Source organism: Akkermansiaceae bacterium, from assembly GCA_019634595.1.
GTDB lineage: Bacteria > Verrucomicrobiota > Verrucomicrobiia > Verrucomicrobiales > Akkermansiaceae > Luteolibacter.
The window spans coordinates 460,258-517,928 of sequence record JAHCBC010000001.1 but is presented as its reverse complement, the minus strand read 5'-3'; the positions used below and the strand labels follow the sequence as shown (position 1 = coordinate 517,928).

Here is a 57,671-nt window from a genome sequence, read left to right as displayed (position 1 = left end):
TTCCATGTCCATGCCCATCCGTCATCCGCTCGCCATCGTCGCATCCCTCGTGGGAACGGCCGCCACCCTCCATGCACAGGAGCCGGCGGAAATCCTCCCACCTGATGTCCCGGCCGATGCCATTCCACTTCCCGAGGCACCTGCTCCCGGTCCCGTCCAGTCCGCGGCCACGCCCTCCACGAATGTGACGGTCAACCTGATCTCACGGCTGGTCCAGAAGGGCATCCTCAGCGCGGAAGAAGCCCAGGTCCTCATCGCCCAGGCGGAGCAGGATGCAGCCAACGCCCAGGCGGCGGCAGCGGCGGCGGCACCCCAGCCGCTCGATCCCATCACCGGCGCACCGCAGGGTCAGGAGACCCGTGTCGCCTATATCCCGGAGACGGTGAAGAACCAGATGCGCGACCAGATCCGGCAGGAACTCATGGCACAGGCCCGTGAGGAGGACTGGGGCACCCGTCAGATCCCGGAGTGGACGGAGAAGTTCCGCCTCTTCGGTGACTTCCGCGGGCGCTATGAGGAGATCAGCTTCGGTGACCGGAACCTCGCCATCGACCCCATCCTCGGCGCGCCCTTCACCAACTACAACGCCATCAACTCCGGCTCCCCATACAACGCCGGAAATTCGGCACGGAACTTCCCGCCGCTCTACAACGTCGACCAGGACCGCGACCGGGCCCGGATCCGCCTCCGCGCCGGTGCCGAGATCATGCTCGGCGATGGATTCGACGCGGGCATCCGCCTCGCCACAGGTGAGAACAACTCCCCCGTTTCACCGAACCAGACGCTCGGTGCCGGATCGGGCAATTTCTCGAAATATGCCATCTGGCTGGACCGTGCCTTCCTCTCCTGGGACATGGGCCCGCGCAACGGCGACGGCGAGGAACTGACCTTCCTCATCGGCCGTTTCGACAACCCGTTCTTCTCCTCGGAGATCCAGTGGGATGACGACCTCGGCTTCGACGGTCTGGCCGCGCGTGGCCGGGTGAACCTCATCGACGGCAAGCTCTCCACCTTCTTCTCCGGCGGTATCTTCCCGGTCTACAACACGGACTTCAACTTCTCCTCCAACCAGCCGCAGAAGTTCGACTCCAACGACCGCTGGCTCTATGGTGCCCAAGTCGGCATCGACTGGAAGATCAACGACGACTGGAAGCTCAAGACGGCGATCTCCTACTACGACTTCAAGAACGTCACCGGCAAGCTGTCCACCCCGTTCGTCCCGCTTTCCTCCTCTGACGAAGGCGACACCGACAACACCCGCATCATCGGCGGACAGCGCGGAAACACCCGCATGCCGCTGCGCGACATCCCGCCCACCGCGGCGAACAACTTCGGCAACGACAACCAGTGGCAATACTACGGACTCGCTTCCGAGTTCCGCAACCTGACGCTGACCAGCCGCCTCGATTACGACGGCTATGAGAACGTGAAATTCTCCCTCCTCGGGGAAATCACGAAGAACCTCGGTTTCGATGAGTCCGACGTGGCCGACCGTGCCTTCAGCAGCGGACGTCCGGGACGCACGCTCCTCAACTCACCGGATGATTTCGAGGGCGGGGATCTCGCGTGGAACATCTCTCTCCAAGCCGGGAAACCCGCGATGGACAAGAAAGGCGATTGGGTCGCCTCCCTCGGCTACCGCTACGTGGAGAGCGACGCCGTCCTCGATGGCTTCACCGATTCCGACTTCGGCGGCGGCGGCACCAACCTCAAGGGCTTCACCCTTGGCGGTGCCTATGCCCTCAGCCCGAACGTCCGCATCGGAGCACGCTGGATGAGCGCCGATGAGATCGACGGTCCGCCACTCTCCACGGACACCCTCCAGTTCGACATCAACGCACGCTTCTGAGTTTCATGAAACGATTCCTTCTCCCACTCCTGCTCGTCCCCACCCTCGCTTCCGCCCAGGACCCGGCCGCCGAGAATGCGAAACTGCGCGAAGCGCTCCGCACCACCGCCGTGCAACTGAGAACCGCCCAGGCGGATCTCGCGAATGCACAGGCCATCACCAACGCCGCCGAAGCGAAGTCGAAGGATCTGGAGAAACGCCTCTCCGATGCCAATGCCAAAGCCGCCGAGGAGGCGAAGCGGGCGGAGGAAGACCGCCGCGCCAGTGAGAAAACCATCTCCACCCTGAACAACAAGGTGGCGGAGCGCGAAAAGCGCGTGGCCGAATATACGGACGCCATCGCAAAGTGGAAGGCCTCCCTCCAGCAGGCGGTTGCCGCCGCACAGTCCAACGAATCCGAAAAGAACCGCCTTGCGGCGGAGGCGGCCTCGCTTAAATTGGTGGTGGCTGACCGTGAGCGGAAGAACCTCGCTCTTTTCAACACCGCGCTGGAAATACTCGAACGCTACGAGAACCACGCGTTGGGCAAAGCCATTCTCGCAAGGGAACCGTTCACACGGAACACGCGGGTGAAAGTCGAGACTCTGGTTGAGGGATACAAGGACCGCGTCCTGGATAACCGCATCAGTGCGAAACCTTGAGATTTCTCCCATGAAGCTTCATCTGTTTGCCGCCGTGTTCTCCGTGCTCCTCCCCCTGCGGGCGGATGACGTTCTGGGGAAGATCGGAGCCATCGAGCTGACCACCGCCGAGGCACGCGAAGCCATCGCCGGACTGGAATCCTCAGGCGATGCCCCGCTGGCGAAGGACCCGGCCGCCATCAGCCAATATGTGCGGGCGCTGCTTATCCAGCGGTTGGTCATCCAACAGGCGGAGGAGAAGGCCTTCGACAAGGATCCCGCCGTGATCTCACGGCTGGTCCGCGCCCGGGAGTCCGCGCTTTCCGAAGCGTTTCTCCAGGCGAACTCCACCCCGCCCACGGAGTATCCCTCCGCGCAGGAAATCGAGGAAGCCTATGAAGCGGCGAAGCCATCGCTCCTCCTCCCGCGCGCCTACCGTCTCGCGCAGATCTACACCAAGGAAGAGGCCACCATCCGCACGGCCCACAAGGAAGCGTCCGCGAAGGGAGCCGACTTCCAGATCATCGCCAGTACCCGCAGCGAGGAGAAAGCCAGCGCGGCCAACGGCGGCGAGATCGGCTGGTTGAACGAAGACCAGATCCAGCAGGGCATCCGCGATCTCCTTCCCCAGCTCAAGGACGGCGGGATCTCCGCGCCGGTCAAACTCGGCGACGGCTGGCACATCGTGAAGCGGGTGGAAACACGCGAACCCGCCACCGCGACCCTGGAGCAGGTCAAGCCCCAGCTCATCGTCCGCCTGCGGGCGGACCGGGCACGCCAGCTCCGCAGCGCGTTCATCGCGAAACTCATCAAGGATCATCCGTTGGCCATCAACGAAATCGAACTCTCCAGGATTCTCTCCGCGCCATGAAGCCCAAGCGCCACTTTTACCGCTTCCCCTTCCTTTCCGGCACCATCCGCTATGGTGTGCCGGTCGTCGCGGGATTCGCGATCTTCATTTCCGGAGCGGGCATCGCGGATGCGGCCATCTTCGGAGGAGCGCCGGGAGCCGCCGGTTCCACCCCGTCCAACCCACAGCCCACGGCTCCGGCCGGGGGTGCCACTCCGACCGCCAGTGACGCGGCCCGTGACAGCGCCCTCCAGGCACTTTCCCGCACGCGCGAAGCCGTTGGCGCGGCGAAAGCGCTCCAGGACGCGGCGCGCGCAGCAGCGGCGGCAGGGAACAACGCAGGACCGAACCCTGCCAATCCCTCGCAGACCCTCCCCGACGTTCCCAACGGGCTGACCCCCGGCGGCCTCCAGCCCATCACCGGAGCCACTCCGGGAGCCACCACCTGGCAGGGAGCGGAGCTTCCCACGCAGGCCATCGAAAACGGACTCTCCACCGTCACCGTCCGCCAGACCGCCCAGCAGGCACTCCTCACCTGGCAGACTTTCAACGTCGGAAAGGACACCACCCTCAGCTTCGACCAGTCCGCCGGAGGTTCCGCCGCATCCCAATGGATCGCCTTCAACAAGATCAACGACCCGAGTGCGAACCCAACCCAGATCCTCGGCCAGATCAAGGCGGAGGGGCAGGTGTACATCATCAACCCCAACGGCATCATCTTCGGCGGCTCGTCACAGATCAACGTCAACAACCTCACGGCCTCCTCCCTGCCCATCAATGACAACCTGGTGGCGCGGGGCCTGCTGAACAATCCATCACAGGAGTTCCTTTTCAACGGACTGGGCTACTCCGGAAAGCTCGGTGACGTCACCGTGCAGGCAGGGGCGCGCATTTCCACACCCGTCTCCGCGGATGGCAATGGCGGCCGCATTGCACTGGTGGGGGCGAATGTCACCAACAACGGCACCCTCACCTCCCCCAACGGGCAGGTCATCCTCGCGGCGGGCCTCCAGGTGGGCGTCGCCGCTCATGCCAGCACGGACCCGTCGCTCCGTGGACTGGATGTCTATGTCGGCGCCGTGACCGATCCTGCCTCCGCCCTTTCCCCTTACGCTGGCAGCGCCACGAACAACGGCCTCATCGAAATCGCCCGCGCGTCCACCATCATCACCGGGAAATCCGTCGTCCAGAACGGCATCATCGATTCCTCCACCTCCGTCTCCCTCAACGGCAGGATCGATCTGCTCGCGAACTACAATGCCGCATCCAACCCGGCTTATGATGCGTCCAGCCCTACCCCGGGCAGCCCATTCCTTTTCCGAGCCGCCGGTTCCGTGACCCTCGGCGAAAACAGCGTCACCCGCATCCTGCCGGAAACCGACAAGGAGGAGACCGTCATCGGCACGGAACTCGCGCTCCGCTCCCAGATCAATCTCCAGGGCAAGACGGTCCATCTTGGAAAAGACGCCACCATACTGGCTCCGAACGCCATCGCCAACGTCCTCGCAGGGGAGTGGAACTACATCCCCTCCGGCACCCAGCCTTCCTCGTCGTTCGTGACGACGAACGGGCAGGTTTATCTCGATGAGGGATCCCTCATCAACCTTGCCGGAACGGTGGATGCCACGGCCTCCGTCACCCAGAATCTCATCACCCTGGAGCTACGTGGGTCCGAACTCGCGGTCGCCCCTCTCCAACGGGATGGGGAACTCCGTGGCCAGACCATCACCGTCGATCTCGGCCGGAGCGGCGAATACGAGGGACGCTTCTGGGTGGGAACACCTCTCGCCGACCTCACGGGATATGTCGGACTGGTCCAGCGGAATGTCGGACAACTCACCACCGCGGGCGGCACCCTGAATCTTTCCGCAGGCAGTTCGGTCGTCATCCAGGACGGCTCCGCCATCGACGTGTCCGGAGGCTGGACGAACTTTGCCGGAGGCTATGTGGAAACCACGCAGCTCATCAGCGGCAACCGGTTGGTCGACATCGCGGATGCCCTTCCGGGCGAGGTCTACACCGGGATCTTCGGCTCACGGGTGACCGTCACTCACAAGGCATGGGGTGTCACTGAGAGTTTCGGCACCGGCGTCATCCCGGGCACATCCCGCTACCAGCAGAGCTACACGCAGGGTTCCGCCGGTGGAAAGCTGACCATCACCGCCCCCTCCATGGCCATCGATGGAGCGCTCATCGGCCGCACCATCGCCGGGGAAACCCAGATCAACAACTCCCCGGTCTCCAGCAACCTCCCGCCCGCCGCCAGCCTTTCGCTCCTTTTCCAAGGCCAGACGCTCGTCAACAACGCGCCATTCGTCCACTACCCCACGCCACCTTCCATCATCTTCGGCGAGGAGACCGACCAGACTCCGGTTCCCGCATTCTCTACCGATTCCTCAGGAAATCCGGAGGCACTCCCGGGCGAACGATCTTCCACCGTCCATCTCTCACAGAAGTTCATTTCGGAATCGGGATTCGGATCCTTCAACATCTCCAATCCTGAAGGGGACATCCTTGTCGCCGCAGGCACCCACCTGAATCTCGGCCCGCGGGGTTCCCTCACGCTCACTTCCTCCAACATCGACGTCCAGGGCGGTATCACCGCGGCGGGTGGATCTCTTTCGTTCAACGTCCATAACATCTCCCCCTACCGCAGCTCCCTGATCACGGATGGCACGCTGCTGCCGGTGAATCCCGGTCTCGGTACTTTCACCCTGGGTTCGGATGCGTTTCTCTCGACGGCAGGCCTCATCAGCGATGCACGGATTTCCCCATCGGTTCCTGCTCTTCCCAATGGCGGCAGCATCAGCATCCGCGCCTACTCCGCCGACCTTGCGGGAGGATCGGTCATCGACGTCTCCGGCGGCTACGCGATGGGTTCCGGCGGCACCGGGAAGTTCGGCAACGCCGGGCAGATCACCATCCGCACCGGACAGGACATCAGCGACAACCAGCGCGGCGTGCTCGGCGGCACGCTGAATCTCGGTGCCTCCCTTCGCGGCTACTCCGGTGCGAAGGCAGGTTCCCTCACCATCCAGGGCCAGGCGGTGCAGATCGGCGGCACCAGCACCACGCCGGAAACCCTGCTTCTGCAGCCCGAGTTTTTCAACGAAGGAGGATTCGGCACGTTCACCGTGACGGGCATCGCTGGCACCGGATCCAACCCGGCCCTGCTCGTGGCAGCGGATACGGTGGTTGCTCCCATCGTCAAATCGCTTTCCTTGGTCAAAGGCCCGCCGGGAGATCTCTCCTTCTCGCTGGAGGTATTCGAAAACCTGCCGGGTGTCCGGCCTGCGGCGACCATCAACCTCACCGCCCCGGGAGTGGGAGCGAACACCGGTGATGTCGTCGTCAGCGAGAACTCCGTCATCCGCACGGAAGCCGGTGGCGCGATCAGCGTAACGGGCAACACCGTCGCCATCCTCGGTTCGCTCATCGCCCCGGGTGGCAACATCAACATCGCCGGAAACGCCAACACCGCCGCCGCGCTCGGAGATCCATCCCAGCCACTCATCACGACTTACATCGGTTCGAAGGCCATCATCTCCGCCGCCGGTGCCACCGTCCTCCTGCCCGATCCTCTGGACCGCCGCACCGGCCGCGTGCTGGACGGCGGGAACATCACCGTCGGTGGCAACATCGCCGCGGCGGAGGGCGCGGTCCTGGACGTGTCCGGAACCTCCGACTCGCTGGACCTGGAGACACTGTACGATCTTTCCCCATCCATCAGCCTCGGCTGGTCGCAGTCGGGCTACGCGCAACTGCCTTCCAACCCCGTCGTCATCGACAGCAACGGAGGGCACATCACCCTCCGCGGCGGACAGCTCCTCGCTTCCGATGCGACCCTGCTGGCGCACGCGGGTGGCTCCACCGCGCTGGGCGGGACCCTCACGGTTTCATCCGACGTATTCACCACGCCCGGCGGGGAAATCCCCCCGACCACCGTCCGGCTCACCGTCACGCAGTCCGGCTCCCTGATCTCCCCGTCCCTGCCTGACTCCACCGGAGCCATCGGCACCAACATCGGCAGCGGCGGACGTTTCACCGCGGACACCTTCCACAACGGAGGCTTCGACTCCCTGCAACTGGGAGGTGTGACCTCCTTCAGCGGTCCGGTGGACATCAACGCCCGCGGCAGCATCCGGTTGGGCGGTGACGGGTTCATCCACTCCAACGCCCAGGTCAATCTCAGCGCCTCCCACATCATCATCGGCAGGGACTTCACCCCACCCACCCTGCCTGCGGAGGTCACCAGCCCCTACGCCACTCCCTTCGCACCCACCTATGGTTCCGGGGATCTGCGCATCCAGGCGAAGCTCATCGACATCGGCTCCCTCTCGCTCCAGAACACCGGGCACCTTCTCCTCGCTGCCGACGGTGGCGACATTCGTGGAAATGGCACCGTCCATGTGACCGGGAACATCGACCTCCGAGCCGGGCAGGTGTATCCCGTTTCCGCCACCTCACTGTCGTTCATCGCCTATGATTCCCCGGCCGGCCAAGGCACCATCAACATCCAGGCCTCCGGAAACAGGCCACTCCCTTACTCCGCCGGTGGCACGCTCGGCATCTACGCCTCCGTCATCAACCAGTCCGGAACGCTCCGCGCCCCGTTCGGCTCCATCCACCTTGGGTGGGATGGCACCGGAACGGCTCCCGTTGATCTCATCGCGGGCAACCTGAAAGCCTTCCCCGTCACCACCTCGCTCACCCTCGGTTCGGGCAGTGTCACGTCCGTATCCGCAGTCGATCCCACCACCGGCAAGGCACTCCTCCTTCCCTACGGCATCACCACGGACGGGGAAAACTGGATCGATCCCCGCGGCATCGACATCACCGCCTCAGGCCCGCCCGAAAAGTCCATCTCCCTTTCCGCCCGCAACATCATCACCGCGGAAGGTTCCACCATCGACCTCACCGGCGGCGGTGATCTCTACGCGGACCGCTTCATCGCCGGTCTCGGTGGCATCACCGACATCCTCGCCTCGTCGGGTGCCTTCGCCGTCATCCGGGACTACCAATTCGACTACGCTCCGGTGCTGGACTACAATCCGTCCGCGTCCGACCAGAACCTGATCGAGGGCCCCGGCTACAACAACTCCGCGCTCAAGGCCGGGGACCGCATCTATCTTTCAGCAAGTTCCAGCCTGCCCGCCGGTTACTACACCCTGCTCCCCGCGCGCTACGCGCTCATCCCGGGAGCCGTGCTTGTGACGCCGTCCTCCGCCCGGGGCCTCAACACCATCGAGCTGCCTGACCGGTCCAGCATCGTCTCCGGCTACCGCTACAGCAGCCTCAACACGGAGCGGGAAATCCCCACCCTCCCCTCCCGGCTCGAGATCGCCAGCCAGGAAGTCATCCGCGCCCGCGCGCTGTATCAGCTCCACTCCGCCAACACCTTCTTCCCGCAACGCGCGGCGGAACTCAACATCCCCAGCCCCTACCTGCCGAAGGATGCGGGGTATCTGCTCTTCCAGGCATCCCAGTCGCTGGATCTCAAAGGCTCCGTCGTTTCGCTCTCAGCGGACGGCCGCGGTGCCGCGATCGACATCAGCACGGTTCTCGATACCCACATCGGTTCCGGAACCGGCACCGTTCCCGGCACGATCACCCTCGATTCCGACGCACTCGCCGCCTTCGGCGCGGAAAGCCTGCTGATCGGCGGACTCCGCACCCGTACCACCACCGGCACCACCGTCACGGTGACCAGTGGCAACATCACCGTGGACAACGCGGGTTCCACGCTCACCGCGGGTGACATCATCCTTGTCGCCAACAACGGCATCACCCTCGCGGACGGCTCCGCCATCGCCTCCACCGGCGACGTCACCACACCGGAAACGCTGCTCCTGTCCGGCAACGGAACCCTCGTCCGCGCCGCCTCCGGGAAAGCGGGCACCATCCGCACCGGTGTGACGACCACCACCTCACCGCTCCTGACGGTCGGGGACAACGTGTCCATCCGTGCCGGCAGCATCACCCTGGATTCCTCCTCCGGACTTTCCCTGTCGCAGTCCGCCGTCCTCACGGCATCCGACTATTCCTTCGCCAGCCAGCGCATCAGCCTGCTGCTGGACAACCCGGGAACGCTCTCCGGCACACCGGGACTGGTCCTGGATGACAATGCGCTCCTCGCTTTCCAGAATGCAAAGTCGCTGTCGTTGGTCAGCTATTCCTCGATCGATCTCTACGGCACCGGCAGCATCGGCGGCACCGCCCTGGAGAACCTGACGCTCAGTGCGGGTGAAATCCGCGGCATCAACCACGGCGAGGGATCAGCCCGGCTCGTCGCCCGGAACCTTTCGCTCTCCAACCTTTCCAACGCCAGCGCCGGGCCGGTCTCGACGGCATCCGGCTCGTTGATCCTCGAAGCGCAGACCATCACGCTCGGAAGCGGCGAGTCCGCCATCAACCGCTATGCGGACGTGACGTTGCAGGCTTCGCGCGGCATCACCGGAACTGGAACCGGTGGATTGAAATCGCAGGGCGATCTGAACCTCCTCACCCCCCGCCTCACCGGAGGGGCCGGTGCCAACCGCACCATCACCTCCGGCGGCGTGCTGTCGCTGGCCTCCACCGGAGGTTCGGCGGACCTTCTCGCCGCGGGGCTGGGTTCCAGCCTCACCCTTTCCGGAACCACGGTCACCGCGGACAGTTCCATCTTCCTCCCCAGCGGTTCGCTCGCCATCCGCGCCCTCACGGGCGACGTCACGGTGAGCGGGGATCTCAATGTCTCCGGCACCAGTGTCGCCTTCGGCAACAAGACCAAATACACCGATGCAGGCAAGATCACCCTCTCGTCAGCGACGGGTGATGTCATCGTCACCGAAACGGGAAGACTGGATCTCTCCGCGCCAACCGGCGGCGGGGATGCGGGCACCCTTTCCATCTCCAATCCCACCGGCAGCTTCATCTCCGGAGGTGCCATCCGCGCACGCGGTGGCAATGGCGGGAACCATGGCTCCTTCCAACTCGACACCTCTTCCCTCGCCAGCCTCTCGGGATTGGCGGACCTGCTCACCGCGGCGGATCTGGTGCAGGGCCAGACCATCCGCATCCGCAACGGGGACGTGACCATCGACGGCAACGTTCTCGCCCGTGACTTCAGGCTCTCCGCGGACCAAGGCTCCATCACCGTCACCGGAACGATCGATGCGTCCGGCACCACGGGCGGAAATATCCATCTCTCCGCACATCGGGACCTTCTGCTGGACAACGGTTCGAAGATCACCGTCGCGGGCCAAACCTTCAGCAGCGCCGGAAAGGGCGGGCAGGTCACGCTTGAGGCTGGATCACAGGCGAACGGTGTCGCCGGTGACGGCACCCTCCGTCTGGTCACCGGGGCCACCATCGACCTTTCGGTCGCCTCCAAGGTCGAAGGCAACGCGACCACAATCGGCACGAGCGCCTACAACGGAAAATTCAGCGGCAAGCTCCACCTCCGTGCGCCACAGACCAGCGGCTTCAACGATCTGAGGATCGATCCGATCAACAGCAGCATCATCGGTGCCTCCAGCATCGTCGCCGAAGGCTACCGCATCTATGATCTCACCTCTTCCGGCGGTCTCATCACCACCGGCACACAGAATGACATCAAGGCCCACGGCATTTCATTCCTCGGCGCGGCAGGCACCACCAGCGCGAACTACAGCGCGATGATGTCGCGTCTGCTCGCCGGGAATCCGGATCTCGCATCCGTCTTCGTCCTCACCCCCGGAGCGGAGATCATCAACCGCACCGGAGACCTGACGCTCGGCAGCACCTCCACGACCACCACCAGCGACTGGGATCTCTCGACTTTCCGCTTCGGTGCGAAGGGTGCCGCCGGCATCCTCACACTGCGGGCTGCGGGCAACATCGTCCTCCACAACTCCATCAGCGACGGCTTCACCCCCTTCGCGGCCGCTCCGTCCGGCCAGCCACTCTGGGAAGCCCGTCTGACCACCGCGAGCGGATTGCTGCCGGTGAACAACCAGTCGTGGAGCTACCGTTTCAGCGCCGGTTCCGACCTGTCCGCGTCCGACTACCGCGAAACCCTGGCCCTCTCCTCCCTCGGAGCGGATGCCGGTTCCCTCATCCTCGGCAAGACAGGAACCAACACCGCCACCGGCAGTTCCGACATCAGGACGCAGTCCATCATCCCCACCCACTACCAGGTCGTCAGGACCGGCAGCGGTGACATCGACATCAACGCCGGGCGTGACATCCGCCTCATGAACCAACTGGCCGCGATCTACAGCGCAGGCACCCGGGTCACGAATGCGACGCTGGATGGCACGTTCGATCTTCCCAACATCAGCGCCAGCAACCAGAGCGTGGGCCTTTCTTCGCTTCTCGGCGCGGTCCAGCAGGCCTACCCGGCGCTATTCAGCATGGCAGGCGGCCATGTCCGGCTGGAGGCTGGCGGCAACATCGAGCGCCTCACCCGCAACACGCAGGGCCAGCTCGTCGCGGACTCCCAGTTCCAGCTCCCGGTCAACTGGCTCTACCGCAAAGGCTTCGTCAACCCGGTCACGGGCCAGTTCGGTGTCGGCAGCCGCCACGTCCCCACCGAAAACATTTCCACCGGCTGGTGGGTTGATTTCAGCAACTTCTTCCAGGGCGTCGGCACCCTCGGCGGTGGCGATGTCACCCTGGTGGCCGGAAACAACGTCTCCAACGTCGATGCGGTGGCAGCCACCAACGGCCGTATGCCAAAGGGCATCCCGGACGCGTCCAAACTCGTCGAGCTTGGCGGTGGTGACGTCACGGTGACCGCCGGAAACAACATCGACGGCGGTATCTATTACGTCGAGCGTGGCAAGGGCTCCCTTTCCGCAGGTAACCAGATCCTCACCAACGCCACCCGCTCCGTTCTCACCCAGAACAGCATCACCGCGGGCCTTTCCTCATCCTACACCCAGTTGCCCACCACCCTTTTCCTCGGTAAAGGCAGCTTCGATGTCTCCGCCAACGGGGATCTCCTCATCGGGCCGGTCGCCAACGTGTTCCACCTCCCGCAGGGCTTCGGAAACTCCATCTGGTACAAGACCTACTTCTCCACCTACGATGTGGCGAACTCCGTCGATATCACTTCCTACGGTGGTGACGTGACCATCCGCACCGCCGCAACGCAGTCAGGTTCCGGCGGAGCAGGACCGCTGCTGCAATCCTGGCTTGAGAACAAACTGAGCCTCACCAACAGCGGTTCCGCCGCGGGATCAAAGCCATGGCTACGGCTCGCTGAGACGAACGTCACCCCGTTCTCCATCTTCACCGGCATCTTCCCGGCGAGCCTTTATGCCAATGCCCTGAGCGGAGACGTGAACATCGTCGGCAACATCACCCTGGCACCGTCCCCGACGGGCACGCTGGAGATCCTCGCCGACGGCTCGATCAACGCCCTCCAGCCCAACGGCGTCACCGTGACCGGCAGCCTCCGTGAAACCACCTGGGGATCATCGGTCATCAACGTCTCCGACGCCGATCCGGCGGCCATCCCCGGCATCACCACCCCCTTCGCCTACCAAACGCTCGTAGGTACCACGAACGCGGCATCGACCACCAGCACAGCGACCCCTTCTTTCCTGGAGTTCGTCAACCGCCTGTTCCGTGAATCCGGCGCCACCCTCGGCCAGGTTCTCGAAACCAAGCAGACGCTCCACGCGGCGGGCATCCTCCACCGGAATGATCCGGAACCGGTGCGCCTCTACGCCAACAAAGGCGACATCTCCGGCCTCACGCTTTACTCGCCGAAGGCGGCCGTCGTCCATGCCGGGCTGGATCTGCAGGATCTCTCCCTCTACCTCCAGAATGTGAGGCCCGGAGACACCTCGATCGTCTCGGCAGGCCGTGACATCCTGCCCAACAAGGCGAACTCCCTGCTCCGCGTGGAAGCGACACGGACGGGAAATCTCCTCAACAACACCAGCGTTCCCGCTGCGGGCGACATCCAGATTTCCGGACCGGGAAGCCTCCAGGTCATCGCGGGCCGCAACATCGACCTCGGGACCGGCGGCAACAATGCCGATGGCACCGGTGCCGGCATCACCAGCATCGGCAACGTGCGGAATCCTTATCTTTCCGCCCAAGGCGCGGATCTTCTCGTCGCGGCGGGCATCACCACGCCGTCCTCGCTGTCCACTTCTTCGCTCGCTCTCGGACGGTTCATCGACCGGTTCGTCAGCACGCCCGAAGGTGCGGAGTATCTCAAGGAAATCGATCCGGATCTGGACTTCTCCGCCCTCAGTCCCGAGCAACAGGCGGTGAAAGCCATCGAGGTATTCTCGCTCATCCTGCGGGACGCCGGGCGCAACTATGCGGAAACCGGTAACTACGACACCGCTTACGCCGCGATCGACACCTTGTTCGGTGACTTGGCGGAAGATGAGACACGCGCCCCGGGTGACATCCTCACCCGCGCCCGGGACATCCGCACCGCCAGTGGCGGGAACATCAACATCCTCAGCCCTGGCGGCGGCCTCACCATGGCCAACTCCACGCTGGGCAACACGCTCTCACCTCCCGGCATCATCACCGCCAGCGGCGGGAACATCTCCATCTTCGCGCAGGATGATATCTCCATCGGCATCGGCCGGATCTTCACGCTCCGTGGCGGCAACGAGATCATCTGGTCGTCCGACGGCAACATCGCCGCCGGCTCCTCCTCGAAGACGGTGCTCTCCGCCCCGCCAACGCGCGTGATCATCGACCCGCAGTCCGCGGCCGTGCAGACGGACCTCGCCGGTCTGGCGACGGGCGGCGGCATTGGCGTGCTCGCCACCGTCGCAGGGGTGGAACCGGGTAACGTCGATCTCATCGCGCCGAACGGCTTCGTCGATGCGGGCGACGCGGGCATCCGCTCCGCGGGCAACCTGAACATCTCCGCCAGCCAGGTGCTCAATGCGGGCAACATCTCCACCGGCGGCACCTCCACGGGAACGCCAGCCGTCGTCTCCGTCAGCACCTCCATGGGCGGGCTGACCACCGCCACCACTCCTCCAGCCCCGCCAGCCGCCACTGACAGCCAGCTTCCACAGGAAACCATCCCTGAGCCAATCAGCACCGAAGAGATCGGCACCGACATCAGTGTCGAGATCATCGGCTACGGCGGCAACTACGATGATGAGGACGACGAGGACGAGAAGCGCCGCAAACGCGAGGCGGAGGAAGCGAACGAAGCCGGTGACCAACCCGCCGGGGAAAAGGATACCTCCCAATGATGACCGCCACTTCCCACGCCCAATACCCCATTCCCCAACATCCACTAGAAGGATCGTATTCCAATCAGTTTGACACACCCTGCTGTCATCCTGCATCCTGAGGACCGTTCTTTTTCACGCACCGGTTTCTGACGAGCCCACATGGGCAGCGGTTTCCCCGAAACGTGCGACAGCCTACCCCACCCGGGGACTTCCAAGGCCATCCCGCCGCATCACGCGGCGTCGCCCGCCCGCATCGCATCATTCCCTGAATCGTCATGAGCCAAACGAACCAAACGCCGTCCCGCCTGAGTGTCAGCGCGGAAGCCGCCCGCAACCTCGCCACCGCCACCGTCACACCACCGCAGTGGGATGACATCACGCCACGCTGGCTCCACATCCTCCTCCCGTGGGTGGATGTCGATGGCGGCGTCTATCGTGTCAACCGCGTGAAACGCAAAGCCAACGGCGTCGCCGTGGATCTGCTCACCGTTGATGACGGCGAGCCGAAGCTTCCCGGCACCTTCGTCGATTACGAGAACGATCCGCAGGAATACCACCTCTCCTCGATCCAGACCGTCCTCCACACCCACACCCGCGTCACCGACCTCTACAGCAACGCCGTGGACCAGCTCCGCGAGCAGGTGCGCCTCACCGTGGAAGCGGTCAAGGAGCGTGAGGAGTCCGAGCTTCTCAACCATCCGGAATTCGGCCTCATCAATGTGGTGGCGGACTCCCAGGTGATCAAGACCCGCAAGGGCACCCCGACCCCGGACGACCTCGACGAACTGATCAAGCTGGTCTGGAAGAAACCCGCCTTCTTCCTCGCCCATCCGTATGCCATCGCCGCGTTCGGCCGTGAGGCGACCCGCCGTGGCGTCCCACCGCCAACCGTCACGCTGTTCGGCTCCCCGTTCATCACCTGGCGCGGCATTCCGCTGATCCCCAGCAACAAGCTGGCGATCGACAAGAAAGGCAAGACCAGCATCCTCCTGTTGCGCGTGGGTGAGAAGCAGCGTGGCATCGTCGGCCTCCAGAAAGCCGGAGTCACCGGTGAGATCGAGCCGGGCCTGTCCGTGCGCTACATGGGCACGAACGAACACTCCATCGCCTCCCACCTGGTGACCCGCTACTTCTCCGTGGCGAAGCTGGGTGAGGACGCCATCGCCCGCCTGGACGACGTTTCGATCAACAACTACCACGAGTATGTCTGAGCTCCGCATTGAGCCGGGCATCCTCACGGATGCCCCGGCCGATCCGTTCGGCGGCCTCATCGCGAAACTCGCCACCGAGATCTTCCACGATGGCCGCCCCTCCACCGACCGGTTTCCGTCCACGGAATCCGTGCAGGCTCCCGTGACGCCACCGACCACGGTGGCGGGCGCACCTTCCCAAGCCACACCGGCATCCGCCGGCACGGCATCCGCACCGCAGAACAGCCAGATCGATCTTTCCGGAGGATTTCCGGCCTCACACAATCCGGATGCCCCGCCGCCCGTCCACCCCACCGTGGTGGGCGCGGAGCCGGATGAGGAGGTACCCGGTTCCGGCACTCCGCAGGGCAGCCACATCCCCGGCTCGGCGGACTCCCATGAATTCGGCGAACCGGCGTTCAACTCCTGGGAACGCCGCTCTCCGGACCGCAGCCCCCAGCCGGACTCATTCTGGAATACGGAAGGCGGCAGCCATCCGGAAACGCCGGACTTCTATTTCCTGCGGGATGTCTCCGTGCCTGGTGCTCCGTCGGGGATCGCCTTTCCCCGTGCCAACACGTCCGCGCCGTTCAGCAGCTTCGATGTCGAAGGCGTGCGCCGTGATTTCCCCGCCCTGCACCAGCGGGTGAACGGTCATCCTCTGGTGTGGCTGGACAATGCCGCGACCACCCACAAGCCGCAGTCGGTCATCGACGCCACCTCGTCCTTCTACGGCCGGGACAACTCGAACATCCACCGCGCCGCCCACACCCTCGCGGGCCGATCGACGGAGTTGTTCGAAGCCGGGCGGGAGAAGGTGCGGCAGTTCCTGGGTGCGGCGGACGCGAAGGAGATCATCTTCGTCCGCGGCACCACGGAGGGCATCAACCTCATCGCCCAGAGCTGGGGCCGGAAGAACATCGGGGCCGGGGATGAGATCCTCCTCAGCAATCTGGAGCACCACGCTAACATCGTGCCGTGGCAGCTCCTCGCGGAGCAAACCGGAGCCAGCATCCGCGTGATCCCGATGAACGACCGCGGCGAACTGATCCTGGAGGAGGTGCCGAAGCTCATCACGGACAAGACGAAGATCGTTTCCGTAACGCAGGTTTCCAACGCGCTGGGCACCATCAACCCGGTGGAGGAGATCATTTCCATCGCCCATGCGCGGGGCGTGCCGGTCCTCATCGACGGAGCGCAATCGACCCCGCACATCCCGATCAACGTGCAGGCGATGGATGCGGATTTCTTCGTATTCTCCGGGCACAAGGTGTTCGGCCCCACGGGCATCGGCGCGGTGTATGGGAAATCCCATCTGCTGGAAAGCATGCCGCCATGGCAGGGCGGCGGCCACATGATCAAGGACGTCACCTTCGAGCGGACCATCTACAACCACGCCCCGGAGAAGTTCGAGGCGGGCACTCCGGACATCGCCGGAGTGGTGGGGCTGGGCGCCGCCATCGACTACCTGTTCAAGGTCGGCATCCCCGCCATCGCCGCGTATGAACACTCGCTGCTGGAGTATGCGACTCCCCTGCTCCACTCGATCCCGGGGCTGCGGCCCATCGGCACGGCCCATCACAAGGCCAGCGTGCTCGGTTTCGTGATTCCCGGGATTTCCAACGAAAAGATCGCGAAGCACCTGGACCAGGAAGGCATCGCCGTGCGCGGCGGCCACCACTGCGCCATGCCCGCGCTGCGGCACTTCGGCGTGGAATCCACCGTGCGGCCATCACTTGCGTTCTACAACACGTTCGCGGAGATTGACCAACTCATCGCCTCGCTCCACCAGCTTGTCCGCCGTTGAAGCGGCCTGAACATCCCTCCGTCACATGATCCAGATCTCCATCCCTGGCTTCGGCGAACTGAACCTCACCCGCCTCGTCATCGACTACAACGGCACCCTCGCCCGCGATGGCCGGCTGATTCCGGGTGCGCGGGAGATCCTCGCCGCGGCCGCCAAGCAACTGGAGATCCACGTGCTGACGGCGGACACCTATGGACTGGCCGCAGCCCAGCTCGCCAACCTGCCCGTGACGCTCACCATCCTCCCGCCCGGCGGTCAGGATGAAGCGAAGCGGAGCTTTGTTGAAAATCTCGGCGCGGACTCCATTGTGGCGGTGGGCAATGGCAGGAACGACCGGGGGATGCTCTCCGCCGCGCGACTTGGCATCGCCGTGATCCAGAAAGAAGGGGCCGCCGCAGGTGCGCTCGCCGCGGCGGATGTCGTGACAAGCTGCGTCTTCGATGCCTTCGAACTCCTGCAACATCCCACCCGCCTCACCGCCACCCTCCGCTCCTGAACCGCCATGGCCACCATCACACCCGCCGCCCTCCGCGAACTCCTTGCCGCCGATCCCTCCGCGGAACTCATCGACGTCCGCACGCCTCTGGAATTCAAGGAAGTCCACGCACAGGGCGCAAAGAACCTGCCTCTCGACACATTTGATCCGGCCTCCCTGCCGGATGGCAAGCCCGTCTATATTCTCTGCCGTTCCGGCCAGCGCGCGGCCCGGGCCGCGGAGAAGTTCTCCTCCACCCAGCAACCCATTGTGGTGGAAGGCGGGACGCTCGCGTGGGTGGAGGCCGGCCTGCCGGTGGTGCGGAGTGAAAAGAAAGTCATCGGCCTCGAGCGGCAGGTCCGCATCGCCGCCGGTTCCCTGGTCCTCGCGGGATTTCTGCTGGGATGGTTCGTGAATCCCTATTTCTTCTTCCTCTCCGGCTTCGTGGGGGCGGGACTCGTCTTCGCCGGCATCACCGACTGGTGCGGGATGGGACTGCTCCTTGCGAAAGCCCCCTGGAACCGATGACATCATGGGTCCACCGGCCCAGCCCCAGATCCCACCGTGCCCGATCACTCCTACTCCGAGTACATCCCCAAGCTTCTCGCTTCCTACGAGAAATTCGGAGGCCTCAACAACGCCGACGCCCTCAACCTGCCCTCCAAACACGCCGTGGGCGAAATCTGCGAGGGCCTGCTGCAGCTCCTTTTTCCCGGCTTCCACGACAATGACGTCGTCCACTCCGGCAACCTGGAGGAGATCACCGGGGACCGCCTCGCATCCGTGATCGGCAGGCTGGAGGACCAAGTCCGGAAAAGCGTCCGCATCGGGAACCCCACCAAGCCCACCGGCCTCACGCCGCCCATCATCCGGAAGTTCTGCAAGGCGCTCCACATCGTCCGCGAGATCCTGCGCACCGACATCGAGGCCGCCTACAACAACGATCCCTCCGCCCGCAGCCATGAGGAGATCATCCTTTCCTATCCTTTCATCGAGGCCATCGCCATCCAGCGGCTGGCGCACCGGCTCTACCGGGCGGGCGCGCCGATGATCCCGCGCATGATGACAGAGTGGGCGCACTCCCGCACCGGCATCGACATCCACCCCGGGGCCTCCATCGGCGCGCATTTCTTCATCGACCACGGCACCGGCGTGGTCATCGGGGAGACCTGCAACATCGGCAACCACTGCAAGATCTACCACGGCGTGACCCTGGGTGCCCGCACCTTCATCAAGGACGACCAGGGCCATGTCATCAAGGGCCTGAAACGGCACCCCAACCTGGGCGACAATGTGACGGTCTATCCGAACTCCACCATCCTCGGCGGGGAGACCGTCATCGGCTCGAACTCCACCATTGGCGCGAACGTCTTCCTCATGCACAGCATCCCGCCCGACAGCCTGGTCATCTACGAGGAAAAGAACCTCTCCATCCGCAGCAAGACGGATCGCCGCGCCGACCTCACATGGTCGATTTGAGCGAAGCTCAAATCAAACATCGAACATTGAACGTCCAACATCGAATGCTGAAATGAAGAAGATGGCACCCAATGTCAGGCCAATCCACGGAATCCTTTCCTAATCCACAGCACGCCACCCACTCATCTTCACTTCGACGTTCGATGTTGGACGTTCGATGTTCAATGTTCCTCCCTATGCATCACGGAATCGACCACCACGTCGGCAACACGCCGCTCCTCCGCCTCAACAAGCTCTCCGACTTTACCGGCTGCGAGATCCTCGCCAAGGCTGAGTTCATGAATCCCGGCGGCTCCGTGAAGGACCGCGCCGCGTGGGGCATCATCACGGACGCGGAGGAAAAGGGACTGCTCAGGCCCGGCCAAACCATCGTCGAAGGCACGGCTGGCAACACCGGCATCGGCCTCACCGCCATCGGCCACGCACGCGGGTACCGCACCGTCATCATCATCCCGGAGACACAGGCACCGGAGAAGATCCAGCTCCTCCGCGCGCTGGGCGCGGAGGTTCTCACCGTCCCGGCCAAACCCTACTCGGACCCCGGCAACTACAACCATATCGCACGCCGCCTGGCGGAAGAGAACGGCTGGTTCTGGGCGAACCAGTTCGACAACACCGCGAACCGTGAGGCGCATTTCAAAACCACCGGCCCGGAGATCTGGGAGCAGACCGGCGGCAGGATCGATGCCTTTGTCTCCGCAGTCGGCACCGGCGGCACACTGGCCGGCACTTCCCTCTACCTGAAAAGCCGGAATCCCGGGGTTCAGATCGTCTGCGCGGATCCTTATGGAGCCGCGATGTGGTCGTGGTTCACCAACGGAAACCTGGATACCGACGACGGGGACTCCTTCGCGGAAGGCATCGGCCAGGGCCGCGTGACGAAGAACATCGAGGACATCGTGGTGGACAAATCCTATCGCATCGGGGACCAGTCCGCGATTTCCATCATCCATTCCCTGCTCCGCGAGGAGGGTCTTTTCCTGGGCCTCTCCAGCGGCATCAACATCGCGGGAGCGGTGCGGTACGCCAAGGAGCATGGCCCGGGAAAAACCATCGTCACCATCCTCTGCGACAGCGGCGCGAAGTATCAGTCGAAGCTCTACAATGCGGAGTGGCTTTCCGCGAACGGCCTGGATCCATCCCTGCCCCTCTGAGCGGTTCCATCCGCCCTCATTGGTGGAAGCGGACCACCGCGCCTCCGGAGCCGCTCCGGGCATCATAGCCCAGACGGATCTCGCACCAGCGGTAGTTCCCCGGCTTGTAGCCGAGGCCACGCAGCCACTTGCCGGTGCGCCGGACGCACTCCCGCTCCTCCGCCTCCGTCCAACGGTCCCAGCCCCCCGCGTCGCCGACCCGCAAGGTCACCGTCACCAGATCCCCCTGATAGAAGCACAACCCCGCCGCCAACATACCTCCGTCAACAGGCACCTGTGGGAGATGCCGCCAGACAAAGCCGTTTCCCATTTCCTCCGGATCAGAGCCACACAGCAATACAGCCTGCCTCTCATCCATCCCCCGCGCGATCCGCAGTCCGCACGGATGACAGAGGACAAACTCCCCGCTCAGCATGGTTCCATCCCGCATGCCCCCGTCCGCCCGGTTCAAGCCCTGAGAGTTCCACCATCCATGGGAGCCGCCTGCTTCGACGCCATCCCCGCATGGAAGCACCGCACCCGCTCCATGTCCGACTTCCTCACGAACCAGCGCAGGGTTTTGGACGAAAGAATATCACCGAGATCCTCCACCGGCATCCTCCTCCCCGTCAATAATCCCACGAGCCTGGCGTCGCCATCCGTAACCTCCATGTAAGGCCTCACGATGATGAGGACCGTCAGCACGACACCCGCCAGAAGGATGACACCCGCCGCCGGAACGGAGCCGGACAACTGGGCCAAACACCCCGTCAGCAAGAGCGGGGAAAAGATGCTGCGCATGCAGTACCGCACGCGGACCGGGGATGATGGTGCAGAGGATACCATGGAATTTTTCAGGGAAACCTTTTTGAAAGCCCCTGAGATTCGGCACATCAAATCCGGCCGGGCAACCCCAATATGGCCGACTACCATGAACCCGGCAGCCTACTCCACGAATCTGACGACCGACTGCATTCTCCTCACACGCCCTGCGGAACCGGCAACAAGATTTGCTGGGAAAGAAGATCTCCATCCCCCAGCGTATGGTAACTCCAGAAACCCAAAAACCCATGTTCCCGGATTTCCAGAACCTCGCACTGACCAGACGCCAATTCTTCCGGCGCTCCGGGACCGGCCTGGGAGTCGCTGCTGTTTCATCGTTGCTGGCGAAAACCGGGCTGGGTTCCACCGCGGACACCGGACTCCCCCACTCCGCCGCCAAGGCGAAGCGGGCGATCTACATTTCACTGATCGGCGCGCCGTCACAGATCGACCTGTTCGATTACAAGCCGGAGTTGCGGAAGCGGTTCAAGGAGGACCTGAAGGACTATCTGGCGAAACAGGGCGAGCGGCTCACCGGCATGACCTCCGGGCAGGCGGCGTTCCCGCTGGCGCCATCCATCTTCAAGTTCGCGCAACACGGCCAGTCCGGCACGTGGATGAGCGAGCTGCTGCCGTGGCACGCGAAAATGGCGGACGACATCTGTGTCATCAGGTCGATGCACACGGACGCCATCAACCACGAACCCGCGAACCAGCTCGTCTGCACAGGCTCCATGCAGAACGGGAAGGCATCCATCGGTTCATGGCTTTCCTACGGACTGGGTTCCATGAACAAGGATCTGCCGGACTTCGTGGTGCTGCATGCGAAGCACAGCTCACCCTACTCCAATGTGCAGGCGATCTCCGCCCGGCTCTGGGGATCCGGCTTTCTTCCGGGCAAGCATGCGGGTGTGGCTCTGCGGGCTGCCGGTGACCCCGTGTTGTATCTGAAGGATGCGCCCGGCATTTCCCGGGAGACACGGCGCACCATGCTGGATGGCATCAACGCGCTGAACCGGAAATCCTTCGGGGCGATCAACGATCCCGAGATCCAGACCCGCATCCAGCAGTATGAGATGGCCTTCCGCATGCAGGCCTCCGTGCCGGAACTGGCCGACCTGTCCGGGGAAACGGAGGCGACGCACCAGCTTTACGGGGAGGACAGCAAGACGCGCGGCACCTTCGCCAACTCCGCCCTCATGGCACGGCGGCTCCTGGAGCGCGGCGTGCGCTTCGTCCAGATCTTCCACCGCGGATGGGACCAGCACGGGAACCTGCCACGCGACCTGGCGTCCCAGTGCAAAGACGTGGACCAGGGAGCCTATGGCCTGATCCAGGATCTCAAGCAGCGTGGGATGCTGGAAGACACCCTCGTCATCTTCGGCGGGGAGTTCGGCCGCACCGTCTATTGCCAGGGCGGTCTCAGCGAGACGAACTATGGCCGTGACCACCACCCGCGCTGCTTCTCGCTGTGGATGGCGGGCGGCGGCATCAAGGCAGGGACGACCTATGGTGAGACGGATGACATGAGCTATAACATCGTGAAGGATCCGGTGCATATCCGCGACCTTCACGCGACCATCCTGCACCAGCTCGGACTCAACCACGAGCGGCTGGCCTTCAAGTTCCAGGGACTGGACCAGCGGCTGACCGGCGTGGAACCGGCAAAGGTGGTGGGTGGGATCCTGGCATGACGAAACCGGATCGGTTCCGTTGGTTCCTGAAAACCGCAGCGGCAGCGGTCGTGGTGTTCACCGTCTGGTTGGTGGGGCTGGGCATTTCCATCCACCGGTTCGGATCGGGGGACCACGCGCGCCCGTCCGACTGCATCATCGTGCTGGGCGCGGCGGTCCATGGGGACATTCCCTCGCCCGTATTCCTGGAACGACTACGCCATGGAGTGGATCTCCAGCACCGGGGCATGGCACGGAAAATCATCTTCACCGGAGCCCGCGCGGAGGGTGACAGCCATTCGGAGAGATGGCGCGAGACCTCGGGATCCGTGCGCTTTCCTCCCCCACCCCGTCATCGCGCTACCGCACATGGCGCACGCAGCTTCCATTCCTGCTGCGGGAAATGTATTTCTTCCACCACTATCTGGTGACGGGAGATTGATGCCCGCCACACCCTGTCGCCGTCCATGCACAACCTGAGGAGAGCCACCATCACCCGATCCCCGTCCGGAGACGCTTCCATCGTCGTCACCCGCAGCGCGTTCCGGAAGCAGGCGGTTCATTTCATCATCAGCCTGCTGCTCACGTGCGGGTTCTTCGCCGCCGTGGCCTATCAGACGGACATGCGGTGGATCCTTCACATCGCCATATCCACCCTCATCGCCGCGCCGCTTGTCTTCCTGCTCTACGCCCGCTCTCCCCGGAGCATGCGTGTGGGTGCCACCATCCTCTCGCTCCGGGAGGGATTCATCACCAACCGCTGGGGGGAAAAGGTGCCATGGGCCGGACTGGAATCCATTTCCGTGGTGCGGTTGCGTTACACATGGGGGAAAATCCGGTGGGAGGAATTCATCCTGCTCAATGACAGGAACGGACCGGTTCTGGCCGTGGATCACAGGAGCGAATACGGTACTTTCATCCCCAACGATCTGCCCGAATTGACCTGTTCCCTCACAGGGCTGAAATACCAGGTGATCCGCGGCGAGAATCACAATCTGGATGTTAAAATGGGCCTCCACCGTTTCCGGAAATTATGGTGATCCATCAGCCGAAGGCCGCCGGATGAGGAAAGACTGAGGGGAGTGGAAGCGCCGAAGAGCAAGGAGGAGAATGGGAGCGTAGCGGACATTCTCCTCCTTACTTGAGCTTCGCCCACGCTTCCTCCACGCGCTTTTCGGAAACCTTCATCACGGTGGGGATTTCGGGAGCGAAGATGGACACGCGCAGTTCCTCCAGGGTCCAGCCGTGGGACCACAGGCGCGGTTGCTCCGGGGCATTCATCCATGCTTCATACCACGGCGACCACAGCCGCCGGACCTTGTCCATCTTCTCCAGGTCCTTCACGATGGGCAGTGAGGAAATCCGGCCCAAGCGGGCGCGGATCGCCTTCAGCCGCCGCGGGTAGTCGCGCAGCCCGGAGAAACCCGCGCGCCATGCGAACCGGCCGCGGAACATCCACGAAAGCTCCTCCTCCAGATCCTCCGCGATCTCGCCGTAGTTGCGGTCGCCCCGGTTTCTGTCGATCCACGTGCGGATCTCCGGCAGGATCTCGAAAATCTCATCCATCGATTTGCCGATGACGGCGGCGGCGTCATACCAACGTCCGCGCGCCTTTTCCTTCATGGTCGCGAAGTCCTGCGGCGACCGGGGGAATGCACCTCCCGCCGCGCCTTCCGCGCACAGCAGGATGAGATCCTCCAGCGAGGTGCCACCCACGCCGAGGCGTGGCATTTCCACCTTTGCCATCATGCCCAGCGGGAACTTTTTCTTGAGGTAGTTCACCTGGTCCTGATGGGCCAGCCACAGCAGGCGCGCGCCACCCGTGCGGTGGGACTCCGCCGCTTCCGCAGGATCGGTATAGGCACGGACGCCGACCGACTTCCCTTCATCCACCAAGGCCGGATAAGCCGGGCCACCCGGAGTCATCACCAGCTCCGGCAGACTCTCCCCGTCCCATGAGCTGATGCCGCGCCGCTCGACATCCGCATTCGCAGCCGCCTCAAAGCGCACGCGCATGCGGTCGGCGAGCTGCAGCTTCAGCACCGCCACATCATCACCCATTGCCAGCTCCCCTCCGTCATCATCACAGACCCATATCTTCGTCACCAGATGCGGCGGCAGGCGGCTGGCATCGAAGTCCCCGGCAGGGACGAAAGCTCCCGTACGATCTTTCACGTACTCGACCATCGCCTGGAACAGCGGGCGATCCTTCGGCGCAACCTTCCACAGCTCCGCGAAACCCTGTGCCACGGAGGCGATGGGCTGGCACACCCGGCGGAAATCCTTCGGCAGGGAGCGCAGCAGTATCTCCGCACGCTCCTCCAGATCCCCATCCACTCCCCATGCGGGCAGCCAGTCGGGCAGCTTCGGCAGTTGGTCAACGTGGACGCCCAGCGTCACGCCATCGTCCCTTTCCTCCGCCGCGGCGTGGTAATAGACCGCATACTCGTTCCCGTCATGGCGCACCAGGTCCGGGTAGCCATCCAGCCCCAGATACTCCAGATCCTCCGCCACCACATCCCCCACGGACATGATGAGGCGGTCCTCATGTTTCTCCCGCCACTTGTGGAACCCAGCGGCGGTGTTGATGTCACCCGGCACGCGTTCCTCGAAAAACTGCAGCACCGCGTCATCGCTCCACAGCCCGCCCGGACGGCGCAGCTTTTGCTCGATAAGCTGGAGTTCCTCCTTCAGCTCCTCCATGCGGTCGAGGAAGCGGCACTTCCTTTTCAACCCACCACCGACCACGCCTTCGCGGAGAAAGATGCCGTGCGCGGCCTTCGGGTCCACGCGGCCGTAGTGGACGCGCCGCCCCGCCACCACCGGCAGGCCGCCGCAGATGACCGTCTGCTTTCCATAGACCGCGCCCTGGCTGTCGTCCCAGTGCGCCTCACCGTAGCGGCTGGTGCAGAGATGGGGCGCCACATCCTCCACCCACTGCGGATCGATGCGGGCGACACGGCGGGCGTAGAGCTTCGAGGTCTCCACCAACTCCATCGCCATCACCCACTCCCATCGCTTCGGCGCGCCGAACAGGCCGGAGCCGGGAAAGACCGCGAAAAACCCGCCACCCGCGCTGCGGTAGGCCTTGTTCTCCCGGTCCCACAGACCGAACTGCCGCGGCACTCCGGAGAGCAGCGTCTTATGGATGGTGGCGTAGCTTCCCTGTCCGGAGAAATCCGTACCGATCTGTCCGATCCTCACCTTCCACTCGCGCTCCAAAAGATCACCGAGTTCCCCGGCGACATTCCCCCACTCCACCACGCGGCGTGCGTTGAGGAACAGCGGACCGCAGAATTTCCGCAGCGCGTTCATCCTCCAGCGGCCGCGATCATCGCGGAACGCGGAGACGTCTTTCCACATCCGCAGGATGCCGGTGAAGTCGCTATCCGCATCCTTCCACCGGGCATGGGCGGCGTCCGCCTCCCGCGATTTCTCCGCCGGACGTTCCTTCGGATCGTTCGACTCCAGCGCCGCCACGATGGGCAGCACCTCCGCCAGGCAGCCTTCCTTCCGGGCCTCGATCAGCATGCGGCCGAGCCGCGGATCGACCGGAAGGCGCGCCATCTCCCAGCCGGACTCCGTGAGCTGCCTCTCCTTGTCCAGCGCGCCCACCTCACGCAACGTGCGATAACCTTCCGACACCGCTTTCGCGGCCGGTGGATCGAGGAAAGGAAACTCGTCGATCTCAGGGAGCCCCAGGGATTTCATCCGCAGGATGACCCCAGCCAGCGAGCTGCGGCGAATCTCCGGATCGGTGAACTCCGGCCGCTCCAGCAGTTCGCTTTCCTCGTAGAGGCGCATGCACACACCATCCCGCACACGCCCGCAGCGGCCCTTCCGCTGCCGTGCGCTGGCCTGGCTCACCGGCTCGATCTGCAGTCGCTGCACGCCCTTTCCCGGACTCCAGCGGCTCACCCGGGCGATGCCCGTGTCCACCACACAGGCGATGCGGGGAATGGTCAGCGAGGTCTCCGCGACGTTGGTCGCCAGCACCAGCCGCCGCTTATTCCCCGGTTGGAAAACCCGCTGCTGGTCACCCATACCCAGCCGGGCGAACAGCGGCAGCACCTCCGTGCCCCGGTATTGCCTGCCCTCCAGCACATCCGCGCACTCGCGGATCTCACGCTCGCCCGGCAGGAAGACCAGCACGTCTCCATGGGGTTCCATCACCGTCAGGTCATCCACCGCGCGGGCCACATGCTGCGACAGTTCCTCGTCATCCTTTGGCGGCAGGAAAAACTCCGCCACCGGGAACATCCGGCCCGGAGCCTCGATGACGGGCGTGCCATGGCCGAAGAACGCCGCGAAGGCCCCCGCATCCAGCGTCGCCGACGAGATCACGATCTTCAGATCCTTCCGCCGATCCAGCAACTGCTTCAGATAGCCGAGCAGGAAATCAATGTTGAGCGAACGTTCATGCGCCTCGTCGATGATGAGCGCCCCGTATTGCTTCAGGCCACGGTCACCCTGCGTCTCCGCGAGCAGGATACCGTCCGTCATGAACTTGATGCGGGTGTCCCGGGAGGTCTTGTCCTCGAACCTGACCTGATAGCCGACAAATCCGCCGAGCGGCACCTTCAGCTCCTCCGCCACGCGCTTCGCCACGCTGGCCGCCGCGATCCGCCGCGGCTGGGTGCAGCCGACCCGGCCTCCCTCCGGGCCCAGGGCCTCTGCCACCATCTTCGGGAGTTGCGTGGTTTTTCCGGATCCCGTCTCGCTCACCACCACCACCACACGGTGCGCCCGCACCGCGGCGATGATCTCGTCCCGATGCTCCACCACCGGCAGTTCCGCCGGGTAATTCCACCTGCCTGTAAATTCGCTCATTTCTCCACGGAATCGCCCTTCCGTCCGCCGTTGCGGGCGGGCGGGGAAAATAACAGGTTCCGCCATCCGGTCAACCAACGCCCTTTTTTGCCAGAATCTGCTCTTTTATCCCTCATCGTCAGAAAGATGGCGAGAAATCCGCCACTTGCCCCGTATGGTATCCATTCCTCCCCTCCGCCTTGTGCCACCGGGAGATCATCAAACCCACAAACCCAATATCCCAGCATGATGAAGACCCCCTGGACGGTCGCCATGTTCACCTTTGCCTGTCTGGCTCCCGCGCTGCACGCGGGAAAGGTGGAAGCCGACTTCAATGACCTCAACCTCGGAGACACCCGAACCTCCGGTCACGGCGGTTCACCCAACAACGGCGTCCACAATACCGGCCGCGGGTTCGCAACCGGCGGCGATGGAGAATACAACAACGGCACGGGTGTGGTCCAGTTCCAGGCAGGCGATCTGGCAGCCCCCGCCGGGGTGCAGAATTTCCGCAGCGAACAAAAAACCCCGTCCGACCCTGCGGCTGCCGGCCTCGGCGTGGTGTTCACATCGGATTCGATCGCAGCGGAGCCGTTCCACACCCGGATGCAGGAGCGGAAATTCGCCACGGCACTCACGGGTTCACAGATCTGGTTCTCCTTCCTCTTCAAGCTGAAGGGCCCGGCGGCCCAAGGACAGGTCTTCTTCAACGCTCCTGCCACCACGGACGGCGGAGCCTCCGCCGGAGCCTTCGGCATTTCCCTCGGGCACCCTTCCAAGCCCGGAGCGGTGGCCATCAACCTCGATCCGGCACAAACCCCGAACGATGTCCCGAACGGAAGCCAGCTCCTCTACTACGATGGCACAAAAGGAGTGGAAACGGTCAACTCCTCCGCCGTGACCGCCCATCTCATAATCGGTCGCATCACCTACAATCCGGCAGGTGCGGATATCATCGACATCTGGCTGGACCCGGCGGATGCCTCCAACCTGGCGGATGCCTCCAATCCCGCCGGCACCGCACCCACCCTGACGGCGACCAGTGACGAAATCCCCGCAGGAGGCCTGTTCTCCGTCGCCTTTGAGGGAACCCGGAATCTCACGCCGGTCCTCACCGGTTCGACCTATACCTCCGGCGGCCAATTCTACCTTGATCATTTCCGGATCAGTGATGATGCGGACGGCCTCGATTTCGTCACCGGCAACATCGAGAACGACCCGAAACTGGTGATCGATTCCACCAGTCCCACCACCAGCCTGAACTTCCGTGGCGTATATGGCACCGGCTCCCCGGTCACGGCGGCACCGCGTACCATCACGCTGCGCAACACGGGCACGAACAATCCCATCACCATCAACAGCATCGGCTTCCAGGCGGCGACGGCGGTTTTCAACCTGTCCACGGAGGCAACGCTGCCAGTGACATTGGCCCCGGGCCAGACGACGTCATTCACGGTGGGTGGTTCCAGCAATGCCTTCGGCGTGACCCACACCGCTACCCTGGCCGTCAACACCAGTGTCACGGAGCAGAACATGACCTTCCCCGTGTCCGCCACCTTCTTCACTTCGGGCACCAGACTCACCACGAATCCCGGGTTCGAAACCAACACGGACGGCTGGCTTTCCGACAACTTCAACCTGAACACGCCCGCTTCACGGGTCACTCCGGGAGCGATCGGTTCCGCAGGCATGGCCTACCTGAAAGGGATGGGAGTGACCGGTGCCCCGGACAACTTCAGCCAGACCATGATCAATGGCGCGGCCGACTGGGAGATGACCTTCTACTTCAGCCCCCTTGATGCTTCCGTTTTCCCTGAATACCACTCCGAAGGGAATGCCCCTGAATCCAATGACCGCACCTTCCAGGTCGTCATCCAGTCAAACAACACACCGCCCATCGCCGCCAGCGGAACGGAGGGCAGCTATACGAATGCCAACAACGGCAACGCCGCACTCATCAACCTGGCCTACCTTCCTGCGAACGACCAGGGATTCAGCGTCTTCAACGGATCCGCATGGGAATCGCTGGAGCTGCCACTCATCACCGGCTCGATCGACGCGAACAAAGACGGAAACCTGCGCTCCGCCAATGGTGACAGCGTGAACTTCTATCTCGTGCGCATCAAGGGAACCGGCTTCGGAACCTCAGCGGCGAGATACAGCATCTCCGTTTCCCAGCCCAACTCCGTCGCGACGGCGGCCACGGCTTCCGATCTGGCCATCTGGTCGTCGAATGCGGGGACGGACCACACGCCCGGTTCCTTCACCTTCCCCACAGGGGATATCTCCCGCTCCGGCGGACTCACGACCAGCTACTGGATCGATGAAGTCTCATTCTACGCGAAGGAGGCGGCGGACCCGGATTTCTCCGTCATCCCCACGGGTGAAATCCTCTCCCACAACGGGGTGACAAAGTCCGGAGCCATCTCCATCACCAACACCGGCTTCACCCAGAACCTGGTGATCAGCGGCGTATCGTTTAACACGAACATCGCCACCTCGCCGCAGGCATTCCCGCTCACCATCCCGCCGGGCAGCACCCATTCGCTTCCGGTCAACATCAACCCCGCGAACTTCACCAACGGCAACAACGCCGCCCGGCATACGATCACGGTGAACAGCACTCTTCCCACCAACCCGAACCGCTCCACGCCGTTCACCTGCATAGGCACCACGGATGCGAATATGGTAGGGAACTGGAACTTCAACATCGACGGACCTGATCCGTTCACGGACTGGGATACCTGGGCGGGCTGGGTTGAGACGTCCACAGCCACCGCTTCCAGGGACGTCACCGGCCTGCTCGACGGCACGGACTCCGGAGGAACCGGAAAGGCGGCCTACCTGGGCAACAACGCCGTCATCAGGGGTGACTTCGGCGGTCCCGCGTCCGATTTCGTGGTGGAGTTCCCCTTCGCACTGAAGGCGACCACCACGGACTACCGCATGTTCAACGTGCTGCTCCACACCGTGGATGGCCGCAACATCAACATCCGCTACCGGAACGATGTCTGGCAGTGTTTCCATGAAGGAAGCGGCTGGCAGGACGTCATCACCGGGCCACCCATCGTCGCGTCCACCGATGGCAACAACGACGGGGATCTGGCGGACGCCGGTGACGTCAAGAACGTCCATAAGTTCCGCCTGACCGGCACAGGTTGGGGCACTCCCGCGGCCACCTACCGGATTGAGATCCTGGATGCCGCTGACCAACCGTTCGCGGCATCAGACGCCGGCCTGGCTTTTTTCCAAGGCGGAATCCCCACCGCAGGCGCGATCTCGGTGACCTTCCAGGCACAACTGGAAAGCTGCCCCGGCTACTGGGTGGATGACGTGTCAGTGCGATCCCTCGCCCCTCCTTCCACACCGGAACTAAGAATCACCGGCATCTCCGGCGGACCGGGGACGTTCATCCTCCACTGGGACAGCCAGGGAACCCCGGTGACAGTCGAGCGTTCCACCACCCTCCTGCCCATGTCATGGGAGGAGATCAGCATCAATGACCAGGACGGCACCCACACGGATTCCTCGGCCCCGGCCGGCCGTGCCTTCTACCGGGTGAAGCCCGTGGCCACGCCCTGATCCGGAAACATCAATACCACCCGCCGTCTGTCCCTCCAGAGGACAGGCGGCGGTTTGTTTTCAGAACGGATCGTCACCCCATCCCCGGTCGCGCCCCACCACCCATTCCTCAACCATCTCTCCCGGGAAATCATCGAGGAAGCGGGAGGGGCGGGTGATGATGTCCCCGGTGTAGGACTTCGGATTCATCATGGGATAGCTCAGGTACAGGTCGTCCTTCGCCCGGGTGAGGGCCACGTAGAACAACCGCCGCTCCTCCTCCAGTGCCGCATCGTCATCCGCTTCGAGGATGCGGCCGTTCGGGAACTGGCCGTCCGTGAGCCAGATGAGGAAGACGACCTTCCACTCCAACCCCTTCGCCTGGTGGATGGAGGAAAGCGTCACTTTCTCGTCATCCCGCGCGGATTTGTCACCGGAAGGATCTCCGTCCACGGCGCTCATCAACGAAAGCTGCGCGAGGAAATCCAGGATGTCATCAAAGGTGGCCCCATACTGGGAGAGCTGCTCGATGTCGCTGCGGCGGTTGTCGTAGTTGTCGAAATTCGCCTTGAGGAACTCGTCATAGACGCCCTCCAGCACACTGAAGATCATTTCCGATGGCCTCGCGAAAACTCCGCCGGGGGTGAGTTCATCCAGTGTGTAGCAGAGCTGCTCCCAGTGTTTGAGGGATTTCTTCGGAGCCTTGAATTTCAGGAGGATGTCGGACCATTTCGGCGGCGGTTCCGGATTCTTCGCGAAGCCGGTCCTGAGCCATTCCTGCCACAGCTTTTCCGCCGCGCCGCCGCCGATGCCAGGCAGCAGCATGGCCATGCGCTTGAAGCTCACCTCATCCCGCCGGTTGGTGACGAACCGCAGGAACGCCGCCACATCCTTGATGTGCGCCTGCTCGAAAAACCGCAGCCCGCTGGTGATGCCGAACGGAATGCCCCGCCGCGTCAGTTCCATCTGCACCTCCATGCTCTGGAAATGCGCGCGGTAGAGCACCGCCATTTCCTCCAGCTCGATGCCCTCGTCCCGCAGTTCCAGGATGCGCTGTGCGACGAACGCCGCCTGTGTGTTCGGATCCTCCAGCGGAACCAACGCGGGCTTCGCACCCACGGCCTCGCGGGAGGAACGCAGATCCTTCTCATACCTCGCGGTGTTCGCCCGGATCGCCGCGTTGGAGAGGTCGAGGATCTCCGGCACGCTGCGGTAGTTCGTCTCGATGGTGAACACTTCCGATCCCGGATACCGTTTGGGAAAGCCCAGGATGTGGTCCATGTCCGCACCGCGCCAGGAATAGATGGACTGGGCGTCATCCCCCACCGCCATCAGGCTGTTCGCCTCCCCAACCAGCAGGTCGATCATCCGGCCCTGCACGGAGTTGGTGTCCTGATACTCATCCACGAGGATGTGCCTGAAGCGCTTCTGATAGAGCGCCAGCACGTCCGCATCCTCCTCCAGCAACCGGACCGTCTGCGTCAGCAGGTCGTCGAAGTCCATGGAGTTGGTGTCGCGCTTCTTCTCCGTGTAGATTTCCCACACCTTGCGGATCTCATCCAGCCAATCGTAGAAATACGGATACCGTTCGCCAATGACATCCTCCAGCGCGGCCCCGGTGTTCTCGATGAGGCTGTAGATGGATGCCAGCACATCCGCCTTCGGAAAGCGGCGGCTCTTGGTATCGATCTCGCAGGCAGCCACGGCGGCGGTGAGCAGGGATTTCTGGTCATCCCGGTCGAGGATGGAAAAGGCGCGGGTGAAGCCGATCTCCTCCGCATGGCGGCGCAGGATGCGGTTGCCGATGGAGTGGAACGTCCCGGCCCAAAGGTCCGAAGTGTCATGAGGCACCAGTTCCCGCACACGCTCCGTCATTTCCCGCGCGGCCTTGTTCGTGAACGTCAGCAACAACACCTGCCGGGAGTCGATGCCATGGTCCAGCAACCAGGCCACCCGGTAGGTGAGCGTGCGGGTTTTCCCGGAGCCGGCCCCGGCGATGACCAGCGCCTTTCCCGGCGGGGAAGAAACCGCTTCATACTGCTCCGCATTCAGCGCCGCCTGGTAGTTGATGCCGGACGCTGGAGTGGCTCCTGGACGGTGAAGGGAATACTGGCGGGCCATGGGACGCGGGGAAGATGGCATCCGGGACGGCCGGGATCAATCCTGCTGAGGAAACCCCGCCTGGACGAATAATCTTGCTCCCTCCTCCACGGAATGACTACTCCAGAGGCCATGAAACTGCCCTTGGTGATCGCTCTCCTCGCCTCCTGTCATGCGACCTACGCGGCGGTCAACCTTCCCTATGCCAACGATTTCGGCTCCTCCGCTTCGGATTTCACCGCGGGAGGAACCGGCACCTGGTCCGTGGGAAGCGGGCGATATACCAACAACATCCCCACGGACGCACCTTCATACTCCGTCGCACAGGTGACGGGCCTCGGCGGCACCACCAAGCAGTCCTTCAGCATTTCCACGGTGATCACCGCCGCCTCCGGCTCGTCCACCTCCGTAGGCTTCGCCGTCCTCTCCAGCAGCTCCAACGTGAACACCTCCACGTTCATCCTGGCGGATCTGTTCAACAACGGAACCCTGCGCTTCCGCCCGTTCAGCGCAGGCACCCCCACCGGGACCGACATTTCCCTCGCCTCCCCGGTCAGATTCCTGGAAATCTCCACCCTGGGTGCCGTAAGTCTTTCCGTCACAGGCATCTACAATGGCGATGACTCCCTGACGCTCACCTTGTCCGCCACCCAGGGCAGCACCACCACCAACCATTCCACCACGTTCGCCAGCGGCAGCGTGCCAACGGGCGAGTTCTTCGGCTTCCGCAACAGGAACAACACGGGCTCAACCAACGTGACGCCCTACAGCGTGAGCTTCGATAGCGTCGCCATCAATGCGGTCCCGGAGCCATCCGTGGCCCTGTTCGCCATCGGATTCATCGGCCTCGCAGGGCTGCGCCGCCGCCGCTGACCGGAAAAACCGGAGTCCGCCGGCAACCCGGATCAGGCGCCGAGGTACGCCTCCTGCACCTGTGGATTCGCCTTCAGTTCCGCGCTCGGTCCTTCGAGGAGGATTTTTCCGGTTTCCAGCACATAGCCGTAGCTGGAAACGTCCAGCGCGAGGTTCGCGTTCTGCTCCACCAGCAGGATGGTCAGTCCCTGCTCGCGGTTGATCTCCACGATCCGTTCGAAAATCGTCTTCACCAGCAGCGGGGCGATGCCGAGTGACGGCTCGTCCAGCATGAGGAACTTCGGCCTGGAAAGGAGCGCCCGGCCGATGGCCAGCATCTGCTGCTCCCCGCCGGACAAGGTACCCGCCGCCTGGGACGCACGTTCTTTCAGGCGCGGGAACAATCCGAAGACGTAGTCGGTCTGGTCCGAGATCCATTTTTTGTCCCGCTGGAGATAGGCCCCCAGCTTCAGGTTCTCCGCCACCGTGAGGTTCGAGAAAATCATCCGTCCCTCCGGCACATGGCAGAGGCCATCCGCCACCACCTTGTTCGCCGGGAGGCGGGAAATTTCGTGCCCGTCATAGCGGATGCTCCCCGCAGCCGGCTTCACGAGTCCGGAGAGTGCGCGCAGGGTCGTGGACTTCCCCGCTCCATTCGCACCAATGAGCGTGACGATGCTGCCTTTCTCGACCTTCAGGCTCACGCCATGGAGGGCCTTGATGGCACCGTAGGAAACGTGGAGATTGTCTACCTCAAGCATGGGCGGCTTCGATGGGGGTGGCGGCTGCGCCGAGGTACGCTTCGATGACCTTCGGGTGGCACTGGATTTCCTTCGGGGTGCCTTCGGCGATCTTGCGGCCGTATTCGAGGACGGCGATGCGCTGGCAGATGCCCATGACGACCTTCATGTCATGCTCCACGAGCAGGACGGCCAGGTTGTAGCGTTCCTTGATGAAATGGATGAGGTGCATGAGATCGTCCTTCTCGGACGGGTTCATGCCGGCGGCGGGTTCGTCCAGAAGGAGGAGTTTCGGCCTGGTGGCAAGCGCGCGGACGATCTCCAGGCGGCGCTGGTCGCCGTAGGGCAGCGAGGTCGCCTCCTCATCGCGGAAGCGGGCGAGCTTGAAGATTTCCAGCAGCTCGAGCGCGTGCTGTTCGGTTTCCGCCTCGCACTTCTTCCAGCCCTTGCCGCGCCAGAGCGCGCCGAAGTAGCCCTGGGGATTGTGCAGGCGGGCGGCGACGCGGATGTTGTCGATGACGCTGAGCGACTTGAAGAGGCGGATGTTCTGGAAGGTCCGGGCGATGCCGAGGTCCGCCAGCTTGCTGGGCTTCACCCCGCGGGTGCAGCGGCCTTCCAGACGGATGGTCCCGGAGGTGGGCTGATAGACGCCCGTGATCATGTTGAAAGCGGTGGTCTTCCCCGCCCCGTTCGGGCCGATGAGGCCCACCAACTCCCCCTCACGCACGGTCAGGGAAAGCTCGCTCACGGCCGTCAGGCCGCCGAAGCGGATGGTGGCCTTTTCGAGTTCGAGAAGCGACGCGCTCATGACAGTTTGGTTTCGCGGCGGAGTTTGATGCGTGAGAACAGCCACGCCGGGCTCAGCAGCATGAGCAGGATGATGAGCAGCGCATACACGATCATCCGGTATTCGGAGAACTCCCGGAGCAGCTCCGGCAGCCAGGTGAGGAGGGCGGCGGAGGAAACGATTCCCAGCGTGGACCACAGCCCCTTGAGCGGCACGCGGCCATAGAAGACCCTGAGGCTTCCCTCGATCAGTTCCCCCAGCGCACCGCCGAGGATGACCATGACCACGATGTCGATGGACTTCAGCCAGCCGAAACCGACCGGCGAGAGGAACTGCTTGTGATGGGCATAGAGACCACCCGCGATGCCCGCGAAGAAGGCCCCGGTGACGAACGCGGTGACTTTCGTGCGGGTGGTGTTCACTCCGTTCGACTCGGCGGCGATCTCGTCATCGCAGACGGCGACGAAGCCCCGTCCGTAGGTGGAGTGCACCAGGGCCGTGACGGCGTAGATGGTTACCGCCGCCAGACCGAAGGTCCAGCCGAGGGTGGTGAGCTTAGGGATGCCTTTCAGACCGCTCGCGGCACCCACCGCCTGGGTGTTCTGGGCAACCACGCGGATGATCTCGCCGAAGCCCAGCGTCACGATCGCCAGGTAGTCCCCGCGCAGGCGGAGCGACGGCACACCCACCAGAAGTCCGACCGCCGCCGCGAACAGGCCGCCCGCGATGAGGGCCAGCGGGAAAAACCAGAACTCCCCGACGATGGCACCTCCTGCCTTCAGTGACAGCCAGGCGGAGAAATATCCCCCCACCGCCATGAAGCCCGCGTGTCCCAGGCTGAACTGGCCGGTGTAGCCATTGATGAGATTGAGACTGGTGGCCAGGATGATGGCGATGCCCACGTCCGTCCACACCCCCAGGTAGTAGCGGTTGAATTGCGGGGCCAGGTAAGATGCGATGATCGACAGGACGATGCCGATGAACAGCCAGCGTTTTGCTCCGGGAAAAGGCATCAGACTTTCTCAACGGTGGACCGGCCCAGCAGACCGGCGGGTTTGAAAAGGAGGATCAGGATCAGGATGCCGAAGGCGATGGCGTCCCGGTAGTTGGACAGGCCGGGGATGCCCCCCGCGAAAGTCTCCAGCAGGCCGATGATCACACCGCCCAGCACGGCTCCCGGCAGGTTGCCGATACCACCCAGCACCGCGGCGATGAACGCCCGCAGACCGGGCTGCACGCCCATGAGCGGCTCGATGCCCGGCGCCTTGATCGAGTAGAGGATGCCGGCGATGGCGGCCAGTGCGGAACCGAGGCCGAAGGTGAAGGAAATGATCCGGTTCACCGGCACGCCCATCAGCAGCGCGGCCTGCTGGCTGTGGGAGACGGCGCGCATGGCGGTGCCCACCCGGGTGCGCTGGACGATGAACCACATGCCGGCCAACAGGGCGATGGTCACGCCGATCATGAGCAGGTCATTTCCGGAGACGATGACATTGCCGAAATGGAAGGTCTTCTCCGGGATCATCCTCGGGAACGGCTGCGGGGAGGCTCCGAAGACGCTCTTGTGCTGGCCGGTGAACTCGATGAACAGGGAGACGCCGATGGCGGTGATGAGCACCGTGAGGCGAGGCCGGTTCCGCAGGGGCCGGTAGGCCAGACGCTCGATGGTGATGCCGATGGCCGCGCAGATGGCGGCGGCGGCGACAAAGACGAGGATCACGCCCACCGCGGATGTGCCGCCCATCATCCTCTCCACCGCGGGTGCCAGATAGAAGGCGGAGAACGCCCCCAGCATCAGCACGTCCGCGTGGGCGAAGTTGATGAAACGCAGCACGCCATAGACCATCGTGTAACCGAGGGCGATGAGGGCGTAGATCGCCCCGAGACCGAGGCCGTTGATCAGTTGCTGAAAGAGATGGTCCAATGTCGGCGGATGATCGGAATGCTCGGTCGGTCGGGAAATTCGGGCTTCGGATGATCCCCGCCGGTCACGGATTGACGGTGGCGGTGTAGTTGAACTTGCCGTTCTCGATCTTGATGAAGACGAGCGCCTTCACCGCATCCCGGTTCTCGTTGAGGGAGAACCTGCCGCTGGCACCGTTGAAGTCCTTGGTGGCGGCGATCGCGTCTCGGATCTTCGCGCTGTCCGCGGAACCCGCGCGCTGGATGGCGTCCGCCATCACCTTCGCTGCGTCATAGCCGAGCACGGCCATGGCGTCCGGGGTTTTGCCGTTGTATTTTTTCTTATAGGCATCGACGAAGGCGACCATCTCCGGGGTGCCCTGCTCGACGGAGCAGTGGGTGGAGAAGTAGTTTCCGTTCATCGCTTCCTTGCCGATGCTGAGGAGCGCCTCGCTCTCCCAGCCGTCCCCGCCGAAGATGGGGGTGGTGATGCCAAGATCCTTCGCCTGGCGGCAGATGAGGGCCACGTCATTGTAGTAGCCGGGGAGGAAAATGGCGTCCGGGTTGTCCGACTTGATCGCGGTGAGCTGGCCCTTGAAATCCTTGTCACCGCCGTTGAAGTCCAGCTCGATGCCCAGCGTGCCACCGCTGGAGGTGTATTTCTCCTTGAAGCTTTTCGCCAGACCCTTGCTGTAGTCGCTGGTCACGTCGGTGAGGACGGCCACCTTGTTCGCATTGAGGGTGCCTTTGGCGAAGTTCGCCAGCGCGGCCCCCTGGAAGGTGTCCGTGAAGCAGACGCGGAAAACATAGTCCCCCTCCTGGGTCACCGTCGGGTTCGTGGAAGCCGGGGTGATCATCGGGATCTTGTTATCCTGGCAGATCGGCGCGGCCTCCATGGAACGGCTGGATGCCACTTCACCGATAATGGCCACCACGCCGTCCTTCGAGATCAGCTTGTTCACCGCGTTGGAGGTTTCCCCTGCCTTCGTCTGGTTGTCCTCCGTGATCAGTTCGATCTGCTTGCCGAGCACGCCGCCCGCGGCGTTGATCTCCTCGATGGCCAGCACGGTCCCCTCATGGGAGGAGGTACCGAAGGTGGCCTCCTTGCCCGTCAGCGAGGCGAATTCGCCGATCTTGATGGTATCCCCGCCCCCGGATTTGCATCCGGTGAGGCCGAGGGTGGCGGCAGACACGACGGTGGCGGCGGTGAGCGCGAGGAAGGTACGGGGTTTCATAGGAAAAATTCTGCGGCTTATGGTTCGCGGGGGAGTCTAGGGAAACCGTCCCGGCGAGCGCAACAGCAAAGCAGAATTCGTACCCTGTAAATGAACCCCGCTTTTTCCTAACCGAGATGCTTCCGCAGCCAGGCATCCACCGCTTCCACGATCACGGGATAGGTGGACTCATCGAAAACATGGCCCGCTCCCGCGATGGGAAGCCATTGCTTCTCACAGTTTGCGGCGGCGAACGCGTCCTCGCCATCCTGGATCGGCACCAGATCGTCCGCATCCCCGTGGACCAGCAACCATGGCTGGATCACCTGGGCGGCCGCCTCCAGCGTGCTGCCAATGGAGGTGAGGTCATTCCAGTAGGTTTCCGAAAGCGGATGCTCCGGTTCCTCCCACATGTCCCCTTGCCCCGGTGTGACGTCGCCGAACTCCCTCTTGGCGAAGTCCGCCGTATGGGTCATGCCCGCCAGCGAGACCAGCACGCGGATGCGGGCGTCCCGGGAAGCGGTCATCACCCCCACGGCGCCGCCCATGCTGTGGCCGATGTAGGCGACGTTCACCTCCTGCGGCACGCTGCGGATGACCGACTGCAGGTCCCCCACTTCCTTCGTGATGCAGGAATCCGCGAAGCTGCCGCCCGACTCGCCGTTGCCCGTGTAAGAGATGCGGAGGCACGCCCAGCCGCGTTTCGCCAGCCCTTCGGCCACCGCCACCAGCAGCGGGCGGTCCTTGTTTCCCGTCACCCCGTGGCCCAGGATGACCAGCGAGCCGAGCTTCTGGCCGGGATGATAGGAGACATCGATCCGCTCGCCGGCGGAGTTGCGGATTTCGCTGGTGGTCATGCTTTTTGGTTGAGGTTCGCGCCGCCCCGGTCCGGGAAGGTCAGTTCCGCCACGCCGGATTTGTCCAGCTCGCCCAGCCCCAGGTCGATGAGGCGCTGGTATTGGGCCTGGGTCGCTTCGGAGAGTGGCACGCCGATGTTCACGGAGTGGGCCAGAGCATTCGCAATGCCACTGTCCTTCGCCGCGTGGGCGGCGGAGAAAAAGCAATCGTGCTCCCGGGAAATCATATCATCTCCGTCCGTCTCCAGCACGCGGGAATTCGCGCCCGTCTGGGAGAATATCTCCTTCAGCACGGCGGGATCCAGTCCCAGCGCCACACCGAGTCCCAGCCCTTCCGCGAGGCCGGCGGTGTTGATGTTCATGACCATGTTCACCAGCGCCTTCACCTTCGCGGAGTTACCGGCCGCACCGACATATTTCAGGGAAGATGATATATCTTCCAACAGTTCCTTGGCCCGGTCGAAAACGGCCTGTTCGCCACCAATCATGAGATAGAGCGTGCCCTGCCGTGCCTGGGTGATGCTGGAGGCCATGCTGGCCGCGAGCGTATCCGCGCCCCCGGCTTTCGCCGCCGCGGCAGCTTCCTCATGCGAGGCCGGGCTGACGGTGGCGCAGTTGATGAAAAGCTTTCCGGCCACCGGCACGGAAAGCAGCGAGCCATCCCCGGTGAAAATGCCGTGCATGGCCGCATCATCCGTCACGACGGTGAAAATGACGTCGCTCGCCGCGCTCACATCCGCCAAGGTCTCCGCAGCGGTGGCACCCAACTCGATCGCCAGCGCCTGGGCCGAAGGGCCATGGCGGTCATACACCGCGGAGATCTTGTAGCCCAGATCCGCCAGACGGCGGGCCATGTTCGCCCCCATCCGCCCCACCCCAACAAATCCGATACGGGAATCTTTCATCGGTGCGGAATGTGTCGGGTCACGAGGTTTCATGCAACCGGAAGTTTTTGCGCGAAAATTGCCCTACCAAGGGCTGATAAGTCATATCAGTTACCTCCCGCCATTTCCTCCCACGTCCGCAGGTGGAAGCGTTCCTCCCCGGCACAGAAGACGAGCCACACCTCTCCATCCACGATGTGGAAAACCGCCACCTGTCCCCATGTTCGGCCCAATCGCAGGGCCTCGCGGTCATCACAAACGATACCGAATCCCGGTTCGCGGTGGGTTCCCTCCGGACGCGGATCGTAGCCCGTCACCGGAAAATGAGCCATATCCGCCAAAGATAGCTCCGCCTCGAAACGAGCCGTCCTTTCCTGGTTCTGCTGCGGATCCAGTTCGTCGCCCATCGGATCGCAGGCGGTGATCACCCAGAACTCCGGTGGATAGCCGCCGGGCGGCGGTGAGGCATCCAGCTTCGCTCCGAAATAGCCGGGATATTTTTCGCGCAGATCCTCCATCAGGCATGGATCACTTCGCCCAGCACGACCGATTTGCCGACGACGAGGTCGAATTCCTTCACCCGCTCCTGGAACAGGATGAAGTGCGGGGTGAGGCGGTGGGCTTCCAGTGCGGCCATGTCGTCGTAGAACTCCGCGAGCGTGAAGACGTTCGGCTGGTCCACGCTGCGGGAGACGGTGAACTGGCGGCAACCGGGTTCCTTGGCCACGCAGTCCGCGGCCTCCTCCGTGATGAAGCGCGCGAAATCATCCACCCGCTCCGGGTTCACCTCGACGGTGATCAATAGGGAAATCATCGCCGGCACTCTGTGGGATGACGCCTTGGAGCGGCAAGCTTCATCTATGGGTAAGGAGGGCGGACATTGCGGCAAAGCCATTATATCCGCTTCGCTCCCATTCTTGTCCACCGTCGGCATTGGCGGATGCGGAAAAGGGTGGATCTTTTCCGCGATTCTTTTGCTATGGGTTCCGGTTGCAGCCGGCGGACAGGAGTGTCCGCCCTCCTTACTTTCCCTGAAATCCGCGCCGATGCTTCCGCGTATCCGGCTCGATGCCCCGCAGTTTCCTTTTCCTCCTCGCACTCCCCGCCGCGCTTCATGCGGCTCCCGCCGCCATCTTCGACGGCAAAACCCTGGAAGGATGGGAAGGCACCGCAGGGGTCTGGCGGGTGGAGGATGGAGCGATCACCGGCGGCTCCATGGAGGGAAACCCGAAGAACGAGTTCCTGGTCACAAAGAAGGACTACAGGAACTTCGTCCTCAGCTTCGAATACAAACTCACCGGCACGGAGGGCTTCATCAACGGCGGAGTCCAGTTCCACAGCCAGCGCATCGACAATCCGCCGAACGAAATGATCGGCTACCAAGCGGACATCGGCGGGCCGAAATACACCGGCTCTCTCTACGATGAATCGCGCAGGAAAAAGAACCTCGCCACCGCGGACGAAAAGCTGGTCGCCACGCTGGAGAAGCCCGGCGAGTGGAACCGCTACGAGATCCGCGCGGAGGGCGACCGCATCCGCCTTTTCGTCAACGGCACGGAAACCATTTCCTACACGGAGAAGGATCCGCAGATCCCCCTTAGCGGAAAGATCGGCCTGCAGATCCATGGCGACTGCAAGGCGGTCATCTCCTTCCGGAACCTGATGCTGGACGCCCTTCCGGATGATCTCCCTCCTGATCAGGGGCGGATCATGGAACGCTTCGGGGATCCGGCGTTGGCCGGGGGAAAGCCCTCGCCATGGACGCCGGGAAAGTTCGAGCCGGCGGAGAATGAGGTCATCATCTTCGCCGGCCAGACCAACCTCGCCCGGGAGCAGAAATCGGGCACGCTGGAAGCCGCGCTCACCACGGTCCATGCCGCGAAGAAGCCCGTCTTCCGCTCCATGGCATGGGAAGCGGATACGGTCTATGAACAGTGGCGGGACCTGAACTTCGGTTCCTGGGAAAGCCAGCTCCGCGCGGCGGGCGCGACCGCCGCCATCCTCCAGTTCGGCCAGATGGAAGCGCTGGATGGAGTGGAGAAGCTCCCACAGTTCACCGCCGCCTACCACCGCCTGCTGGACCAGTTCGCCCCCGTCACGCCGCGCCTCGTCCTGCTTTCCCCCACACCATTTGAAAAGCCGCTCCTTCCTCTGGCACCGGATCTTTCCCAACGGAACAAGGACCTGAAGGCCTACACGGATGCCATCCGCGGCATTGCTGAACAACGTGGTGCGATCTTCGTGGACCTTTTCACCCCTCTCTCCACCGGCCAGGGCCGACTCACCGAAAATGGCGTCCATCTCACGGACAAGGGGCTGGAAACCGTGGCCCACACCGTAAGCGGCCAGCTCGGCGCCCTCGACCATCTGGTGAACCCGCAGTTGAACGCGCTCATCGTGGAAAAGAACCGCCTGTGGTTCGACTGCTGGCGTCCGGCGAACTGGTCCTTCGTCTATGGCGACCGTGTGCAGTGGCCGTTCGGCAAATCCTCGACGGACGCGCCGTCGCTCCGCACCGCCTTTGAGTCGCTCAAGCCGCTCATCGCCGCGCGCGATGCGGAGATCCATGCCACCGCCAGCGGTGCTCCTCTCCCCGCCCCGTCCCCCATCCCTGCACCTCCTGCCGTGGAGACGGTGCCACCCCTCACACCGGAGGAACAGATGGCGAAGTTCACGCTCGCCGATGGTTACCAGATCAACCTCTTCGCGGATGAGAAGCTGGGCGTCTCAAAGCCGGTCCAGTTTTCCTGGGATGAGAAGGGCCGCCTGTATGTCGCCTGCTCCCCCACCTATCCCCACACCCTCCCCGGCCAGCGTCCCACCGACTACATCCTCATGCTGGAGGATACAGATGGTGATGGCAGGGCGGACAAGTCCCACCGTTTCGCCGAAGGCCTGACCATGGTCCAGGGAGTGGAACCCGGCGACGGAGGGCTTTATGTCTGCGATTTCGACCAGATCCTCCACCTCCGGGATACCGACGGCGATGGGAAGGCGGATGAAACCAAAGTTCTTCTGAGCGGCTTCGGCATCGGGGACACCCACCAGCTCGTCAATTCCATCAGCCGTGGTCCGGACGGCTGCCTGTGGTTCACACAGGGACTGCATGCCTTCTCCCGGGTGGAGACACCGCATGGCATCGCCCGGCTGGACAAGGCGGGCGTGTGGAAATTCAGCCCGCGCACGCTGAAGCTCACGCCGTATTTCAATGGCGGTGCGGCCGGACACAACTGCTGGGGCGTAGTTTTCGACGACTGGTTCCGCCCGTTCCACAAATCCGGCGACCGTCCCCACGGCTACTTCTCCCTGCCCGGCCTGATCGATATCCCGGACCCGGATGACTACCATTCCGTGGCCAGCCTTTTCGAGAGCAGCCCGAAGACCACCGCGCTGGACATCATCGGGACCAAGGCGCTGCCGCAGGATCTCCAGGGCACCGCCCTCATCGGCGGCTACTTTGGCTCCGTGGTGGAACTCCACCGGCTGACGGAGGATGCGTCCGGCTTCACCAGCAAGCAACTGCCACGCCTGCTGAAATCCGCGGACGATTCCTTCCGCCCGGTGGATGTCGGCATCGGCCCGGATGGCGGGATCTATCTGGCGGATTGGCTGAACCCGGTGATCGGCCACTACCAGGCCAGCTACGCGGACCCGCGGCGCGACCGCGTGCATGGGCGGATCTGGCGCATCTCAGCAAAGGCCCTCCCCCCGGTGAAGCAGCCGGACCTTTCCGGGATGTCCATCCCGGAACTGCTGGAACAGTTCCGCTCACCGGAACGCTGGACCCGCTATCAGGTGCGCCGCCTGCTGGGGGAAAAGCCCGCCGCCGAAGTGCTGCCCGCCGCCGCGAAGTTCATCAAGACCACCCGCCAGGACCCGCAGGCGGACCACCTCCTGCTGGAAGCAGCCTCGCTTTACCAAGCCCATGACCAATATGACGCCGGCATCCTCCGCCAGCTACTTGATTCGGAAAACCCGCTCGTCACCGCTTATGGCGCGCGCCTGCTCGGCGACTGGACCACCAAGCACAAGGATGCGGTGCCCTCCCTCATCCGACTCTGTTCCCATGATGACGCGCGGATCCGCTTGGAAGCCATCGTCGCCTGCGCAGCGGCGGCGAATGATCCGCAGTTGGTGAAAGGCCCGCTCAAAGCGCTGGATCATCCCCGCGACCGCCACATCGACTACGCGGTGAAGCAAGCGGCGAAAAAGCTCCGCCCGCTGTGGGAGCCTGCCTTGGCCGCCGGAACCCTGAAGCTGCCCGACGGGCAGACCGCCTATCTCCGCCAGCTCTCCGGTGACCGGAAGGAAGCCGCGCATCCCGGAAAGCAGATCTACGAATCCCTCTGCCTGAACTGCCACCAGCCTGACGGCAAGGGACTGCCCGGAGTCTATCCCCCGCTCACCCCGAACGAGTGGGTCGGCACGGAGGATGTCTCCATTCCAATCCGCATTCTCCTGCACGGCCTCACCGGCCCCATCAACGTGAATGGGAAGGAGTTCGGAACCACCACCCCCATCCCGATGCCGCCGATGGGACTGGATGACCAGCAGACCGCGGACATCCTCACCTACATCCGCGGACAGTTCGGCAACCAGGCGCCCGCCGTGACCAGTGGGCAGGTGAAGGAGGTCCGCGCCAAACACGCGGGAAGGACCACCTTCTGGACGGCGGAAGAGTTGAAGAGGTAACCCTCTCCACCAGGGGGCTTTGAGGAGTAAATAACCCTCCGCGCCTCTTTGCTACCTTTGCGTCTTTGCGGTAGATCTTCTGTAGTTCGCCAATGCCGCCGGAGGACAGGAGTGTCCTCCCTCCTTACCCCTTGCGGCGGAAGCGGTTCCTGATACATCGCACGGATGCCGCAACCTTACGTCTCCCTGGAAGCCGAGTTCCATGACGCCTTCTGGGCGGAGGATGATGATGCGACGGAGGTTTCCCTGATGGAGCGGTTCCTCGCCTCCCACCCCGGGCGGGCGCTGGAGATGGGCTCAGGCTCCGGCAGGTTGCTGCTGCCGCTGCTGGCGGACCACCCGGAGGTTGAGGGACTGGAGCTTTCCGATGACATGATCCGCCTGTGCCACGAAACAGCGGAACTGGCGGGCGAACAGGTGGTGGTCCACCGGGGGGACATGACGGACTGGAAACCGGAAAAAACCTACCGCTCATTGCTGGTTCCCGCCTTCACCTTCCAGCTCGCGGAGGATCCCGCTGCCACCCTCCGCCACTGGCGCACCCTGCTGGAGGACGGCGGCGGGCTTTACCTGACCATTTTCATCCCCTTCGCGGAGTTGGAGGGAGAAATGGAGGAGAATGTCTGGCATCCGGACCATGAGGCCGCCCTCGCCGATGGCCGGACCGCGAAACTGGACACCCTGCACCGGATCGACCCGGAAAAACAAATATTGGACCGGCGGCACCGCTACTACTTCGCCGACTCCCCGGCCGACTTCCACGAATCCCGCCAGATCCTGCGATGGTTCACTCCCGGACAACTGCACGAACTCCTCTCCGCCTCCGGTTTCGAAGTCACGGAAACCTTCGTGGACTTCGACCCCTCCCGTCCCGCCACCGGGACGGAGATCGACGAATCCGACGGCATCCTGACCTTCCACGCCGTCGCCGGGCGGACCTGAAGTTTTCTGCAAAATTCAATGCCCAGCACCATCGGCCTCGTTGACTTTCCAAACAGTTTCTCCCTATGAACAACGCCGTGCCACGGACTCTCGTTCTGTTATCCACCCTCACCGTCCTCACCCAATCCGCTTTTTCCCAGACCTGGGAACGCGAGGATGTGACCTTCCCCTCCATCGAGAGCCGGGCGAAAGATCTCGCGAACAAGCCCTACGTGGCGCCGGACAAGGCCGGACTGCCCGACTGGATGAAGAACCTGACCTACGACCAGTACCGGGACATCCGCTTCAACCCGGACCAGGCGCTGTGGGCGGGCGACAAGCTCCCTTTCCGCGCGATGCTGTTCCACCCCGGCTACATCTATAATGAGCCGGTGCGGCTGAACGAGTTCACCGCGACCCACACCCAGCGCATCCGCCTGGCGGAGGCCTTCTTCAACTACGGCCCGCTGGTGAAAAAACACGGCGACCTGCCCGCTGACGGCGGTTTCGCGGGCTTCCGCCTCCACGCCCCCCTCAACAACGAATACTTCGACGAGCTGGCCGTTTTCCAAGGTGCCAGCTACTGGCGCGCACTGGGGAAAAACCAGCGCTACGGCATCTCCGCACGCGGCATCGCCGTGGATACCGGCTCGGAGGGAGTGAAAGAAGAGTTCCCCCAGTTCAGGGAATTCTGGCTGCGCAAGCCGGACGCGAATGACAAGTCCGCCACCGCCTACGCCGTGCTGGACGGTCCCTCCTACACGGGAGCGTATTCCTTCAAGATCGAGCCGGGAGAGGACACCACCATCAGTGTCACCGCCGTTCTTTTCGCCCGCAAGGAGGTGAAGCGCCTGGGCATCGCCCCGATGTCCTCGATGTATTGGTTCGGGGAGAACTCCCGCCGCCGCTTCGATGACTTCCGCCCGGAGGTCCATGACTCCGACGGCCTCTCCATCCGGATGAGCACCGGCGAGCGTCTGTGGCGGCCGATCACCAACGACACGAACAAGCTCGAGTTCAGCTTCTTCGAAATGGACAAATGCGAGGGCTTCGGCCTGCTCCAGCGCGACCGCCGTTTCAGCGCCTATGAGGATGCGGAGGCGAACTACCACATGCGCCCGTCCCTTTGGATCGAACCGACCTCCGACTGGGGTGCCGGCCGCGTGATGCTGATGGAGATCCCGACGACCAACGAGCTTGCCGACAACGTCGTCGCACTCTGGGAGCCGAAGGAAACCCCGAAGGCCGGTGACCGCGTGGAGTTCTCCTACAAGCAGCACTGGACCGTGGCGGAAGACCCCTCCATGGCAGGTGGCCGGGTGATCGCCACCCGCACCGGGCTGCACGACTGGCAGCCGGAGCAGCGCACCATCGCCGTGGAATTCGCCGGGCCGAATCTCGAGAAACCGGATGAAAAACCGCTCCAGGCACTGGTCCAGGGTGTGGGTCCCAACTCTGAAAAGATCAAAATCTCCGGCGTGGCCGTCCAGAAACTGCCGGAAAACCGCTGGCGTGTGGGCTTTCAGGTCTCTCCCGCCGCCGAAGGTGGCAAACTCGCCGATGTCGGTCAGGTGGAACTGCGCTGTTCCCTCCGCCGCGGCGAATCCGAGTTCCTCACCGAGACATGGGTCTATCGAATCAATCCCTAGAACCGTTCCGTCCGCTCACCGAGAACGAGCTGGACGAATGGGAACAGGCCTACGCCGCGGTGGAGGCCTATCTGCAGGCGCTCCGCATCCGCAACCGCCTGCTCGCCGCGGAACTGGTCCGCGGTATCCTCTGGCGCGCGTCCGCCCGTGCCGCCAACGAACCGGGAAAGACGCCACGTTTTCTCGCGATGGAGGAAGCATTGGCTGAAATCGCCAACTGGACCCAGGACGTGCTGGATGAGCCGCTGGAAAACCGCCGCCTTGCCGCACGGGGCCGCCTCGCGCTGTTGCTGGCGGGCATGCCCGGCAAGTGGCAGGGCGTCTTCCTCACCCCGCCGCCATGGCCTCCGGAATTCGTCGAATCCATGCGGAAATCCTACCTTGCCGCCGGTCCGCAGTTCGCGGAGCTGACGATGATCCCCGCCCCGCTGGAACTCAACGCGCTGGGGTCCGGCGCGGCCCAGTGGCAGAACACGATGAACCGCCGACCGATCCTGCGGAAGCTGTTCATCCTCACCGTCCTCGCCGCCATCGGGGGCATCATCTATCTCATCGCCTACTGAATCCATGGAGGGCCACGATCCCACATCCGACATCAAGACTGAGCGGCGCTACTACGGCCGCTTCAAGACCACGGTGCGGCGCTTCATCTTCTTCAGCACGGTGCTGGTGGTGACCACCGCCTCCAGCCTGTGGCTGGCGGACCTGTTCTACCGGGACGGCTACCACAAGGTGAACGGGATCCTGCTCGGCATCTTCATCATCCTCAACGGCCTCCTCACCCTCGGTTCGCTCCATGCCGTTTTCGGCGCGATCGACATGCTGCTGGGGCGCAGGCAGGCGGTGCGCATCACGAAGCTGGCCGATGGAATGGACGGCCCGCTCTCCCGCCGCTTCGCGGTGGTCATGCCGATCTACAACGAGGACTCCCACAAGATCTGCGCGCGCATCGAGGCGATCTACCGGTCGATCGAGGCCACCGGCCACCTGGAGTCGTTCGATTTCTTCATCCTCAGCGACACCCGCGACCTCGACCTGTGGGTGCTGGAGGAAACGGCCTGGACGAACCTCTGCCGGAACCTGGACGCCTTCGGCCGCATCTACTACCGCCGCCGGAAGAAGAACGAGAACCGGAAGGCCGGCAACATCGGCGACTTCGTCCGCACCTGGGGTGGCGGCTATGAGGGCATGGTCGTGCTGGACGCGGACAGCCTGATGGACGGCGCGGACATCCTCAAAATGGCCCGCGTGATGGAGGCGCACCCGCGCCTCGGCATCCTCCAGACCCCGCCGAAGCTCATCCGCGGCAACTCCATCTTCACCCGCCTGCAGCAGTTCGCCATGCGGCTCTATGGCCCGCTGTTCATCCGCGGCCTGAATTTCTGGCAGCTCGGCGGCGGCAGCTACTGGGGTCACAACGCGCTCATCCGCCTGAAGCCATTCTCCGACTACTGCGAGCTTCCCGACCTGCCCGGCAAGGAGCCTTTCGGCGGGAAGATCCTGAGCCACGACTTCGTGGAGGCCGCGCTGATGGTTTCGCAGGGCTGGGAAGTCTGGCTCGCCTGGGACATCGAGGGAACCTACGAGGAAGCCCCGCCGACGCTGGTGGACCACCTCATCCGCGACCGCCGCTGGTGCCAGGGCAACCTCCAGCACATGTGGCTGATCTTCGCGCGGAACCTCCCCTTCAGCGTGCGGATGCACCTTTTCATGGGCATCATGGCCTACCTGGGCAGCCCGGTCTGGTTCCTGTTCCTGCTCACCGGCACCTGGCTGGCATGGGAGCGTGCCAACAGCGACCTGAGCGCCCTGCCTTTCGAGAGTTTCGTGGAGCGCTGGCTGCACATCGGCCGCGGGGAGCAGAGCATCATCCTCACCATCTTCGTCTTCACGCTGCTGTTCCTGCCGAAGATCCTGGCCGTCACCGGAGCCATCCTGGTGCCGCGCATCCGCCGCTCGTTCGGTGGTTTCTTCCCGCTGGTCACCGGACTGACCGTGGAAACCGTCGTCTCCATCCTGCTGGCCCCGTGCATCATGGCCTCCCATACCATGATGGTGGTGAGCATCTTCCTCGGCCGGGCGGTCGGCTGGGGCAACCAGAACCGGGAAACGGACGGAACCGCGTGGGCGGACGCCTTCCGGGTGCATCTGTTCCCCACCGTGCTGGGCATCGCGTGGAGCTTTGTCGCGTTCAAGATTTCACCCACTTTCGCCGCGTGGATGTCCCCCATCCTGCTCGGCCTTGTCCTTTCCATTCCGGTTTCGGTCATCACCAGCCGCACCCGCTACGGCAAGGCGCTGCGGCGGAGCAACATCCTCGCCACCCCTGAGGAGATCGACACACCGTCCGTCATCCTGCTTGCAGATGCCGCGAAGTCCTCCTACGACCCGGCACTGGACTCCTCCGCTGAACACAGGCAAGGCGTCGTCGCAGCCATTGTGGACCCTTACGTGAACGGCGTGCACGTCTCCCTGCTGGAGTTTTCCGAACTGACCCCGGCCGGGGAAGCCCTCGCCGAGCGCTGCCTGAGCGAAGGACCCGCGGCCCTCTCGAAAAACGAGATGTCGGAGTTGATGTATCTCGCCCCCGCCATGCTCCACATGCACCGCTCCGTCTGGCTGCGCTCCACGGAAGGCATTCACTCCGTCTGGACGCAGGCACTGGAAAGCTACCGCCGCCGGCTGGACAGCCACACGACGGAGGCCTGAGCCGCAATTCCCGTTTGCCCCGGTGCCGCTCCACGTCTAGACATCGGGCCAGCAGCAACCCATGGCCGAGAAACCATTCTTCTACCAGGACCCATTCCCGCTCGGTCCGGACACCACGGAATACGAACTCCTCACCACGGAGTTCGTCTCCACGGCGGAATTCGACGGGAAGACGATCCTCAAAATCGACCCGCAGGCCCTGACCCTCCTCGCGGCAGAGGCGATCAAGGCCGTCAATTTCACCCTCCGCCCGGCCCACCTCGCGCAGGTGGCCGCCATCCTGGATGATCCGGAGGCCACGGACAACGACCGGATGGTTGCACTGATGCTGCTGAAGAACGCGGAAATCGCCGCGAAGGGCATCCTCCCCGCCTGCCAGGATACCGGTACCGCCACCATCGTTGGCAAGAAAGGCCAGCAGGTCTGGACCGGCTGCGATGACGCCGAATTTCTCTCGAAGGGCATCCACCAGACCTACACGAAGGAAAACCTCCGCTACTCCCAGACCGCGCCGCTGGACATGTATGAGGAGGTCAACACGAAGACCAACCTGCCCGCGCAGATCGACCTCTACGCGACCAAGGGCGAGTCCTACAAATTCCTCTTCGTCAGCAAGGGTGGCGGCTCCGCCAACAAGACCTTCCTCTACCAGGAAACAAAGGCGCTGCTGAACCCGAAGCGGCTGAAGGAGTTCTGCGTGGAGAAAATGAAGTCGCTGGGCACCGCCGCGTGCCCGCCTTACCACATGGCCTTTGTCATCGGCGGCACCTCCGCCGAGAACTGCCTGAAGACGGTGAAGCTGGCTTCGACCAAATACTACGACGCCCTGCCGACCACCGGCAACGAGCATGGCCGCGCCTTCCGCGACATCGAACTGGAGAAGGAACTGCTGGAACTGGCTCGAAATGTAGGCATCGGCGCGCAGTTCGGCGGGAAATACCTCGCGCTTGATGTCCGGGTCGTCCGCCTGCCCCGTCACGGTGCCTCCTGCCCCGTCGGCCTTGGCGTTTCCTGCTCCGCCGACCGCCAGGCGAAGGCAAAGATCACCAAGGACGGCATCTTCCTCGAAAAGCTGGAGAAGAATCCCGGACGTTTCATTCCGGAGAAATACCGCGACTGGAAGTTCAAGGGCGTCACCATCGACCTCGACGAGGGCATGGAGAAGACCCTGGAGACGCTTTCCAAATACCCCGTCACCACCGCGCTTTCCCTGAACGGCACCATCATCGTCGCGCGGGACATCGCCCACGCGAAGCTCAAGGAGATCCTGGAAACGGACGGGGAACTGCCGGACTATTTCAAGAAATACCCCGTCTACTACGCCGGACCGGCGAAGACGCCCGCGGGCATGGCGAGCGGTTCCTTCGGCCCCACCACCGCGGGCCGGATGGACAGCTATGTCGATCTGTTCCAGGAACACGGCGGCTCCATGGTCATGCTGGCGAAGGGCAACCGCTCGAAGCAGGTGACGGACGCCTGCAAGAAACACGGCGGCTTTTACCTCGGCTCCGCCGGTGGTCCCGCCGCGCTGCTGGCACAGGACCACATCAAGAGCCAGGAGGTCGTCGCCTTCCCGGAACTGGGTATGGAGGCGGTCTGGAAAATCACCGTCGAAAACTTCCCTGCCTTCATCCTGGTGGACAACAAGGGGAACGACTTCTTCCAACAGATCAACAACTGCCCCGTTTGCTGAGACACCGCATGAACCTCCGGAAATCCCTCCTGTTGCTTGCTCTCGGCCTCACCGCCGGGTTGCTGCCCTCCTGCTCCATCATGCAGAAGCCGGGGACAGGGCTGGCCGCCTACCAGAACTATGACCGCCCGGCGAAACTTCCCGGAAACCCGGACAACGTGACGGTGAAGATCTCCATCCGCCGCCAGCGCGCGTACGTGATGGAGGGACAGGAAATGCTGCTGGCCATGCCCGTTTCCGTCGGCACGCCCTCCACCCCCACCCCGCGCGGGCATTTCCGGATCACCGACAAACAGGAGAAACGCCGGACCAAGAACGGCTCCCCCACCCCCTATTGGTGCGGATTCGCCCCAAAGCTGGGCTTCCATACCGGCTGGCTGAAGCACTATCCCTGCACGGATGGCAGCATCCGCATGCACGAGAACCTGGCTCCGAAATTCTTCCGCCTGGTGAAGCGCGGCACTCCGGTCGAAATTTCCTATGCCCAGACCGAGGATCTAACCCACTGGCGCATGCCCCTGCCACCCGACTCCGGCCCGCTGCCGGACTACCCGGCCAGCTTCTACAAGGGCGACGGCTATTTCAACCGGCACAAGGAGCCGGTATTCCAGTAAGAGCCACCCTTACTCTTGAACCTGCGGGAGGGTTGTCCAAACTCGCGGCATGCCGGATCAGGACGATCTCTTTTCCCCTTTCTCTCCAGAAAAGCGCATGGCGCATCTTGGCGCGGAGCTTTCCCGCCACAATCTCCTCTACTACACCCAAGCCGCTCCCGAAATCTCCGATGCGGAGTATGACAAGCTGTTCCGGGAACTGGAGGATCTGGAAAAGGCGCACCCGGAGTTCGCCAACCCCGACTCCCCCACCCAGCGGGTCGGTGGCGAGCCTATTTCAGGCTTCGTCCAGATCCAGCACCGGGTGCCGATGCTGAGCATCGATGATGTCTTCGAACTGAAGAAAGAAGATGAAAGCACCATCCCGGAAGCCGAACTCATTTCCTTCTACAACCGGCTGCGCAAGAACCTCGGGAGGGAAGACATTTCGGTCACCGTGGAGCCGAAAATCGATGGTGTTGCCGTTTCGCTACTCTACGAAAACGGGAAACTGAAATACGCGGCCACCCGGGGCGATGGCACCACCGGGGATGACATCACGCACAACGTGCGGACGATCCGCAGTGCCCCCCTTTCCCTCCCCTCCTCCGCCCCGGCTTTGCTGGAGGTTCGCGGGGAGATCTTCATGCCGAACGCGGCGTTCGCGGCGATGAACGCAGAGAGGGATGAGGCCGGGCTGCCTGTTTTCGCCAACCCTCGCAACTCGACCGCAGGCACGCTGAAGCAACTGGATCCGAAGATCGCGGCGAAGCGGCCGCTGCGGTTCATCGCGCACGGATTGGGTGCCTATGAGGGGCCGGTATTGGCGAGCGAGGATGACTTCATCTCGCTGCTGCGGTCGCTGGGTCTTCCGTCGAATGACCCGCACCTACGTGCTGATAACCTTGAGGAGCTGTTGGTGGCGGTCGCCACCATCGAGAAGGCACGCCACGATTTCGACTACGGAACGGATGGCGCGGTCATCAAGGTGCGGGATCGGTCCGAGCGTGAGAAACTCGGCACCACCTCCCGCGCCCCGCGCTGGGCGGCGGCCTACAAGTTCCTGCCGGAACAGAAGGAGACGGTCATCAATGACATCCTCATCCAGGTGGGACGCACCGGAGTGCTGACCCCGGTGGCGGATCTCACCCCGGTCCTCATTTCCGGCTCCACGGTTTCCCGCGCCACCCTGCACAATCAGGACGAGATCGACCGCAAGGACATCCGCATCGGCGCGACGGTGCTGATCGAAAAAGCGGGTGAAATCATCCCGGCAGTGGTCCGGGTGCTTTCGCACAAGCCGGGTGCTGCTCCCTACAATCTCTTCGCCGCCGTCTCCGGAAAATGTCCCTCCTGCGGTGGTCCCATCGAGCAGGAGGAAGGCTTCGTGGCCTGGCGATGCGTCAACTTCCAGTGCCCGGCGCAGGCTGTCACCCGCATCTCCCATTTCGCATCGCGCAAGGCCCTCGACATCGACGGACTCGGCGGCATCGTGGCGGAGGCGCTGGTCCGCCATGGCCATGCCAGCACGCCGCTGGACCTGTTCAACCTGACGGAGGAAACGCTGGCCAACCTCAACCTGGGCACCGAGGAGGCTCCGCGACGCTTCGGGGAAAAGAACGCCGCGAAGGTGCTGGCTGCCCTCGAAGCTGCCCGCACGAAGCCGCTCAACCGCTGGCTTTTCGCCATGGGCATCCGCCATCTCGGCGAATCCGCGGCGAAGGAACTGGCACGCCTGCACGAAAGGCTCAGTGCCATCCCTGAGTCCCACATCCTCTCGGAACTGCTGAAGGACACGCGGGCGACGGCTAAGAAGCAGAATGCTTTCCTTTCCCAATACAACATCACCGGAGATGTGGGACCAAGCGTTTCCGCGTCGATCACCTCCTTCTTCCAGTCGGAGGCGGGAACCCATGTCATCGAACGGCTGAAAGATCTGGGGATCGATCCGGTTTCCGACAACTATCTCCCCGTCCTGGATGCTGCGGATCTTTCCTCCCTTCCGCTGGCCGGAAAGACATTCGTCATCACCGGGACGCTCACCATGGATCGCGACGACATGAAGGCGTTGATCGAGTCCAAGGGAGGCAAGGTCACAGGCTCCGTCTCCGCGAAGACCCACTACGTGCTGGCCGGTGAAGGCGGCGGATCGAAGCGGGACAAGGCGGAGAAGCTGGGGGTGGCCATCATTTCGGAAACGGATCTGGAAGGGCTGCTCGGCTGATTTTTCCGTCACACCTGGACATTCCGGGAAATGGAGCATTACCACGCTCCGGCTGAACCCACGGAGCGGCGGCCGACCTTCCATGAAAGCCCTCAGTCTCGCGGCCCTCCTGCCGCTGGTCCTTCCATTGCCATCCGCTGCGGTCGAATACGTCGCCATCAATGCGACGAACGTGCTGGCGGATGCGTCGCGGAAGCCCATCGGCATCAACATGGACTACCTGATGGACTCGGACCGGCGTCGTCCAAGTGCGCCGCGCAGCACGGAGGCGGCGATCCGCGAGATGGGCGTGCGCTTTCTCCGCTACCCGGGTGGGGAGAAGTCCGACTCCTACCTGTGGTCGGTCGCGCCATGGAACGGGCCGAAGCCGACGCTTGCCCGCACCGGCCCCGGCGAATGGCCTGCCAACGACCGGGGGCTGACCGCCAGCAATGACGGCGCGTGGATCCCGGGAAAAGAGCCGCTCGATTTCGATGAGTTCATGACGCTGACCCGCAACGTCGGCGGGGAGGCGGTGATCGTCGTCTGCTACGATGCGATGTACAAGGCGCAGACGACCAACGGCACCCGCCCTACACGCGCACAGCTCATCACCAGCGCGGCGGAGTGGGTGCGCTACTCCAACATCACCAAGGGTTACGGGGTGAAATACTGGGCGATCGGCAACGAGACGGACTACAACAGCGACGGGAATCCGGGAGCGAACCAGTATGCCACGGACCTGATCGACTTTTCCAACGCGATGAAGGCGGTCGATCCGACGATCAGGATCGGTGCGCAGGGCAAGACCAGCGGATGGTTCCAGACGGTGCTGTCACGGGCGGCGGCGAAGATCGACTTTCTGGATGTGCATGACTACGCGGGCAGCGACTGGGGCCTGGGCTACGACAGCTTCCGCAACTATGCCAAAGACCTCACGGCCAGCGCGAACATGGCGGTCGCCGCGATCAATGCCCATGCGCCTGTCGCGGACCGGGACCGGCTGAAGGTCATTGTTTCGGAGATGGGGGCGCACAGTTTCACCGGGGCCTGGGATACGGGCAACGACATCGGCCATGCGATCGTCCTGTTCGAGCAGATCGGCAGGCACGTGAAGATGCCGAAGGTGGACTCCGTCCAGTACTGGAACACCCGGTGGGTGGACAACGACGTCTATCAACTGCCGGTGGGGACGACGAACCTGCTGTCCAACGGTGGGTTCGAGAACGGGCTGGACGATTGGCCCATCAGCGCGGATGCCACGGCAGGCAACACCACCACCAGCACAACCGCCGGAGATATCCGCAGCGGTAGCCGGGCGCTGCGTGTGGCAGGCAGCACCTCCGGCGGGCGGCGGCGGGATATCACCGCGCTGGTGCCGCCTGACAGCACCTTCACCCTCACCGCATGGGCGAAGATCAGCAATGACGAGGTGTGGAGCAACGGCGGCATCAGCTTTTACAAGAACGGCACGCGCATCCGCAACCTGCAGTGGGACTTCTCCGGCAGCACCTACAAGGAATACACGAGGCGGTTCCGCAGCGGACCGGACTATGACAAGGTGGAGCTGTGGGTCGCGAAGGGTGGCGGCACCAGCGTGCTGTGTGTGGATGATTTCCAGCTCGTCACCGGCGGGCGTCCCGGTCCTCTGACGGCGTTGAGTTCCACCAACGACCTGTTCGCCAGCGCGCGGGTGCTGGCGATCTGGGGTGAGTATCTGCAGGACAAGGTTCTGAGCACCGCCAGCACGACCGACGTGCTGGTGCATGGGAGCCTGAATCCCGCCACCAACCGGATGACGGTCTTTCTCATCAACAAGCAGACCGCCAGCCGCGAAGCGGTGCTGGATCTGAAGAACTACACCGCCCCGGCATCCGCGAAGCGGCGGGTGATGAAAGGCACCCACCCCGGCGACTACATGCCCACCTGGGAAGCGGCGGCGGATTGCCCCATCGCGGCGAACAAAATTTCCCTCACCCTGCCCGCGCTGTCGATCACGGTGCTGGATCTCGTCACGGCTCCGGTGATCACACAGCCTGCAGCCAATTCCGTGACACTCCCCCTGACCAGCTCCACGGCACCTCTCACCGTCCTCGCGGATGATGATGACGGGGAGGCAAACCTCACCTACACTTGGACGGTCGCCGGCGCTCCACCGGGGCCGGTTTCGTTCTCCACCAATGGGACCAACGCCGCGAAGCATACGACCGCCACCTTCACCACACCGGGAACGTATGAGCTGCTGGTTACGGTCAGCGATCTGAGCGGAAACAGCACCACTTCCGGACTGTCCGTGGAGGTGGCCCCATCCTTTGCCCTATGGGCCCAGGCCGCCGGCCTGCCTGCCGGACCGGCGAGCGATACGGACGGCGACGGAGTGCCTAATCTGGTGGAGTATGCCCGCGGCACGGACCCGTTGGTCCC

The 57,671-nt window shown here is 63.5% G+C and carries 36 protein-coding genes (1 of these 36 running past the window's edge); 23 read left to right on the top strand and 13 right to left on the bottom strand.

Features of this window, described 5'->3' with window-relative positions:
- The first annotated feature begins 4 nt into the window (after positions 1-4).
- From KF712_02060 to KF712_02015, 10 genes are all read left to right on the top strand, one after another.
- The gene (locus KF712_02060) at positions 5-1,849 is read left to right on the top strand and encodes a putative porin (GenBank protein MBX3739749.1); all 1,845 of its coding nucleotides are present in this window, start codon (positions 5-7) and stop codon (positions 1,847-1,849) included.
- Positions 1,850-1,854: 5 nt separating this feature from the next.
- Entirely contained in the window at positions 1,855-2,490 is a 636-nt protein-coding gene (locus KF712_02055) for a hypothetical protein (protein MBX3739748.1), read from the top strand.
- 10 nt (positions 2,491-2,500) lie between these two features.
- Positions 2,501-3,340 (top strand): peptidylprolyl isomerase, encoded by an 840-nt coding sequence (locus tag KF712_02050; GenBank protein ID MBX3739747.1) that lies wholly within the window; start codon positions 2,501-2,503, stop codon positions 3,338-3,340.
- A complete protein-coding gene (locus KF712_02045) occupies positions 3,337-14,520 on the top strand; it encodes a filamentous hemagglutinin family protein (protein MBX3739746.1) in 11,184 nt (3,727 codons plus the stop codon). The genes KF712_02050 and KF712_02045 overlap by 4 nt, the downstream gene beginning before the upstream one ends.
- Before the next feature lie 257 nt (positions 14,521-14,777).
- Positions 14,778-15,713 (top strand): hypothetical protein, encoded by a 936-nt coding sequence (locus KF712_02040; protein MBX3739745.1) that lies wholly within the window; start codon positions 14,778-14,780, stop codon positions 15,711-15,713.
- Positions 15,706-17,499, top strand: a complete 1,794-nt coding sequence (locus KF712_02035; GenBank protein MBX3739744.1) for a SufS family cysteine desulfurase — start codon at positions 15,706-15,708, stop codon at positions 17,497-17,499. Before KF712_02040 ends, KF712_02035 begins: the two co-directional genes overlap by 8 nt.
- Before the next feature lie 25 nt (positions 17,500-17,524).
- On the top strand, positions 17,525-17,995 hold the full coding sequence (locus KF712_02030; GenBank protein ID MBX3739743.1) for a hypothetical protein: 471 nt from the start codon (positions 17,525-17,527) through the stop codon (positions 17,993-17,995).
- 6 nt (positions 17,996-18,001) lie between these two features.
- The gene (locus KF712_02025) at positions 18,002-18,502 is read left to right on the top strand and encodes a rhodanese-like domain-containing protein (protein ID MBX3739742.1); all 501 of its coding nucleotides are present in this window, start codon (positions 18,002-18,004) and stop codon (positions 18,500-18,502) included.
- Between the two features lie 63 nt (positions 18,503-18,565).
- The gene (locus KF712_02020; GenBank protein ID MBX3739741.1) at positions 18,566-19,453 is read left to right on the top strand and encodes a serine acetyltransferase; all 888 of its coding nucleotides are present in this window, start codon (positions 18,566-18,568) and stop codon (positions 19,451-19,453) included.
- A 176-nt stretch (positions 19,454-19,629) separates the two neighbouring features.
- The gene (locus KF712_02015; GenBank protein ID MBX3739740.1) at positions 19,630-20,607 is read left to right on the top strand and encodes a cysteine synthase A; all 978 of its coding nucleotides are present in this window, start codon (positions 19,630-19,632) and stop codon (positions 20,605-20,607) included.
- Between the two features lie 16 nt (positions 20,608-20,623).
- Here the strand turns inward: KF712_02015 and KF712_02010 are convergent, their stop codons facing one another.
- Positions 20,624-21,037: a hypothetical protein gene (locus KF712_02010; protein MBX3739739.1), complete on the bottom strand. Its 414-nt coding sequence runs from the start codon at positions 21,035-21,037 to the stop codon at positions 20,624-20,626.
- Between the two features lie 17 nt (positions 21,038-21,054).
- Positions 21,055-21,387, bottom strand: a complete 333-nt coding sequence (locus tag KF712_02005; GenBank protein ID MBX3739738.1) for a hypothetical protein — start codon at positions 21,385-21,387, stop codon at positions 21,055-21,057.
- Between the two features lie 269 nt (positions 21,388-21,656).
- Between KF712_02005 and KF712_02000 the strand changes: the two genes are divergently transcribed.
- Both KF712_02000 and KF712_01995 read left to right on the top strand, forming a co-directional pair.
- Entirely contained in the window at positions 21,657-23,102 is a 1,446-nt protein-coding gene (locus tag KF712_02000; protein ID MBX3739737.1) for a DUF1501 domain-containing protein, read from the top strand.
- A gap of 446 nt (positions 23,103-23,548) precedes the next feature.
- Positions 23,549-24,121: a hypothetical protein gene (locus KF712_01995; GenBank protein ID MBX3739736.1), complete on the top strand. Its 573-nt coding sequence runs from the start codon at positions 23,549-23,551 to the stop codon at positions 24,119-24,121.
- Between the two features lie 97 nt (positions 24,122-24,218).
- On the opposite strand, the gene hrpA is transcribed toward KF712_01995, so the two are convergent.
- Complete coding sequence (gene hrpA, locus KF712_01990; protein ID MBX3739735.1) at positions 24,219-27,911, bottom strand: ATP-dependent RNA helicase HrpA; 3,693 nt, start codon at positions 27,909-27,911, stop codon at positions 24,219-24,221.
- Between the two features lie 225 nt (positions 27,912-28,136).
- On the opposite strand from hrpA, the gene KF712_01985 reads away from it, so the two are divergent.
- On the top strand, positions 28,137-31,472 hold the full coding sequence (locus tag KF712_01985) for a hypothetical protein (GenBank protein MBX3739734.1): 3,336 nt from the start codon (positions 28,137-28,139) through the stop codon (positions 31,470-31,472).
- 60 nt (positions 31,473-31,532) lie between these two features.
- On the opposite strand, the gene KF712_01980 is transcribed toward KF712_01985, so the two are convergent.
- Positions 31,533-33,572: an ATP-dependent helicase gene (locus KF712_01980; GenBank protein ID MBX3739733.1), complete on the bottom strand. Its 2,040-nt coding sequence runs from the start codon at positions 33,570-33,572 to the stop codon at positions 31,533-31,535.
- A gap of 111 nt (positions 33,573-33,683) precedes the next feature.
- Here KF712_01980 and KF712_01975 point away from each other — a divergent pair, with 111 nt between their 5' ends.
- Positions 33,684-34,424 carry a PEP-CTERM sorting domain-containing protein gene (locus tag KF712_01975; protein MBX3739732.1) on the top strand — a complete coding sequence of 247 codons (741 nt, stop codon included), beginning with the start codon at positions 33,684-33,686 and terminating at the stop codon, positions 34,422-34,424.
- A 32-nt stretch (positions 34,425-34,456) separates the two neighbouring features.
- Here KF712_01975 and KF712_01970 read toward each other — a convergent pair whose 3' ends face one another.
- From KF712_01970 to KF712_01930, 9 genes are all read right to left on the bottom strand, one after another.
- On the bottom strand, positions 34,457-35,164 hold the full coding sequence (locus KF712_01970; protein MBX3739731.1) for an ABC transporter ATP-binding protein: 708 nt from the start codon (positions 35,162-35,164) through the stop codon (positions 34,457-34,459).
- Positions 35,157-35,951 (bottom strand): ABC transporter ATP-binding protein, encoded by a 795-nt coding sequence (locus tag KF712_01965; protein MBX3739730.1) that lies wholly within the window; start codon positions 35,949-35,951, stop codon positions 35,157-35,159. The genes KF712_01970 and KF712_01965 overlap by 8 nt, the downstream gene beginning before the upstream one ends.
- Positions 35,948-36,943, bottom strand: coding sequence for a branched-chain amino acid ABC transporter permease (locus KF712_01960; protein ID MBX3739729.1), 996 nt, complete (start codon positions 36,941-36,943; stop codon positions 35,948-35,950). Before KF712_01960 ends, KF712_01965 begins: the two co-directional genes overlap by 4 nt.
- Entirely contained in the window at positions 36,943-37,854 is a 912-nt protein-coding gene (locus KF712_01955) for a branched-chain amino acid ABC transporter permease (protein ID MBX3739728.1), read from the bottom strand. The genes KF712_01960 and KF712_01955 overlap by 1 nt, the downstream gene beginning before the upstream one ends.
- Before the next feature lie 64 nt (positions 37,855-37,918).
- Positions 37,919-39,067 carry an ABC transporter substrate-binding protein gene (locus tag KF712_01950; GenBank protein MBX3739727.1) on the bottom strand — a complete coding sequence of 383 codons (1,149 nt, stop codon included), beginning with the start codon at positions 39,065-39,067 and terminating at the stop codon, positions 37,919-37,921.
- Positions 39,068-39,174: 107 nt separating this feature from the next.
- Entirely contained in the window at positions 39,175-39,903 is a 729-nt protein-coding gene (locus KF712_01945; GenBank protein MBX3739726.1) for an alpha/beta fold hydrolase, read from the bottom strand.
- Positions 39,900-40,841 (bottom strand): NAD(P)-dependent oxidoreductase, encoded by a 942-nt coding sequence (locus KF712_01940; GenBank protein MBX3739725.1) that lies wholly within the window; start codon positions 40,839-40,841, stop codon positions 39,900-39,902. Before KF712_01940 ends, KF712_01945 begins: the two co-directional genes overlap by 4 nt.
- Before the next feature lie 53 nt (positions 40,842-40,894).
- Complete coding sequence (locus KF712_01935) at positions 40,895-41,305, bottom strand: DUF3293 domain-containing protein (GenBank protein ID MBX3739724.1); 411 nt, start codon at positions 41,303-41,305, stop codon at positions 40,895-40,897.
- A complete protein-coding gene (locus tag KF712_01930) occupies positions 41,305-41,601 on the bottom strand; it encodes an antibiotic biosynthesis monooxygenase (GenBank protein ID MBX3739723.1) in 297 nt (98 codons plus the stop codon). Before KF712_01930 ends, KF712_01935 begins: the two co-directional genes overlap by 1 nt.
- Before the next feature lie 254 nt (positions 41,602-41,855).
- Between KF712_01930 and KF712_01925 the strand changes: the two genes are divergently transcribed.
- The 9 genes from KF712_01925 to KF712_01885 all read left to right on the top strand — a co-directional run.
- Positions 41,856-45,479 carry a DUF1080 domain-containing protein gene (locus KF712_01925; GenBank protein ID MBX3739722.1) on the top strand — a complete coding sequence of 1,208 codons (3,624 nt, stop codon included), beginning with the start codon at positions 41,856-41,858 and terminating at the stop codon, positions 45,477-45,479.
- Between the two features lie 165 nt (positions 45,480-45,644).
- On the top strand, positions 45,645-46,421 hold the full coding sequence (locus KF712_01920) for a class I SAM-dependent methyltransferase (GenBank protein ID MBX3739721.1): 777 nt from the start codon (positions 45,645-45,647) through the stop codon (positions 46,419-46,421).
- Positions 46,422-46,498: 77 nt separating this feature from the next.
- Positions 46,499-48,049: a glucan biosynthesis protein gene (locus KF712_01915; protein MBX3739720.1), complete on the top strand. Its 1,551-nt coding sequence runs from the start codon at positions 46,499-46,501 to the stop codon at positions 48,047-48,049.
- The gene (locus KF712_01910) at positions 48,025-48,612 is read left to right on the top strand and encodes a hypothetical protein (protein MBX3739719.1); all 588 of its coding nucleotides are present in this window, start codon (positions 48,025-48,027) and stop codon (positions 48,610-48,612) included. The genes KF712_01915 and KF712_01910 overlap by 25 nt, the downstream gene beginning before the upstream one ends.
- A 4-nt stretch (positions 48,613-48,616) precedes the next feature.
- Positions 48,617-50,758 carry a glucans biosynthesis glucosyltransferase MdoH gene (gene mdoH / locus KF712_01905; GenBank protein ID MBX3739718.1) on the top strand — a complete coding sequence of 714 codons (2,142 nt, stop codon included), beginning with the start codon at positions 48,617-48,619 and terminating at the stop codon, positions 50,756-50,758.
- A 61-nt stretch (positions 50,759-50,819) separates the two neighbouring features.
- Positions 50,820-52,451, top strand: coding sequence for a fumarate hydratase (locus KF712_01900; protein ID MBX3739717.1), 1,632 nt, complete (start codon positions 50,820-50,822; stop codon positions 52,449-52,451).
- A gap of 80 nt (positions 52,452-52,531) precedes the next feature.
- The gene (locus KF712_01895) at positions 52,532-53,065 is read left to right on the top strand and encodes a L,D-transpeptidase (GenBank protein MBX3739716.1); all 534 of its coding nucleotides are present in this window, start codon (positions 52,532-52,534) and stop codon (positions 53,063-53,065) included.
- Positions 53,066-53,114: 49 nt separating this feature from the next.
- Positions 53,115-55,268: an NAD-dependent DNA ligase LigA gene (gene ligA / locus KF712_01890; protein ID MBX3739715.1), complete on the top strand. Its 2,154-nt coding sequence runs from the start codon at positions 53,115-53,117 to the stop codon at positions 55,266-55,268.
- An 82-nt stretch (positions 55,269-55,350) separates the two neighbouring features.
- Positions 55,351-57,671, top strand: partial view of a carbohydrate binding domain-containing protein gene (locus tag KF712_01885; protein ID MBX3739714.1) — the 5' portion only. 262 nt of this gene lie beyond the right edge of the window; 2,321 of the gene's 2,583 nt are visible here — the first part of the coding sequence; the start codon lies at positions 55,351-55,353; the stop codon falls past the right edge of the window.

Bases quoted from the DNA above. Each gene is read 5' to 3' on its own strand.
- KF712_02060 (MBX3739749.1), top strand. From the start codon at position 5: ATGTCCATGCCCATCCGTCATCCGCTCGCCATCGTCGCATCCCTCGTG.
- KF712_02055 (MBX3739748.1), top strand. From the start codon at position 1,855: ATGAAACGATTCCTTCTCCCACTCCTGCTCGTCCCCACCCTCGCTTCC.
- KF712_02050 (MBX3739747.1), top strand. From the start codon at position 2,501: ATGAAGCTTCATCTGTTTGCCGCCGTGTTCTCCGTGCTCCTCCCCCTG.
- KF712_02045 (MBX3739746.1), top strand. From the start codon at position 3,337: ATGAAGCCCAAGCGCCACTTTTACCGCTTCCCCTTCCTTTCCGGCACC.
- KF712_02040 (MBX3739745.1), top strand. From the start codon at position 14,778: ATGAGCCAAACGAACCAAACGCCGTCCCGCCTGAGTGTCAGCGCGGAA.
- KF712_02035 (MBX3739744.1), top strand. From the start codon at position 15,706: ATGTCTGAGCTCCGCATTGAGCCGGGCATCCTCACGGATGCCCCGGCC.
- KF712_02030 (MBX3739743.1), top strand. From the start codon at position 17,525: ATGATCCAGATCTCCATCCCTGGCTTCGGCGAACTGAACCTCACCCGC.
- KF712_02025 (MBX3739742.1), top strand. From the start codon at position 18,002: ATGGCCACCATCACACCCGCCGCCCTCCGCGAACTCCTTGCCGCCGAT.
- KF712_02015 (MBX3739740.1), top strand. From the start codon at position 19,630: ATGCATCACGGAATCGACCACCACGTCGGCAACACGCCGCTCCTCCGC.
- KF712_02010 (MBX3739739.1), bottom strand. From the start codon at position 21,037: ATGCGGGATGGAACCATGCTGAGCGGGGAGTTTGTCCTCTGTCATCCG.
- KF712_02005 (MBX3739738.1), bottom strand. From the start codon at position 21,387: ATGCGCAGCATCTTTTCCCCGCTCTTGCTGACGGGGTGTTTGGCCCAG.
- KF712_02000 (MBX3739737.1), top strand. From the start codon at position 21,657: ATGTTCCCGGATTTCCAGAACCTCGCACTGACCAGACGCCAATTCTTC.
- KF712_01995 (MBX3739736.1), top strand. From the start codon at position 23,549: ATGCACAACCTGAGGAGAGCCACCATCACCCGATCCCCGTCCGGAGAC.
- hrpA (MBX3739735.1), bottom strand. From the start codon at position 27,911: ATGAGCGAATTTACAGGCAGGTGGAATTACCCGGCGGAACTGCCGGTG.
- KF712_01985 (MBX3739734.1), top strand. From the start codon at position 28,137: ATGATGAAGACCCCCTGGACGGTCGCCATGTTCACCTTTGCCTGTCTG.
- KF712_01980 (MBX3739733.1), bottom strand. From the start codon at position 33,572: ATGGCCCGCCAGTATTCCCTTCACCGTCCAGGAGCCACTCCAGCGTCC.
- KF712_01975 (MBX3739732.1), top strand. From the start codon at position 33,684: ATGAAACTGCCCTTGGTGATCGCTCTCCTCGCCTCCTGTCATGCGACC.
- KF712_01970 (MBX3739731.1), bottom strand. From the start codon at position 35,164: ATGCTTGAGGTAGACAATCTCCACGTTTCCTACGGTGCCATCAAGGCC.
- KF712_01965 (MBX3739730.1), bottom strand. From the start codon at position 35,951: ATGAGCGCGTCGCTTCTCGAACTCGAAAAGGCCACCATCCGCTTCGGC.
- KF712_01960 (MBX3739729.1), bottom strand. From the start codon at position 36,943: ATGCCTTTTCCCGGAGCAAAACGCTGGCTGTTCATCGGCATCGTCCTG.
- KF712_01950 (MBX3739727.1), bottom strand. From the start codon at position 39,067: ATGAAACCCCGTACCTTCCTCGCGCTCACCGCCGCCACCGTCGTGTCT.
- KF712_01945 (MBX3739726.1), bottom strand. From the start codon at position 39,903: ATGACCACCAGCGAAATCCGCAACTCCGCCGGCGAGCGGATCGATGTC.
- KF712_01940 (MBX3739725.1), bottom strand. From the start codon at position 40,841: ATGAAACCTCGTGACCCGACACATTCCGCACCGATGAAAGATTCCCGT.
- KF712_01935 (MBX3739724.1), bottom strand. From the start codon at position 41,305: ATGGAGGATCTGCGCGAAAAATATCCCGGCTATTTCGGAGCGAAGCTG.
- KF712_01930 (MBX3739723.1), bottom strand. From the start codon at position 41,601: ATGATTTCCCTATTGATCACCGTCGAGGTGAACCCGGAGCGGGTGGAT.
- KF712_01925 (MBX3739722.1), top strand. From the start codon at position 41,856: ATGCCCCGCAGTTTCCTTTTCCTCCTCGCACTCCCCGCCGCGCTTCAT.
- KF712_01920 (MBX3739721.1), top strand. From the start codon at position 45,645: ATGCCGCAACCTTACGTCTCCCTGGAAGCCGAGTTCCATGACGCCTTC.
- KF712_01910 (MBX3739719.1), top strand. From the start codon at position 48,025: ATGGGTCTATCGAATCAATCCCTAGAACCGTTCCGTCCGCTCACCGAG.
- mdoH (MBX3739718.1), top strand. From the start codon at position 48,617: ATGGAGGGCCACGATCCCACATCCGACATCAAGACTGAGCGGCGCTAC.
- KF712_01900 (MBX3739717.1), top strand. From the start codon at position 50,820: ATGGCCGAGAAACCATTCTTCTACCAGGACCCATTCCCGCTCGGTCCG.
- KF712_01895 (MBX3739716.1), top strand. From the start codon at position 52,532: ATGCAGAAGCCGGGGACAGGGCTGGCCGCCTACCAGAACTATGACCGC.
- ligA (MBX3739715.1), top strand. From the start codon at position 53,115: ATGCCGGATCAGGACGATCTCTTTTCCCCTTTCTCTCCAGAAAAGCGC.